This window comes from Polyangium sp. 6x1 (genome assembly GCF_029946515.1).
Classification (GTDB): domain Bacteria; phylum Myxococcota_A; class Polyangia; order Polyangiales; family Polyangiaceae; genus Polyangium.
In genome coordinates this window covers 1-54369 of the sequence record NZ_JARZHH010000076.1, presented here as the reverse complement: position 1 = coordinate 54369, position 54369 = coordinate 1, and the positions used below count along the sequence as shown (strand labels likewise).

46 protein-coding genes are annotated in these 54369 nt (G+C 69.4%); 27 read left to right on the top strand and 19 right to left on the bottom strand.

Going from position 1 to position 54369, the window contains the following annotated elements; all coding sequences use genetic code 11:
• Both QHF85_RS41985 and QHF85_RS41980 read left to right on the top strand, forming a co-directional pair.
• The coding region (locus QHF85_RS41985) for a GAF domain-containing protein (protein ID WP_281333082.1) at positions 1 to 1305 on the top strand (1305 nt) is incomplete at its 5' end.
• Positions 1306 to 1329: 24 nt separating this feature from the next.
• Positions 1330 to 2964 carry a HAMP domain-containing sensor histidine kinase gene (locus tag QHF85_RS41980; protein ID WP_281333081.1) on the top strand — a complete coding sequence of 545 codons (1635 nt, stop codon included), beginning with the start codon at positions 1330 to 1332 and terminating at the stop codon, positions 2962 to 2964.
• Here the strand turns inward: QHF85_RS41980 and QHF85_RS41975 are convergent, their stop codons facing one another.
• Positions 2965 to 3870, bottom strand: a complete 906-nt coding sequence (locus QHF85_RS41975) for a polyprenyl synthetase family protein (protein WP_348652804.1) — start codon at positions 3868 to 3870, stop codon at positions 2965 to 2967.
• A 103-nt stretch (positions 3871 to 3973) separates the two neighbouring features.
• Between QHF85_RS41975 and crtD the strand changes: the two genes are divergently transcribed.
• The 4 genes from crtD (at position 3974) to QHF85_RS41955 (ending at position 8630) form a co-directional block, all read left to right on the top strand.
• A complete protein-coding gene (gene crtD, locus QHF85_RS41970; protein ID WP_281333079.1) occupies positions 3974 to 5506 on the top strand; it encodes a 1-hydroxycarotenoid 3,4-desaturase CrtD in 1533 nt (510 codons plus the stop codon).
• Between the two features lie 122 nt (positions 5507 to 5628).
• A complete protein-coding gene (locus QHF85_RS41965) occupies positions 5629 to 6384 on the top strand; it encodes a carotenoid 1,2-hydratase (RefSeq protein ID WP_281333078.1) in 756 nt (251 codons plus the stop codon).
• Complete coding sequence (locus QHF85_RS41960) at positions 6381 to 7574, top strand: glycosyltransferase (RefSeq protein WP_281333077.1); 1194 nt, start codon at positions 6381 to 6383, stop codon at positions 7572 to 7574. The genes QHF85_RS41965 and QHF85_RS41960 overlap by 4 nt, the downstream gene beginning before the upstream one ends.
• Positions 7575 to 7745: 171 nt before the next feature.
• On the top strand, positions 7746 to 8630 hold the full coding sequence (locus tag QHF85_RS41955; protein WP_281333076.1) for an STAS domain-containing protein: 885 nt from the start codon (positions 7746 to 7748) through the stop codon (positions 8628 to 8630).
• Here QHF85_RS41955 and QHF85_RS41950 read toward each other — a convergent pair.
• From QHF85_RS41950 to QHF85_RS41940, 3 genes are read right to left on the bottom strand one after another with little or no spacing between them, the layout of a single operon-like run.
• Entirely contained in the window at positions 8584 to 9390 is an 807-nt protein-coding gene (locus QHF85_RS41950) for a lysophospholipid acyltransferase family protein (RefSeq protein WP_281333075.1), read from the bottom strand. The genes QHF85_RS41955 and QHF85_RS41950 overlap by 47 nt on opposite strands.
• Positions 9387 to 10373: a phytoene/squalene synthase family protein gene (locus QHF85_RS41945; protein ID WP_281333074.1), complete on the bottom strand. Its 987-nt coding sequence runs from the start codon at positions 10371 to 10373 to the stop codon at positions 9387 to 9389. Before QHF85_RS41945 ends, QHF85_RS41950 begins: the two co-directional genes overlap by 4 nt.
• 7 nt (positions 10374 to 10380) lie before the next feature.
• The gene (locus tag QHF85_RS41940) at positions 10381 to 11880 is read right to left on the bottom strand and encodes a phytoene desaturase (RefSeq protein WP_281333073.1); all 1500 of its coding nucleotides are present in this window, start codon (positions 11878 to 11880) and stop codon (positions 10381 to 10383) included.
• An 89-nt stretch (positions 11881 to 11969) separates the two neighbouring features.
• On the opposite strand from QHF85_RS41940, the gene QHF85_RS41935 reads away from it, so the two are divergent.
• Entirely contained in the window at positions 11970 to 12917 is a 948-nt protein-coding gene (locus QHF85_RS41935; protein ID WP_281333072.1) for a MerR family transcriptional regulator, read from the top strand.
• Positions 12918 to 12932: 15 nt separating this feature from the next.
• Here QHF85_RS41935 and QHF85_RS41930 read toward each other — a convergent pair whose 3' ends face one another.
• Entirely contained in the window at positions 12933 to 13481 is a 549-nt protein-coding gene (locus tag QHF85_RS41930) for a YtfJ family protein (RefSeq protein ID WP_281333071.1), read from the bottom strand.
• 333 nt (positions 13482 to 13814) lie between these two features.
• On the opposite strand from QHF85_RS41930, the gene QHF85_RS41925 reads away from it, so the two are divergent.
• The 3 genes from QHF85_RS41925 to QHF85_RS41915 are packed head-to-tail and all read left to right on the top strand — an operon-like array spanning position 13815 to position 18045.
• Positions 13815 to 14309 (top strand): Hsp20/alpha crystallin family protein, encoded by a 495-nt coding sequence (locus QHF85_RS41925; RefSeq protein WP_281333070.1) that lies wholly within the window; start codon positions 13815 to 13817, stop codon positions 14307 to 14309.
• A 43-nt stretch (positions 14310 to 14352) separates the two neighbouring features.
• Positions 14353 to 14736 (top strand): Hsp20/alpha crystallin family protein, encoded by a 384-nt coding sequence (locus tag QHF85_RS41920; protein WP_281333069.1) that lies wholly within the window; start codon positions 14353 to 14355, stop codon positions 14734 to 14736.
• Positions 14737 to 14778: 42 nt separating this feature from the next.
• Positions 14779 to 18045, top strand: a complete 3267-nt coding sequence (locus tag QHF85_RS41915; protein WP_281333068.1) for a VIT domain-containing protein — start codon at positions 14779 to 14781, stop codon at positions 18043 to 18045.
• A 60-nt stretch (positions 18046 to 18105) separates the two neighbouring features.
• Here QHF85_RS41915 and QHF85_RS41910 read toward each other — a convergent pair whose 3' ends face one another.
• On the bottom strand, positions 18106 to 20526 hold the full coding sequence (locus tag QHF85_RS41910; protein ID WP_281333067.1) for an MXAN_6577-like cysteine-rich protein: 2421 nt from the start codon (positions 20524 to 20526) through the stop codon (positions 18106 to 18108).
• A gap of 91 nt (positions 20527 to 20617) precedes the next feature.
• A complete protein-coding gene (locus QHF85_RS41905; protein ID WP_281333066.1) occupies positions 20618 to 21793 on the bottom strand; it encodes a hypothetical protein in 1176 nt (391 codons plus the stop codon).
• 109 nt (positions 21794 to 21902) lie between these two features.
• Between QHF85_RS41905 and QHF85_RS41900 the strand changes: the two genes are divergently transcribed.
• Together QHF85_RS41900 and QHF85_RS41895 are read left to right on the top strand one after the other, a co-directional pair.
• Positions 21903 to 22733, top strand: a complete 831-nt coding sequence (locus QHF85_RS41900) for a PPK2 family polyphosphate kinase (protein WP_281333065.1) — start codon at positions 21903 to 21905, stop codon at positions 22731 to 22733.
• A gap of 17 nt (positions 22734 to 22750) precedes the next feature.
• Entirely contained in the window at positions 22751 to 23359 is a 609-nt protein-coding gene (locus QHF85_RS41895) for a hypothetical protein (protein ID WP_281333064.1), read from the top strand.
• Positions 23360 to 23366: 7 nt separating this feature from the next.
• Here QHF85_RS41895 and QHF85_RS41890 read toward each other — a convergent pair whose 3' ends face one another.
• The 4 genes from QHF85_RS41890 to thrS are packed head-to-tail and all read right to left on the bottom strand — an operon-like array spanning position 23367 to position 28291.
• Positions 23367 to 23741, bottom strand: coding sequence for a zf-TFIIB domain-containing protein (locus QHF85_RS41890; RefSeq protein ID WP_281333063.1), 375 nt, complete (start codon positions 23739 to 23741; stop codon positions 23367 to 23369).
• Complete coding sequence (locus QHF85_RS41885; RefSeq protein ID WP_281333062.1) at positions 23738 to 25102, bottom strand: hypothetical protein; 1365 nt, start codon at positions 25100 to 25102, stop codon at positions 23738 to 23740. The genes QHF85_RS41890 and QHF85_RS41885 overlap by 4 nt, the downstream gene beginning before the upstream one ends.
• Entirely contained in the window at positions 25099 to 26445 is a 1347-nt protein-coding gene (locus tag QHF85_RS41880; RefSeq protein ID WP_281333061.1) for a hypothetical protein, read from the bottom strand. The genes QHF85_RS41885 and QHF85_RS41880 overlap by 4 nt, the downstream gene beginning before the upstream one ends.
• A gap of 16 nt (positions 26446 to 26461) precedes the next feature.
• Positions 26462 to 28291: a threonine--tRNA ligase gene (thrS, locus tag QHF85_RS41875; RefSeq protein ID WP_281333060.1), complete on the bottom strand. Its 1830-nt coding sequence runs from the start codon at positions 28289 to 28291 to the stop codon at positions 26462 to 26464.
• Positions 28292 to 28563: 272 nt separating this feature from the next.
• On the opposite strand from thrS, the gene QHF85_RS41870 reads away from it, so the two are divergent.
• Together QHF85_RS41870 and QHF85_RS41865 are read left to right on the top strand one after the other, a co-directional pair.
• On the top strand, positions 28564 to 29313 hold the full coding sequence (locus QHF85_RS41870; protein ID WP_281333059.1) for a YebC/PmpR family DNA-binding transcriptional regulator: 750 nt from the start codon (positions 28564 to 28566) through the stop codon (positions 29311 to 29313).
• A 257-nt stretch (positions 29314 to 29570) separates the two neighbouring features.
• Positions 29571 to 30413: a hypothetical protein gene (locus QHF85_RS41865; RefSeq protein WP_281333058.1), complete on the top strand. Its 843-nt coding sequence runs from the start codon at positions 29571 to 29573 to the stop codon at positions 30411 to 30413.
• Between the two features lie 69 nt (positions 30414 to 30482).
• Here the strand turns inward: QHF85_RS41865 and QHF85_RS41860 are convergent, their stop codons facing one another.
• Together QHF85_RS41860 and coaBC are read right to left on the bottom strand one after the other, a co-directional pair.
• A complete protein-coding gene (locus QHF85_RS41860) occupies positions 30483 to 31235 on the bottom strand; it encodes a CPBP family intramembrane glutamic endopeptidase (protein ID WP_281333057.1) in 753 nt (250 codons plus the stop codon).
• The gene (gene coaBC / locus QHF85_RS41855) at positions 31232 to 32455 is read right to left on the bottom strand and encodes a bifunctional phosphopantothenoylcysteine decarboxylase/phosphopantothenate--cysteine ligase CoaBC (protein WP_281333056.1); all 1224 of its coding nucleotides are present in this window, start codon (positions 32453 to 32455) and stop codon (positions 31232 to 31234) included. The genes QHF85_RS41860 and coaBC overlap by 4 nt, the downstream gene beginning before the upstream one ends.
• A gap of 64 nt (positions 32456 to 32519) precedes the next feature.
• On the opposite strand from coaBC, the gene QHF85_RS41850 reads away from it, so the two are divergent.
• The 4 genes from QHF85_RS41850 (at position 32520) to QHF85_RS41835 (ending at position 40085) form a co-directional block, all read left to right on the top strand.
• Entirely contained in the window at positions 32520 to 34388 is a 1869-nt protein-coding gene (locus tag QHF85_RS41850; RefSeq protein ID WP_281333055.1) for a MutS family DNA mismatch repair protein, read from the top strand.
• 102 nt (positions 34389 to 34490) lie between these two features.
• A complete protein-coding gene (locus QHF85_RS41845; RefSeq protein WP_281333054.1) occupies positions 34491 to 36293 on the top strand; it encodes a hypothetical protein in 1803 nt (600 codons plus the stop codon).
• A 71-nt stretch (positions 36294 to 36364) separates the two neighbouring features.
• The gene (locus QHF85_RS41840; RefSeq protein WP_281333053.1) at positions 36365 to 38479 is read left to right on the top strand and encodes a DUF4139 domain-containing protein; all 2115 of its coding nucleotides are present in this window, start codon (positions 36365 to 36367) and stop codon (positions 38477 to 38479) included.
• Positions 38472 to 40085 carry a DUF4139 domain-containing protein gene (locus tag QHF85_RS41835; protein WP_281333052.1) on the top strand — a complete coding sequence of 538 codons (1614 nt, stop codon included), beginning with the start codon at positions 38472 to 38474 and terminating at the stop codon, positions 40083 to 40085. The genes QHF85_RS41840 and QHF85_RS41835 overlap by 8 nt, the downstream gene beginning before the upstream one ends.
• Positions 40086 to 40093: 8 nt before the next feature.
• Here QHF85_RS41835 and QHF85_RS41830 read toward each other — a convergent pair whose 3' ends face one another.
• Both QHF85_RS41830 and pfp read right to left on the bottom strand, forming a co-directional pair.
• The gene (locus QHF85_RS41830) at positions 40094 to 40558 is read right to left on the bottom strand and encodes a GNAT family N-acetyltransferase (RefSeq protein WP_281333051.1); all 465 of its coding nucleotides are present in this window, start codon (positions 40556 to 40558) and stop codon (positions 40094 to 40096) included.
• 11 nt (positions 40559 to 40569) lie between these two features.
• The gene (gene pfp, locus QHF85_RS41825) at positions 40570 to 41889 is read right to left on the bottom strand and encodes a diphosphate--fructose-6-phosphate 1-phosphotransferase (protein WP_281333050.1); all 1320 of its coding nucleotides are present in this window, start codon (positions 41887 to 41889) and stop codon (positions 40570 to 40572) included.
• 47 nt (positions 41890 to 41936) lie between these two features.
• On the opposite strand from pfp, the gene QHF85_RS41820 reads away from it, so the two are divergent.
• Positions 41937 to 42887, top strand: coding sequence for a hypothetical protein (locus QHF85_RS41820; protein ID WP_281333049.1), 951 nt, complete (start codon positions 41937 to 41939; stop codon positions 42885 to 42887).
• Between the two features lie 14 nt (positions 42888 to 42901).
• Here QHF85_RS41820 and QHF85_RS41815 read toward each other — a convergent pair whose 3' ends face one another.
• Complete coding sequence (locus QHF85_RS41815; RefSeq protein ID WP_281333048.1) at positions 42902 to 43348, bottom strand: hypothetical protein; 447 nt, start codon at positions 43346 to 43348, stop codon at positions 42902 to 42904.
• 261 nt (positions 43349 to 43609) lie between these two features.
• On the opposite strand from QHF85_RS41815, the gene QHF85_RS41810 reads away from it, so the two are divergent.
• The 3 genes from QHF85_RS41810 (at position 43610) to QHF85_RS41800 (ending at position 45174) form a co-directional block, all read left to right on the top strand.
• The gene (locus QHF85_RS41810; RefSeq protein ID WP_281333047.1) at positions 43610 to 44296 is read left to right on the top strand and encodes a hypothetical protein; all 687 of its coding nucleotides are present in this window, start codon (positions 43610 to 43612) and stop codon (positions 44294 to 44296) included.
• A 10-nt stretch (positions 44297 to 44306) separates the two neighbouring features.
• A complete protein-coding gene (locus QHF85_RS41805) occupies positions 44307 to 44597 on the top strand; it encodes a hypothetical protein (protein WP_281333046.1) in 291 nt (96 codons plus the stop codon).
• A gap of 79 nt (positions 44598 to 44676) precedes the next feature.
• Positions 44677 to 45174 carry a hypothetical protein gene (locus QHF85_RS41800; protein ID WP_281333045.1) on the top strand — a complete coding sequence of 166 codons (498 nt, stop codon included), beginning with the start codon at positions 44677 to 44679 and terminating at the stop codon, positions 45172 to 45174.
• 463 nt (positions 45175 to 45637) lie between these two features.
• Here QHF85_RS41800 and QHF85_RS41795 read toward each other — a convergent pair whose 3' ends face one another.
• Positions 45638 to 46540, bottom strand: coding sequence for a hypothetical protein (locus tag QHF85_RS41795; protein WP_281333044.1), 903 nt, complete (start codon positions 46538 to 46540; stop codon positions 45638 to 45640).
• 150 nt (positions 46541 to 46690) lie between these two features.
• Here QHF85_RS41795 and QHF85_RS41790 point away from each other — a divergent pair, with 150 nt between their 5' ends.
• From QHF85_RS41790 to nadE, 5 genes are all read left to right on the top strand, one after another.
• Complete coding sequence (locus QHF85_RS41790; protein ID WP_281333043.1) at positions 46691 to 47227, top strand: hypothetical protein; 537 nt, start codon at positions 46691 to 46693, stop codon at positions 47225 to 47227.
• 111 nt (positions 47228 to 47338) lie between these two features.
• Complete coding sequence (locus tag QHF85_RS41785; protein ID WP_281333042.1) at positions 47339 to 48418, top strand: hypothetical protein; 1080 nt, start codon at positions 47339 to 47341, stop codon at positions 48416 to 48418.
• Positions 48419 to 48424: 6 nt separating this feature from the next.
• Complete coding sequence (locus QHF85_RS41780) at positions 48425 to 49516, top strand: hypothetical protein (protein WP_281333041.1); 1092 nt, start codon at positions 48425 to 48427, stop codon at positions 49514 to 49516.
• A 44-nt stretch (positions 49517 to 49560) separates the two neighbouring features.
• Positions 49561 to 50496 carry an RNA polymerase sigma factor gene (locus QHF85_RS41775; protein ID WP_281333040.1) on the top strand — a complete coding sequence of 312 codons (936 nt, stop codon included), beginning with the start codon at positions 49561 to 49563 and terminating at the stop codon, positions 50494 to 50496.
• 387 nt (positions 50497 to 50883) lie between these two features.
• A complete protein-coding gene (gene nadE / locus QHF85_RS41770; protein WP_281333039.1) occupies positions 50884 to 52803 on the top strand; it encodes an NAD(+) synthase in 1920 nt (639 codons plus the stop codon).
• A 12-nt stretch (positions 52804 to 52815) separates the two neighbouring features.
• Here the strand turns inward: nadE and QHF85_RS41765 are convergent, their stop codons facing one another.
• Complete coding sequence (locus QHF85_RS41765; protein WP_281333038.1) at positions 52816 to 53334, bottom strand: peptidylprolyl isomerase; 519 nt, start codon at positions 53332 to 53334, stop codon at positions 52816 to 52818.
• On the bottom strand, positions 53331 to 54369 hold a 1039-nt coding region (locus tag QHF85_RS41760; protein WP_348652803.1), incomplete at its 5' end, for a metallophosphoesterase. The genes QHF85_RS41760 and QHF85_RS41765, both read right to left, overlap by 4 nt.

Genomic DNA, 54369 nt, shown 5'->3' with positions numbered 1-54369 from the left:
GCCGAGCCGCCGAAGGGCCGCGCGGCCGTCACCGCGCCCCCGCGCGTCGGGGCCCTGCCCCGCGCGACGCCCGCGCCCGCAGCCGCGCCGCTGCCGAGCCACCGCGTGCATGCGAGCCGCGAAGTGGCCGCCACGGAAGACGCTCCGCTGACGTATCGGGAATACGTGTACGTCGTGCCCGAGGGGACGTCGGTCGACGTCGCGAGGCGCGTCGTCCTGGATCGATTCGACGCCGTGAAGAAGGCGCTCGACGGCACGCGCGGCGTGCTCGTGAACCTCGCGGTGTTCGATCACGCCTACCAGGGCAAACCCGAGCGCGCGCCGCTCGCCACGCTGACGTGGAAGGACTGGCGCGGCGAGGCGGAGGTTCGCCCCCCGCAGCCGGCGAGCAAGCCCGTGGCCGCGCCGGCTGCGACCGCGCCGCGCCCCGCCTCGACGCCGCCGCCTGCACAGCGCGCGGCGTCGACGCCGCCCGCTCGTTCTCCGTCGACGCCGCCGCCGCGCGCGCAGGCTGGGTCGAACCCCGCGCTTTCTCCCCCGCGCGCGCCGGCCGGTTCGAACCCCGCGCTCTCTCCGTCGACGCCGCCGCCGCGTGCCGGGTCGAGCCCTGCGCTCTCTCCGTCGACGCCGCCGCCGCGTGCCGGTTCGAGCCCTGCGCTCTCTCCGTCGACGCCGCCGCCGCGTGCCGGGTCGAGCCCCGCGATCAAGGCCGCGGTCACCACGACCACGAAGTCCACGCCGCCGAAGGCCCGCGTCCGCTCGGCCGAAGAGCTCATGAAGGAGCTCGAAGGCGCCTCGACGGATCTGCACTTCCTGAGCGACGCGCTCGAAGGCGCCGACTTCGTGATCTCGATCCTGAGGGAGCAGCTCCCGAGCGAGCTCATCCTCGTCTGGTTCCACGACGCCGAGAAACGCGAGCTCGTCCTCGTGCGCCAGCAAGGCGGCAAGCACGACCGGCTCCTCGCCCGCATGCCCGATCGAACGGGCCTCGCGCAGGCCGCCATCGCCAACAAGAAGGCCCTCGTCATCACGGACGCGCAGCGCGACCCGCGCGCCGTCGACGCGCGCTGGAAGGCCTTCGGCATCGATCCGAAGAGCATCGCTTGCGCGCCCGCGATCGGCGGCGGCAAGACGCTCGGCCTCATCGAGATCGTGAACCCCATCGGCGGTGGCAAGTACGCCACCACCGAGGGCAACGCGCTCACCTACGTCGGCAAGGAGCTCGCGGAGTTCCTCTCCATCCAGGGCGTCGTGCTCGATCCGGAGAAGATCCGGGCCACGGCGAACAAGGCGGCGGCGCGCTAGGCGCGCGGCGCGCGGGGACCGTCCATGCAGCGTCGTCGGCTGCGCGAGCGGCTGCTCTACTTCGCGATCGTCCCCGCGATCGTCTTCGCCGTGCTCGTGCTCGGCGGCATCGCGCTGCGCACGACGCTCCAGATCGAAAAGGCCCGCCAGCAGACCGTCTTCGACGCCACGCTCACGCTCGCCGACGAGCGCGTCGACCGCCTCGACAAGCTCATCATCGCGCAGGACAACGTCGTCGCGACGCACGTCGATCTCGCGAACCTCACGACGATCTCACGCCGCTGGCTGCCCACGGCGTCCCGCGAGACGCCCACGGTGCGCGCGATCCTGGTGCTCGATCTGAGCCACGACGCGCGCGACGTGCTCGCGTTCGCCTCGCGCGCGCCCGGCCGCGAGGACGACGCGTTCCGGCGCCTGCTGCTCGGACGGCTCTTCTCCAGCCTGAACTTCGAGGGCAACACGGAGGAGCTGCGCCACCTGCACCAGATCATCGATCAGCAGAGCATCCTGATCAGCTACTGGCAGCGCGCCTACGCGGGGAGGCGTTACCTCGTCGTCGCCTGGCACGACGTCCCGCGCCTCGTGCACGACGTCTTCCCGCGGCTCTACCGCGACATCGATCGCGGCAACAGCCGCAGTAACGTCACCGACGAGGAGGGCCGCATCGTCTTCGGCCCGCCGATCAAGGCCGGCGAGTTCACCGTCGGCCGTCCCTTCCCGACGACGCTCTACAACTGGCGCCTCCAGATCGCGCTCACCAGCGCCGACGACCTCGGCGACAAGGTCGAGCGGCAGCGCATGATCGAGCTCGGCATGGTCGGCTTCGCGGCGATCGTCGTGCTCGTCGGCGTCACGATCATCATCTTCGCGTCGATCAAGGAGCGCAGGCTCGCCGCGCTGAAGAGCGACTTCGTGGCGAACGTCTCGCACGAGCTCAAGACCCCGCTCGCGCTCGTCCGCATGTTCGGCGAGATCCTCCTCGCCGACCGGGTCGCGAGCGAGGACAAGCGAAGGCAGTACCTCCAGATCATCGTGAGCGAGAGCGAGCGGCTCACGGCGCTGATCGAGAACGTCCTCGATTTCGCCAAGGTCGAGCGGGGCAAGGCCGCGTACGAGTTCGCGCCCGGCAGGCTCGAGGAGGTCGTCGGGCGCGCCGTCGACGTGTATCGCTACCGCGCCGAGCGGGACGGCATCGTCGTGCACCTCGCGAGCGCCGAGGACATGCCCGAGGCGATGCTCGACGCCCGCGCCATGGAGCTCGCGATCATCAACCTGCTCGACAACGCCTTCAAGTACGCGAAGGACGGCGAGCGGGTCGACGTGGACGTCGCCTCGGAGGACGGCTCGGTCGTCGTGCGCGTGAGCGATCGTGGCCCCGGGATCGATCCCGACGAGCAGGAGCGCATCTTCGAGCGCTTCGTGCGCGGGCGGCGGGCGGGCGAGCAACGCATCCGCGGCAGCGGCATCGGGCTCGCGCTCGTCAAGCACATCGCCGAGAGCCACGGCGGCAGCATCGAGGTGAAGAGCCCCGTCACCGAGGACGGCAAGGGCAGCGTGTTCGTGCTGCGCATCCCGGCCCTGCGCGGCGAGCGTCGCGGCGCGGAGAAGCGCCTCTCGCCTGCGCCAACGGATCCGGACGTCGACGCCGACGTCGCCTGATCAGACGTCGGGTTGGTCGGCCTGCGCGCCCTGCGACAGGGCGACGTGCGCGCGGCGGCGGATCCGATCGACGACCTGCGTGGCCCAGCGCGAGAGATCCTCGCGGCCGGGGCAATCGGGGATCGATACGATCGCCGCGTCGACGAGCTGTTCGAAGAGGTGCGTGGAGGCGCCGAGCCCGAGGTCACTCGCTGCGTTCGGCCGCCCGAGCGCCGCGTCACGGCCCACGGGTTTGCCTGCGCTCGCCGCGTCGCTGAGCACGTCGAGCATGTCGTCGGCGATCTGGTAGGCCTCGCCGATCCGCTGCCCGAAGCCGCGCCACGCCTCGGCCTCCTCCGCGTCGGCGCCTGCGGCGATGGCGCCGCCCACCGCGGAGGCTTCGAAGAGCGCGCCCGTCTTGGCCCTTCGGTAGAGCGTCGTGGGGATGCTCGGCTCGCTCTCCCAGCCCTGGCCCGCGATGATCCCGTACGGCATGCCCACGCCGCGGCCGACCGTGGTCACGAGTTTGCCGAGCCGCAGCGGAGCGGCCGCGGACGAGCGGGCCAGGACCTCGAAGGCGAGGGTGATGAGCTGATCCCCGGCGAGCACGGCGAGCGGCTCACCGAATGCACGGTGTGTCGAAGGTTGCCCGCGTCGGGTCAGGGCGGCGTCGAAGCAGGGCAGGTCGTCGTGGACCAGCGACGCGCAGTGCAGAAGCTCGATCGCGGCTGCGACCCCGTCGGCGAGGCCGGGCACGTCTTCCCCGCAGGCCATGGCGACGCGCAGGCAGAGCTGCGGCCGGATGCGGGCGCCGGATGGGAACACCGAATGGTAGACGGCGGCCGCCAGGCGGGGCGGGGCGCCCGGGGCGCACATCGGATCGAGGGCAGCGCGCAGAGCGCGCTCGATACGACCGGAGACGTCCATGCGGGAGGTATCGTCCATGGATGTTTAACCCTTGTCAAGGGTTTGATGGGTCATGCTGTACAAACTCTAGACAAGCCTCCAAGGTTGTTGTAGGTACGGGCTCATGGCGGATCGGACGAGCCGTGCGTTGGTGATCGGCGCCGGCGTGGGCGGCCTCGTGTCGGCGCTGGAGCTCGCTCGTCGGGGGATCGAGGTCGTGGTCCTCGAACGCGCGCCCAAGGTCGGCGGCAAGATGCGGCAGGTCGACGTGGCCGGTCGCGCGATCGATGCCGGTCCTACGGTCATGACGATGCGCTGGGTCCTCGAGGAGGTGTTTTCCTCGGCCGGGACCTCGCTCGACGCCGAGCTCGCCCTTCGGCGGGCGGAGGTCCTGGCGCGACACGCCTGGGGAGAGGGGCCCACCCTCGATTTGTACGCTGATCTCGACCGGTCCGTCGAGGCCATATCGACGTTCGCCGGCCGCGCCGAGGGCGAGGGATACCGTCGGTTCTGCGCGTACACCCAGCGCATTTACGACGCTGTCCACAAGCCGTTCCTCTGCTCCGAGCGCCCGAGCCTCGGCTCGGCGATGGTCGCGGTCGGCGCGCTCGGCCTCCAGGGAATGCTCTCCATCGACGGCCACCGGACCCTCTGGAAGGCCCTCGGCGAGTTTTTTCGAGACGCACGCCTGCGCCAGCTCTTCGGCCGGTACGCCACCTATTGCGGCTCGTCGCCGTTCCTCGCGCCGGCCACGCTCAACGTGATCGCCCAGGTCGAGCGCGACGGCGTCTACCTCGTCGAGGGCGGCATGTACCGCGTCGCCGAGGCGCTCGCGCGGGTGGCCGAGCGCCTCGGCGTCACGATTCGATGCGGCGAGCACGTCACGGAGCTCGTCGTCTCCGGCGACCGCGCCGCGGGCGTGCGCCTCGCCTCGGGCGAGCGTCTCTCGGCCGACCTCGTCGTCCACAATGGGGATCCGGCGGCGCTCTTCGAGGGCATGCTCGGCGCGACCGGAAGGCGGGCCATCCCGGCGCCCGCGGAGCGCTCCCTTTCGGCCGTCACCTGGGCCTTCGTGGCCGAGGCCCGGGGCGCCTATCCGCTCACGCGCCACAACGTGTTTTTTTCGAAGGACTACCACGAGGAATTCCGCGACCTCTTCGAGCGCGGGGTCCTGCCTCGCGAGCCCACGGTGTACGTCTGCGCCCAGGATCGCGACGACGGGGATCGCGCGCCTCCGGGCCCCGAGCGGTTCCTCTGCCTCGTCAATGCGCCGGCCCGCGGGGATCAGCGCGCCCTCACCACGTCGGAGATCAAGCAATGCGAAACAGCAGCGTTCTCGCTCCTCGAGCGGGCGGGTCTCGTCTTTCCGCCGTTTGCCGCGCCGCCCGTCGTGACGACGCCGAGCGAGTTCAATCGCATGTTCCCGGCGACGGGGGGGGCCCTGTACGGACCGGCGTCGCACGGGTGGAAGTCCCCGTTCGTCCGGGCGTCGTCTCGCACGAAGATCCCGGGGCTCTACCTGGCGGGCGGAGCCGCGCATCCGGGGGCGGGCGTGCCGATGGCGGCGCTGAGCGGGCGTCTCTGCGCGAAGGCCGTGATCGAGGACCTCGCTTCGACGAGCCGATCGCGCGAAACGGTTATGCGTGGTGGTATCTAGACGCGCTGAGCGATGACGGCCGTTGCGGCATCACCATCATCGGCCTCGTCGGGAGCGTATTTTCGCCGTTTTACGCGGCCGCACGCAAGCGCGGCCCCGCCGACCCGCTCGCCCATTGCTCGATGAACGTCGCGCTCTATGGGCCCGCGCGCGACGCGTGGTCGTTCACCGAGCGGGGCGGGACCGATGTTCGCCGTTATCGCTCGGCGCTCGTCATCGGCCCGAGCTCGATGGAGTGGCAAGACGACACCTTCACCGTCCACTTCGAAGAGGCGACCGCGCCGCTGCCCGGCCGCGTCTCGGGCACCGTGCGGATCCACCCGCTCGCGCTCGCCGATGCATCGTTCGTCCTCGACACGAACGGCCGTCACCGCTGGGCGCCGATCGCGCCGATCGCCCGCGCCGAGGTCGACATCCGCCGCCCCGCGAGCGCGCGGTGGACGGGCATGGCCTACGTCGATTCGAACTTCGGCAGCGAGCCACTCGAAGACGGCTTTTCCGGCTGGAACTGGGGCCGCGCCACCACGCGGCGTCGCACCGTCGTGACGTACGACTCGGTTCGTCGGGATGGAACCCGTGATCTCATCCAGCACAGCTTCGACGCCGACGGACGCGCGGAGCCCCTCGAGCCGCTCGCCCCCACGCGCGCGCCGCGCACGCTCTGGGGCATGGAGCGGATCGTGCGGGTCGATCCGGGTACGTCCCCGCGGGTCGTGCGCACCCTCGAAGACACGCCTTTTTATGCGCGCTCGCAGCTCTCGGGCCGTTATCTCGGCGAAGACGCGCACGGCGTGCACGAGGCGCTCTCGCTCGATCGGTTCCGGACCCCGGCGGTGCAGTTCATGCTCCCTTATCGGATGCGACGCGCCTCGCCATGACGCCGGACATCCCCAGCCTGCTCGGTTTTTTTCTCTTCGGCTGGTCCTTCGCGGTCACTTGCGTCTCGCTCGAAGCGGCTCGGCGGGCGACGTTCACGACGCGCGCCGCGCGCCGACGAGGCACGGGCGTGCTCGTCTGGCAGGAAAAACCCTCCGTCCTCGTCGTGCGCCCGTGCGCGGGGAGCGAGCCTTCGCTCGAACGGACGCTCGCCTCGCTCGCCCACGCGAAGCGATCCTTCGACGTCCGGTGCCGTTTCGCGATGGAGCAGGCGTCCGACCTCGCCTTGCCCGCGGCGCAGAGGGCCACCGAGGCGCTCGGGCGCGCCGGGATCGAGGCCGAGATCGTCTTCACGGGCGGCGGAGGTCCGAACCGCAAGGCTGCGCAGCTCGCGGCCGCGGCCGAGGGCGCCGACATCCTCATCGTCACCGACAGCGACGTCGATCTCGCGGGTATCGACCTCGATGTCCTCGTCGCGCCGCTCGCCTCTGCCTCGCCCGCGTGGGTCGCGTGGGCGCCGCCGGCCGAGCACGCGCCGCCGCGGACGCTCGGCGATCATGCCTCCGCGGCTGTCCTCGGCGCCTCGCTCCACGCCTTCCCCGTCCTCGCGCGGCTCGACCCGAAAGGCCTCGTCGGCAAGCTCTTCGCCATCCGCGCGAGCGTGCTCGCGACGATCGGCGGCTTCGGCTCGCTCGTCGACTACCTCGGCGAGGACATGGAGATCGCGCGTCGCGTCCGCGAGAGAGGCGGCTCGGTCGTGGCGGTGCCGATCGTGGCGCGCTCGCTCGCGCAGGGACGATCGTGGGAGGCCGTGATCACGCGCTTCTCCCGGTGGCTCACGGTGATCCGCGCGCAGAGGCCGCTGCTCCTGTGGAGCTACCCCGCGCTCTTCTTCGCCACCTGGCCCATCGTCGTGCTCGCGACGGCGCTCGCGTTCGTCGTCCCGCAGGTCGCCCTCGGCGCGGCGCTGCTCGCGCTGCTCGCGCGCCTCGTCATCGCGCTCGTCGCTGCGCGGATGGCGGGGCGCCCCGTGGGCCTCGCCGTCGCGCTGCGGGACTCTGTCCTCGCCGACGTCGTGCTCGCCGTCGCCTTTACGCGGGCCTTGCGATCGCGCACGGTCCTCTGGCGGGATCGGGTCCTCGTCGTCGACCGCACGGGCCATTTGCGCCAGCCCGAACGTACGTCCGCGTAACACCGTCGATGCGTTGGCGCTGCGGCGTCACGGCACCGGCGTGATGTCGTGATTTTGGCGAATTTTACGCGGGGAATCGTGCACGAGGCCGCGATCCGCCGCGATCATTCGTGGTATCGATCCTCGTGGTGGGGAGGGGTGGTCATCCGTCTTCAAAACGTTTGAGGTCCCATGAACCAGCCTGTCCAACCTGCGCGCCGCGAGGACTCCGTCGGTCGTGACGTCGACCCGAGCACCTTGAGCGACGACACGATCCGGCGCACCGTCATCCTCCTGCAGCAGACGCAGGCGCTCGCGAAGGTCGGCGGCTGGGAGCTCGATTGCCGCTCGAACCAGCTCTTCTGGACCGAGGAGACCTACCGCATCCACGAGACGCCGCCCGGCTTCACGCCGGAGCTCGCGACCGCGATCGACTTCTACGCGCCCGAGTGGGTGCCCACGATCTCGAAGGCCGTCGAGCGGTGCGTGGGGGCGGGTGAGCCGTTCGACCTCGAGCTCGAGCTGCTCACCTACCACAAGCGCAGGCTCTGGGTGCGCGCGGCGGGCCAGGCGCAGATGGAAGACGGCGAGGTCGTGCGGATCTTCGGCGCCTTCCAGGACATCGACGACAAGAAGCGGCGCGAGCTCGAGCTGCAGGAGAAGCTCGCGATCATCGAGCAGCAGCGCTCGACGATCCACTCGATGTCCGCGCCGATCATCCAGGTCTGGGACGGCGTGCTCGCGCTCCCCGTCGTCGGTCAGCTCGACGAGGCGCGCGCCGCGGACATCACCGAGCGGCTTCTCCAGACCGTCGTCTCGCTCGGCGCCACGCAGGTCATCCTCGACCTCACCGGCGTCGAGGCCGTCGACGACGCGACGGCCGATCACCTCCTGCGCATCATCCGCGCCACGACGCTACTTGGGGCTCAAAGCATCATCACGGGCGTGAGGCCCGCCGTGGCGCAGACGCTCGTCGCGCTCGGCGCCGACCTCACGAAGACGACCGTGCGGAGCAACCTGCGCGAGGCGATCAAGGCGGCGATGAGGTCACCTTCGAACGCGCGCCCCCCGCGCTGAGCGGCGGCGCGGCCGCAGGGGCCCGCATCACGAACGGGCGCGTCATCGCGGCGAGCATCGCTTCGAGCGCGCCGCCCACGCGCGAGCGAGCCGCACGGAAGACCACCTCGAAGCGCTCCGCGCCCTCGCCCGAGAGCGCGCGCTCGATCCGAACGAGCTCCGCCTCCACGGCCTCTTCTTGCGCCGCGCGGCCCTTCGTCGTGTCCCGCTCGGCCGGCACGGGCTCGCCGAACGAGAGCCACAACGTCGGACGTTCCGCTCCGCCGAACTCGTACCGCAGCCCCACCGGCACCGTGCGCGCCATGCGCGCGACCCGCGCGATCTCCGCCGATCCAGGCCGGAACCCGAGCGGCCTCTCCGTGACCGGCCGCTCCTGCCCTTGCGGATACACCCACACGAGCTTGCCCGGCGTGTCGAGCAGCCGCGCCGCGTAGCGCATCACGACCGCGCCGTCCGTGGGTTTGTCGAGGTCCACGCCGAACGCGCCGACGAGCGCGAAGAACGGCAGGCGCCTGAGGTTTTTCGCGTCCATCATCGCGTGGCCGTCCGCGCCGAGCAGGTGCGTCGAGACGTGCAGCGCGACGAGCGGATCCCACCACGACGTGTGGTTCGAGACGACGAGCAGCGGCGCCTCCTTCGCGAGCGCCCGCGCCCGATCGAGCCCCTGCGCGCGCACCTCGCCGAACGTCGCGTGGATCCGCGAGCGCGCGTGGCCCGAGAACCAGGCGTTGAACCAGGACACCTTGCGCGCAGGGATCATCGCAGGCTCGAGCGCGCGCACGCGTCGACGAGGAACTGCACCTCGGGCAGCGCCGGCGGATCGGCCTCGGCATCGCCGGCGACGAGCGACAGCGGCGCCCTCGGCGTGGTCGCGGCGAGCGCGCGCAGCATCAGCCACACCTTGCGCCTTAGCGGCACGTAGGCGCGGCTCGTCACCGAGTCGAAGCCCGCGCGCTCGATCACGCGCCCGATGTCCGCGTAGATCAGGCTCGCCGCGCGGATCGAGGCAGAGCAGTCGCGCGGCAGCATCGCGATCCCGAGGTCCGCGCGGGCGTAGAGCATCGACGCGTGCCGCAGCAGCCGCTCCACCACGTCGCCGAGCGCGCGCGTGAACACCGGCCGGACCAACCATTTCGCCACGTCGATCTCGGCCTCTTCGAGCCACGCGAGCGGCAGGTACACGCGCCCGTTTCTCGCGTCCTCGCCCACGTCGCGCGCGATGTTCGTGAGCTGCATGGCGACGCCGAGGTCACACGCGCGCGCGAGCGCCTTCGGGTCCCGGACGCCCATGAGCACGCTCATGATCACGCCGACCGTCGAGGCCACGCGCGCGCAGTACGCGTGCAGATCCGACAGCGTCTCGTACCGCCGCCCCTCGGCGTCCCAGGCGAACCCCTCGATGAGCCCTTCCATCACCGCGCGCGGCAGGTTGTGCGCGCGCGCCACGTCCGAGAACGCCCGGTCGACCGGCGAGTCGTGTGGCCTGCCCTCGTACGCCGCGGCGAGCCGCGCTTGCAGCGCCTCCACCGCGCCGGGCTCGCTCGCTTGATCGACCACGTCGTCGGCCACGCGGCAGAACGCGTAGATCGGCAGCATGGGCACGCGCACCCGCTTCGGCAGGAGCAGCGACGCGGCGTGGAAGCTCTTCGAGCCTTTGCGCAAAAGCTCCCGGCACGCGGCGACGTCGTCGGCCGAAGCCGCGCGCTCGGCCGACGTGGGGAGGAGCGGCGCGCCGAGGGTCATCGCGGGCTCAATGGAGCGCGGATGCATCGGGCACCACCCTGTCGAGCACCCGCGCCGAGGAGAGCACGCCGGGCAAACCCGCGCCTGGATGGGTCCCTGCGCCCACGATGTAGAGCCGCTCCACGTCCTCGCTCTCGTTGTGCGGGCGGAAGAACGCGCTCTGCGTCAGCACCGGCTCCATCCCGAACGCCGCGCCGCGGAACGAGAGCAGCCGATCCTGGAACTCCTGCGGGTGCGTCACCCGCGACGCCACGATCTCCTTGTCGAGCCCGGGCATCAGCGTCGAGGCGAGGTAGCGCTCGATCCTCTTCCGATAGGGCTCTGCTTCCTTCTCCCAGTTCGTCCCGCTCGCCAGGTTCGGCACGGGCGACAGCACGTAGAACGTGTCGCAGCCCGCGGGCGCGAGGGACGGATCCGTCGCCGTCGGCCGGTGCAGATAGAGGCTGAAATCGTCCGCCAGCACGTGCCTCTGGAAGATGTCGTCGAGCAGCCCCTCGTAGCGCGGCCCCAGGCATATCGTGTGGTGAGCGACGTCCTCGTAGGTTCGTTTGGTCCCAAAGTACCAGACGAAGAGCCCCATCGAATATCGTTGCTTCTCCAAACGTTCGTTCGTCCAGCGCTTGCGGACGTTGTCGTCGACGAGGTGCCGATAGGTCCAGGCCGAATCCGCGTTCGACACCACCACGTCCGCCTCGATCTTCTCGCCGCTCTGGAGCTCCACGCCGCGCGCCCTCCGCCCGGCGAGCAGGATCCGTTTGACCTCCGCGCCGCAGCGGACCTCGCCGCCCTGACCTTCGATGAGGCGCACGAGCCCCTTCACGAGCGCGCCCGTGCCTCCCATCGGGAAATGCACGCCCCACTTGCGCTCGAGGAACGCGATCAGCGTGTAGATCGAGGTCGTCGAGAACGGGTTTCCCCCGACGAGCAGCGGGTGGAAGCTCATCACCTGCCGCAGCCGGTCGTCCTTCACGTGCTTGGCGACGAGGTTGTAGACCGAGCGATAGCTCTCGAGCTTCATCATGTCGGGGACGATCCTCGCCATGTCCCACCACGAGCCGAACGGCACGTGCGCGAGCTCCTCGAAGCCCACGCGGAAGATCTCCTCGCTCGTCCGGAGGAACCGCTCGTAGCCCTCCACGTCCCCCGGCGCGAGCTTGGCGACCTCCTTGCGCATCGCCGCGGCGTCCCCCGTGTAATCGAACACGGCTCCGTCATGGAACCGGATACGATAGAAGGGCGTGACCGGTCGCATGTCGATGTCGTCGCTCATGCGCCGACCCGCCAGCGTCCACAGCTCTTCGAGCAGGAAGGGCGCCGTGATGACCGTCGGCCCCGCGTCGAACGTGAAGCCCTCGATGCGGTGGACATAGGCTCGTCCGCCCGGGGCATCGAGCTTCTCCAGCACCGTCACCCGGTAGCCGCGCGCGCCCAGCCGAACCGCCGCAGCCAGACCACCAAAACCGCTGCCGATGACGACCGCGTGAGGCTTGGGGGTTGAACCTTGCATGTAGAGAGTATAAGGTCTGTATCAAGTTTGATAAAGGTTTCTCTTGGTGGTTTCGACCCTCGGTCGGGGCCACCGTGGAGAGCGATCCGTTGAGCCTCTACCGAATCCGCACCGTCTCGGAACTGACAGGCGTGAGCTCTGCGACGCTGCGCGCGTGGGAGCGCCGTTACGGCGTCCCTGCGCCGTCGCGCACGCCCTCCGCCTATCGGCTCTACAGCGAGGAGGACGTCGCGCTCATCGTCAAGATGCGCGACCTCGTGAAGGCGGGCATGGCGCCGGCCGAATCCGCGCGCCTCCTGCTCAGCGAGCCCGCGACGGGCGCGCTGCCCACGGCGCCTCCGCCCGGCGCTGCGCCCCCGGAGACCGATCCTTTCGTGGCCGCGCGGGATCGGATCGTCGAGGCCACGCGCCGCTTCGACCCCGACGCGCTCGAGGAAGAAGTCGCGAAGACCCTCACCCTCGGCCCTGCCGTCACGATCTTCGAACGAACGATCGGCCCTGCGCTCCGCGAGATCGGCGACCTCTGGCATGCGGGCGCGATCACCGTCGCGCAGGAGCACCTCGCCTCCAACGTGCTCGGCGGCACCCTCATCCACCTCTTGCGCCTCGCGCAGCCGGCGGACGCCACGCGCCGCATTGCCCTCGCTTGTTTCGCCGACGAGGACCACGTCCTCGGCCTTTATGGCGTCGGCTTGCGCTTCGCCTCGTGGGGCTTCCGCACGCTCATGCTCGGCGCGCGCACGCCGCCGCCGGCCATCACGCGCGTCGTCGACTCGCTCGCGCCCGACCTCATCGGCCTCAGCGTCACCATCCCCCCGCCAGCGTCCCGCGCGCGTGAGCTCGTCGACGCGTATGCCGACGCTTGCCGCGGGGCCGCGTGGGTCATCGGGGGCGACGGATCGGAGGGCATGCGCGCGTTGATCGAGGAGCGGGGCGGCATTTGCGTCGGTCGTGACCTCGCGGCCGCGCGGCAGACGATCGAGCGTGTCGTGGCGGCGCAGAAGCGCCGTCGTCCGTCGCGGGCGAGCAAGGATTGAAAGGGGGGCTTCGCGTCAGCCTTCGACCTGGGCGCCGAGCAGCTCGATGAGCTTCTTCCGGTCGCCTGTGCCGAGCGCGCCCGAGCCGGCGAACAGCACGCGCCCGTCCTTGCCGACGAGGATCACGTTGCTCGCGCCCTTGCGAATGCCGTAGGCCTTCCGGAACGAGCCGTCCCAGTCGCAATAAATCGTGGTCTTCTGCTTTTTCGACTCCTCGCGAATCGCGTCCTTCACGAAGCCTTTCGCGGGCCAGAAGTCGTAGCTGCTCACGTCCGCGATCGCGGCGATCGCGACTTTCTGCTTGTACTTGTCGCCCTGACCGAGCTTCGCGAGGTCGTCCTTGAGCGGCTGGTTCTGCGCCGCGGAGTCCTTGTCCTCGTACATGATGAGGATCGGCTTGCCCTTGAGCGAGCTCATCTGCAGCGCGCGCCCGTCGGCGTCCTCCACCCGCGCATTCGGCGCTTCGGCGCCTTCTTTGGGCAGGGCGAGGGAGACGCCGGGCACGAGCGCGGCCCCGAGGACGATCGCCGAGATGACCTTCGAAGCTTTTCCCCTGGAACGCATCGCCGATTCCTCCGCATCGCAGGCGTTACATCGAAGCCGTCCACCCTTTGTACAAGGTTCGATCGGGAAGTCAAGCTTTGTTTCGTATCCGTACGGTCATCCTCCGCGGGTACGAGCACCGGCTCTTGACAGCGGCCGACCCATGTAGAGATTGCATCGCGTTCGGACCCGAGTGGCGGGAGAGAATCGAGACCGGTTCTCCGCCCTTGGGGACGCGTGCACGAGACGGCCACCGGGAGCGTGTCCGCGGCAGAGGCATGGTTTGCCGCTGCTGGCGCGCCTCGGGGCCCGTGGGGGCGGAGCTTTGCCCCGCGAGGGCATACGGAGGCGACCATGTTGATGCGATTCGGCGACGTGAACAGGACCTTTGCCACCATGGATGAGCTTCGCCGGAGAATGGACCGGCTGTTCGACGAATACGATTCCCGCGGGGGCGCCTGGCCGCGGTCGACCTTCTTCTTCGAGCCGTTCGAGGCTGGTCACGCGTCGCGCACCGTCGCCACGTGGCCGCGCCTCACGGTCTACGACAAGGGCGACGCGCTGGTCATCGCGGCCGATGTTCCCGGAATGAAGGAATCGGACATCAAGCTGGAGATCGATCAGGACGTGCTCACGCTCTCGGGCGAGCGGAAGGCCGACGTGCCGGAAGGGTATGCGATTCACAAGCGGGAGCGCGCCCCGGTGAAGTTCTCGCGCAGCGTCGCCCTGCCTTGCAAGGTCGACGCGGAGAAGGCGAGCGCGGCGCTGAAAGACGGCGTCCTCACGCTCACGCTCGCGAAGTCGCCCGAGGCGCAGCCCCGGCGGATCGCCGTGAAATCGGGTTCGTGAAATCAATCGAAATCGACGCTGAAATGTGAAGGAGAGAGCAGCCATGAACGCGCAGATCAGCCGTGACGAGCGGGAGAATCAGGCCGAGGCGCAGGAGACGCGGCGCGGCGTGGCGCCCGCGGTCGATATCTTCGAGAACAAGACCGAGCTCTTGATCGTCGCCGACCTGCCGGGCGTCGGCCCCGACGACATCGCGGTTCGCCTCGACAAGAACGAGCTCACGATCGCGGGCAAGCGAGCGAGCGCGCCGGAGGGCAACGCCCTCGCCGTCGAGGGCAGGACGGGGAATTTTTCGCGGACCTTCCTGGTCCCGCAGGGCATCGTGGCCGACGGGATCACCGCCGAGGTGGCCCACGGCGTCCTCAAGGTCCGCCTGCCCAAGGTGTCGGCCCAGAAGCCTCGGCAAATTGCGGTCAAGCCGAGCTGATCACCATTCCCACGGCCTGGCGGTGGGCGTAGTCTCGATCGTATGCGCCGCCGCCTTTCCCGCTTCGCCCTCCTCGTCCTCGCTCAGGCCCTCGCGAGCTGCGGCCCGGGACCGACGATCGTCACGGGCCCGCAGTCCGCGGAATTCGGAGGCGCGGGCGACGCGAAAGGGTCCGCCGCGAGCGACTTGCCGATCGTCCCCGTGCGCTGGGAAGAGCAACCGACGCAGGCCCTCGAGGTCGCGGGGGGCGATCTTCGCGGCGCGCCTGTCTCGCTCACCTCGCCCGACGGCGTCGGCCTCGTCATCAGCTCGCTCGAAGTCGCGGCGGCCGTCGAGGATCCGCTCGCCTTCACCGAGCTGCATTTCACCTTCAAGAACCCCGAGCCTCGCACCATTGAGGGCCGCTTCGAGCTCGTCTTGCCGCCCGGGGCCACCATCAGCCGGTTTTCCATGAAAAACGCGGACGGCTGGAAGGAGGGCGAGGTCGTCGAGCTCCAGGCGGCGCGCGTCGCGTACGAGGATTTCCTCCACCGCAGGGCCGACCCGGCGCTGCTCGAAAAGCAGGCTGGCAACCGCTTTCAGGCCCGCGTCTTCCCCATTCCGGCCTCGGGCGAGAAGGAGATCATCGTCTCGTATTCGCAGACGCTCGCCTCGCGCGCCGCTCCTTATCGTGCGTATCTCCGCGGCCTGCCCCGCATGGGCAAATTCGACATGCGCGTCATCGAGCGCCGCCGCGGGGACAAGGGCGAGCCCGTCCGCCGCGTTCACTCCTTCCAGCAGGCCAATTTTGCCCCGGACCGTGATTTCGTGCTCCCGCTCGGCGCGGGCGGCGCGTCGGCCGTCGGCCTGCGGCACGAGGAGCTCGCGGTCGCGCGGGTCACGCCCATCGCCGAGGATCGCCCCGAGCCGGTCCGGGACCTGCTCGTCCTGCTCGATACGAGCGCCTCGCGCGCGCTCGACCTCGCGACGCAGGCCGAGCGGCTCGCGGCGCTCCTGGCGGCGCTGCCGGACGCGCCGGGCAGCGACATGCCGATCGCCGTCGCTTGCTTCGATCAAGGGCTCGAGCCCGTGTACATGGGCCCCAGGAAGGGGTTTGGTCGCAAGGAGATCGAGGCCATTCTGCAGAGAAAGGCGCTCGGCGCCTCGGACCTCGGGCTCGCGCTGGAGAGCGCGGCCGGGTATGCGAAGAAGCAGGGCGGCCGCTTCACCCGCGCCTTGCTCCTCACGGATGGCATTCCCACGGCCGGGCCCACGACGCCGGGCGAGATCTCGGCCGAGCTCCGGCAATTGCGGGACGCGGGCATTCGCAGGCTCGACGCCATCGTGGCCGGCGGCATTCGCGATGAAGCGCTGCTCCGCAGGCTCACGACGGGCACGTTCCCGCAGGACGGCGTGGTCCTCGACGCGGCGGAGAGCCCGCGCACGCTCGCCGATCGCCTCGGCCGCGCCACCGTCTCGGGCCTCGAGGTGCGGGTCCCCGGCGCGAAATGGGTGTACCCGGAAAAACTCGACGCCGTGCAGCCCGGCGACGAGGCGCTCGTGTATGCGGAGATCCCGCCGAGCGCGCCGTTCGAGGTCGAGGTGCGAGGTCCTTCCGGCACGGCGCGGACGAAGGTCGAGACGGAGCTCGCCGAGCGCCCGCTGCTCGAACGCGCGGCGACGCGGGCGAAGATCGAGCGCCTCTCCCGTGAAATGGAGGCCGCCCCGGACGAGGGCCGGCGCGCGGCGATCGGACGCGAGATCGTCTCGCTCTCGACGCGCTTCCGGGTGCTCTCCGACCTCACGGCGCTGCTCGTCCTGGAGACCGAGAACGATTACGCTCGTTTTGGCATCGACCGGACCGCGCTCGCGGACATCCTCGTGGTCGGTCGCGCGGGCGTCGAGCTGCAGAGCCGCAAAGGCGGCCCCGTGGCCATCGCCGCCTCCCCGGACAAACCCAAGAAGGCGGCCGACGAAAAGAGCGGGGCCGAGACCGAGACCAAGGCGGGGCAAAAGAAGGATTCCGGCGCCCCGGGCGCGCAGGCCGCGGCGGCGCCGGCGGCCGACGCGGCGGGGCCGCCGCCGCCTCCGCAATCGGAGAGGCTCTCGCGCGAGGAGCTCGCACAGGAGGCGAAACCCGAGCCTGTCGAGGCCGAGCCGTCCTCGCGCCCCGCGGCCTCCTCCGCGAGCACGCCCCGCGCGGCCGCGAAGCCCGCTCCGGCTGCGGCCGCGGGCGCGCCTCGCCCCCGCACCGCGGCCGAATCGATTCTGAATCCCTTCGACGACGCGCCGAGCACCTCCTGGCGACCTCGGCCTCCCCGCAGGCCGCCGCCCCGGCCGCCGATCGAATTCGAGGACGACGAGGAGGATATGAGCGACGCCGGCGTCCTGCCCTACGAGGGCAAATTCGCCGAGGTCATGAATCTCATCCAGGCGAAGAAACACGCCGAAGCGCTGTCCATGGCCTCCGCGTGGCGCGAGGCCGAGCCGGGCGACGCGCTCGCGCTCGTCGCGCTCGGCGAGTCCTTCGAGGGGCTCGGCGATTTGCATCAAGCCGCGCGTGCCTACGGCTCGATCATCGACCTCTTCCCGTCCCGCGCCGACCTCCGGAGGTTTGCCGGTGCGCGACTCGAACGAATTGGCCCTCGCGCCGACGGCGTCTCCTTCCTCGTCGTCGACACCTACGAAAAAGCCGTCGCGTCGCGCCCCGATCATCCCTCCGGCCACCGCCTCCTCGCGTATGCGCTCGCCCGCGCCGGAAAACACGCCGAGGCGTTCCAGGTCATCACCGCGGCGTTCGCGCGTCGTTTTCCGGACGGCCGTTTCGCCGGCGTGCGCCGCGTCCTCGCCGACGACGTCGGCATCCTCGCCGCTGCGTTCATCCGTGCCAAACCCGAGCGCCGCGCCGAGGTGGAGAAGACCCTGCGCGACCTCGGCGTCCCCCTCGCCAAGCGTCCCTCGCTCCGGTTCGTCCTCACGTGGGAAACGGACGCGAACGACGTCGATTTCCACATCCGCGACGGCCGCCGCGGGCACGCGTATTACAGCCACCGAAGGCTCCGCTCGGGCGGCGAGCTCTTCGCCGACGTCACCACGGGGTATGGCCCGGAGTGCTTTGCCATCGACGGCCGGGCTGCGGCCTACCCGTATCGCCTGCAGGCCCATTATTACTCGAAGGGCCCGATGGGTTACGGCATGGGCAAGCTCCAGATCGTCGAGCACGATGGAAATGGTGAGATCCGCCTCGAAGAGCGGCCCTTCGTGGTCATGACCGACCGCGCTTTCGTGGATCTCGGCGTCGTCACCGGCAAGCTCTCGGCGCCGCGCTGAGTTTCCCGCATCGGCGCGAGGCGCAGGGAAAACCGCGCCTCGCGCCCGGGAGATCGATCGTCAGGGCACGGCGACGATCCGGTTCTCGACCACCGGCGTGATGGTGCCGAGGTTCTGAATGTGCTCGATGAGCACGTCGGCCATCACTTCGCGCGACGTCCCTTGCCCGTCGACGAGCACCGTGTAGCCGTCGCCGCCCGAGTTGATGAAATCACTCGTCGCGAGCGTGTAGCTCGTCTGGTCCTTCAAGATGGGCGTTCCATCCGCGAGGTGGATCTCTTGGATTCGCGACCCCACCGCCGCGCTCGTGCTGTAGGTGAACCCGAAGCCCGAGATTTGCGGGAATCGCCCCGCGGCCGCCGGGAGCGCGCTGATTCCATTCTCCATCGCCTGCCAGAGTTGCGCGCCCGTCACCGTGCGCGTGATGGCCACGTTGCCGAAAGGCAGCACGGCGAGCGCGTCGCCGCGCACGATGTCGTACGGCGGGCCCGACGCATATCCGGCCGACAGGCGCCGCAGCATCGTATTGGCCGGGGCGTACGTCGACGGAAGCGCGGCGCGCAGGCCGCCACCATTGCAAAACGCGAGCTGCGTACCGTATTTCACGCGGATCGCGTCGGACGTGATGTTCCCGATCGCCACCTCGACGAGCCGCTCCACGGTCCCTCCGCGCGGGAAGACGTCCGTGGCCACGCCGATGACCGCATCGAGCTCGGCCGCGAGCTGCGCGCGGTAGGGCTGGAGCATCGCCTCGACGGCGGCATCGGGCGTCACCCCGCTCTTCACCGGCGAAAGGATCGTCGCCGAGCTCTTCGCCACGAACCCGTTCCACGGCACCACCGTGAGCGCGACCCGCGCGTACGTGAGACCCTTGCTGCGGTTCTCCACCACGCGCGCGCCATTGATCACCGTATTGACCTGGATGTCCGTGTGATCCCCGAGGATCACGTCGAACCCGTTCACGCCCTTCGCGAAATCGATGAGCGGTCCCTGACAAACCCCGGTCGCTTGATCGCACAGCGAGGCGCCGAGGTGCGCGATCACCACGAACACCTTCGCGCCCGCGGCCTCCGCAGCGCTCCGCGCCGCCATCGCCGACGTGATGGGATCCTGGATCGTGATCGTCCCGAAGCTCCCGGGCACCGTGCTCGCGGGCGCATCGGGGCTCGTGATGCCGATGATCGCCACCTTCAGCCCGCCCACCTCGACCATGTGATACGGCGTCATCACGCCCGCGAGGTTTCCGTCGAGGTTCGCGAGGTTCGACGTGACGAACTCGAACGTCGCGAGGTCGATCATCGATTGCAGGTGCGTGACGCCGCGATCGAAGTCGTGGTTGCCGAACGTGTACGCGTCGACGCCCATCAGGCTCATCGCCTTGATGGCCGGCTCCTCGTTGAAGTACGAGGCGAGCGGAGGGCTCGCGCCGATGCCGTCGCCCGCGGTGAAGACGAGCGTGTTCGGGTTTTGCGCGCGCTCCTTCTGGAAATAGGCCGCGAGCACCGAGGCGCCGCCGATCTCGACGCTGTTCACGACGAGCGGATCGAGCTGCCCGTGCCAGTCCGAGACGCTGAGGAATTGCAGATCGACCGGCGTCGTGCTCTCGCACGTCCCGTTCGAGCAGACCTCGTCGAACTTGCACGTCGTGCCGCACGCCCCGCAATGCGCCGGGTTCGTCGCCGTGTCCACGCAGAGGCCATCACACGCCACGAGCTCGGCCTGGCAGGAGAGGGCGCACGCGCCATTCGAGCAGACCTCGCCCGGATCACAGGCGAGCCCACACCCGCCGCAGTTTCCGAGGTCCGTTTGCAGGTTGACGCAGACGCCGCCGCAATCGGTCAGATCCACCTGACACGAGAGCGCGCACATGCCATTCGAGCAAACCTCGCCCGGAGCACAGGCGAGCCCACACCCGCCGCAGTTCGCGACGTCCGTTTGCGGATTGACACAGGTGCCGCCGCAATCCGACAGGCTCGCCTGGCAGGAGAGCGCGCACGTGCCGTTCGAGCAGACCTCGCCGGCGGCACACGGATTGCCGCAGGCCCCGCAATTCTCCAGATCCTTCGAGGTATCGACACAGGTGCCGCCGCATTCGGAGAGGCTCGCCTGGCAGGAGACGGCGCACGTACCGTTCGAGCAGACCTCGCCCGTGGCGCAGGCATTGCCGCAGGCCCCGCAGTTCCCGAGGTCCTTCGAGGTATCGACGCAGGTGCCTCCACACGCCGTTTGTCCGGACACGCAGTCGAGGACACACGCGCCGTCCGAGCACGCCTCGTCCGCGCTGCACGTGGTTCCACACGCGCCGCAGTTCTGCGCGTCTGCGGCGACATCCACGCAGACGCCGTTGCAGGACGTCGTCCCCCCCGCGCAAGCGGGCGGCGGGGCTGGATCATCGCCGCACGCCGCCGTCCAGAGGACGAGGAGCAAGGAAAAAAGAAGAGCCGGCCATCCCGGCCTGCGTCGTCGATCGACGGAAAGCATCGCTTGGCCTCCTGGCAAATGAAGAGCTCCCCTCGCGGAGAGCGCGGGGCGCTTCCATTTAACACGGAATCGATGACGCTCGCGTGACCGATCAGAGGAGCGTGCGAATCAGCTCGTCGAGCGATCCGGCGCCGGCCACGAACGCGCGCCGCAGCCGCTCGGCCGGCTTCACGTCCGGTGCCCTCCCGCACGCGGCTTGCGCCTCGCGGAGCAGACGCTTCTCGGCGCTCGTGAAGCGCCCGTCGATGATCGCCGCCGAGAGCAGGACCTGCAGCGCCATTCGTTGCTCCGCGGGCGGCAGGCGCGAAAGGACGTCGAGGAACACCCGCGAATCGTCGATGCCCTCCGGCAGCGGATCGTCCACGCGTCGCAATATCTCGACGAGCACTGCGTGAAGATTCGGGTGCAGGTCCTCCGTGCGCACGATCGCGCTCGCCACCGCGCGCACGAGCGCGACGCGCCCCTCGGCCGAGGGCGTGATTCCCTGATCGAAGATCGCGCTCACGAGCTCGCGCGCGGCCGAGGGGCCCATCACGCGGATCTTCGCCTCGCGTAGCACGATCCAGCAAACGATCCCGTTCCACGCGGCCGTGCCGGGCACCGCGACGAATGGCAGCCACGTGCGCACGAGCGCGCGACCGGCGAGGCGACGGACGAGCACCTTCGCCGCGAAATTCGTGACGCTCACCTTCACCTTGTAGAGCAGCGACGCGATCGCCAATTTGAGCTTCGACGCCTCGCGCCGCGGATCGACCCCGAACACGCGCTCCGTCGGGTTCGGCAATTCGAGCGCCGCGCGCGCGAGCGCCGTCGCCACGGCCGCGCCGTCGCCGCTCGCCCCGGTCGCGAACGGATCGAGCCCCGCGGCGCGGGAGAGCTGGTGCACGGCGCGGAGCGAATCCCAATAAAGAAACAGGATCTCCGCCACGGCCGCGACGATCGTCACGCCGCCGACGAGCGCCCAGTATCGCGCCGCCGCATCGAAGGTCGCTTGCTCGGCCCCGTACAACCGCTCCGCGAGCACCTCCGCGCCTGCCGCGAGCGCCGCGCTCACCGCGCCTGCGACGCTCGCGCGGATCACGGCGCCGCGCACCACGACCGAGAGGTGCCGGCGCTCCTCGGCGTTCAGCACGCTCACGGCGTCGGCCGCGGCGACGCGTGGCAACGACGCCGAGAGCCGGCGGAAATAAAGCACCCCGAGCCGTTCGAGCAGCGGCGCTTTCGTCTCCACGGGCGCCGCCGGATCCGTCCCGCTCACGCTGACCATGCGGGCTCCGACGATACACGAATGGGCCTTGACGTGCGGCGGATCTTTGCGTTTGCTCGGTTCGCGGGGGCGGGCCCCGTGGCCCGAGGGCCTTGAAAGGAGAGAGCGCGTGGGCGTCGTCACGTTCGACAAGAGCGGGGAGAAGGTGAATCTCGGCGCGATCAGCGAATCGCCGCCCAGCGGGCTTTTGCGCGAGGAGGCGGCGCGGGAGCTCGGGGAGCTCGGCGAGGAGCTGTTCGAGCTGCAAGATCTCCTCTGGGGCGCGCGCACGCATTCGGTGCTCGTGGTCCTCCAGGGCCGCGACACCGCGGGCAAGGACGGCGCGATCAAGCACGTGGTGGGCCTGCTCAACCCGCGCGGCGTGAACGTGACCTCGTTCGGCGTGCCCACCGAGGAGGAGCGCGAGCACGATTTCCTCTGGCGCATCCACCGCCACACGCCGCGCAAGGGCGAGTTCGCGATCTTCAACCGCTCGCATTACGAGGACGTGCTCGTCGTGCGCGTCCACGACCTCGTCCCGCGCGAGATCTGGGGCGAGCGATTCGGCCACATCCGCGATTTCGAGGAGCTGCTCTGCGAGCACGGGACGATCGTGCTCAAGTTCTTCCTCCACATCAGCAAGGACGAGCAGAAAAAGCGCCTCGTCGAGCGCGAACAGGACCCGCGCACCGCCTGGAAGCTGAACCCCGGCGACTGGAAGGAGCGCGAGAAATGGGGCGAGTACACCGAGGCCTACGAGGACGCCATCTCGCGCACCGCGACGAAGCGCGCCCCGTGGACGATCGTGCCCGCGGACGCGAAATGGTACCGCAATCTCGTCATCGCCCGCGAGCTCGTGCAGACGCTCCGGCCCTACAAAAAGGTCTGGCAGGACAAGCTCGACGCAGTCGGTAAGCAGCGCAAGGCCGAGCTCGACGCGTATCGGTCCCGCAAATCCTGACCCCGAGGCGCCTCGCCATGCGAACGATGATCCTCTGCGCGGCTTGCAAGCGGCACGTCTTTTCGTCCGAGCCCGCGTGTCCGTTCTGCGGCCTCGCGCTCTCCGCCGCCGCGGAGCCATCACCCGCGCCCCGCGTCTCTCCGGAAATATCGCGCGCGCAGCGGTATGCGCTCGGTGCGGCGGTCGCCCTGTCCCTCGCGGGCGCGGCATGCAAAACCGAAGAATCGTCGGCGGTCGAGCCCGAATCCGCCGACAATACCACGGCGAGCGCCGCGCCCCTCGCCCCGCCCGAGCCGCCGCCGCCCCCGCCGCGGCCGGAGGACCGCGTGCGCGAGGCCCCGCCGCCTCCGAGCCCCTTCCTCGTCGGGGCCCCGCCGAGCGACCCGCCTCCCTTGCCCGAGCTCCCGCAACGCGTCGACGTCGCGCCCGCGGATGCCGGCGTCGCGGATGCGGGTCGAACCGTCGTTCGCAAGCCGCCGCCGCCCCCGCCGCCTCCTCCCTTCGACGAACCGACCGACGGTTGGCGACGCGAACGCCGCTGCATCCCCACCCCCAGTGGAGGAATGAACTGTCCGCCTTACGGATGCGTTTTTCCGGACGAAGCCTGCGACACGTTCCGCGTTTGACCCCGGCCTAGGCCCGCGGCTTCGCGAACAGATCCTTGATGAAATCGAGCACCGTCAAGTTCTTGTAATCGCGGAACTCGCCCGCGTCGAAATACGCGCCACCGCACGTCGAGCACGTCTCGTACCAGAGGTGCGGCTGCGCCGGGTCGACCATCCGTATGAGCGGATTGCCGTCGCGTGGACAGCGCACGTACGGGATCGTGTTGTTTCTCCGCCCGGTCTTCGGATCGCCCGAATCGATGACCTCGGAGCCTCGCTTCGATTTCAGCCGCTCGTTCTCGCGGCTGTCGAACCAGAGGCCCTTGCAGGCCGTGCAGCGATCGACCTCGATGTCCTCGAACACCACGATCTCCATCGCTGCTTTGCACTTGGGACAGTTCACGTTCGCTTTCCTCTCGGCTCGTACGAGCGAAATCCTCTTCGGCGCGCGCGACGCGCCCCGATGAATCCAGCCGCGGCGAGGGCCGCCCAAAAAGCGCCCGCGTCGCCGCCCGTGACCCCGCGCGCGAGGCCACACGCGCAATCGCCCGGCGGCTCCTTCCCCGGGACATTCCCGGGCGGCACGCCGGCGTCCTCCGGTCCACCGCCGCCTGCGCCGCCTGCGCCGCCTGCGCCGTCACAGGACACCGTATTCAACGTCGCCTGCAACATCGGCCAGCGCGGCTCGCAGGACACGCGCGTCGCGCTGCCCGCGGGGCAGGGGAGCGGCCCGCAGAGATCGGCGAGGCGCGAGGCCACGCCGAACGTCGAGCCCGCGGTCACGGACAAACCCACCGAGAAGCCGTCGAGCGCCTCCTCGGTGCACGCATACACGCCCGCCTCCGCCCAGCGCAGGCACCGCGCGTGCAATCGCGAGACCTGCTCGAACGCCCACGCCGGCGCCGGCGAGCGCCAGATGCCGTCCTTTTCGCCGCCCACGACGAGCGCGCTGCCGTCGGGCGAAAGGGAAAACCCGAGCAGCGATCCTTCCCCGACGAAGAGCTCCTCCCACGTCTTTGCGCCGTCCGCCGAATGAAGCAGCCTCCCCGGAGCGCCGTCGAGCCGCACGTACACCCGGAGCGCGTCCGCCGGATCCACCGCGCCGATGAAAGGTCCATGCGTATCGTCGCTCCCCGGCACCGGCGTGATCTCGTGCGTTTTCCCGCCGTCCGTGGAGCGCAGCACGACGCCCATCGGCATCGATCCGCCGAGCACGCCGCTCACGTACACGATGGCCGGATCCGGCGTGACATCGACCGTCAGTCCGCGCAGGTTGTCCGGAAAAACCGCCTCGGCGTCCGTGAACGACGCCCCGCCGTCCTCGGTCCAGAAGAGCCGCGTATCGAAGCCCGCGCCGAGCGGCGAGGACGTGAGCACCACGGCGCGGGCCGGGTTTTTCCTGTCCACCGCGAGGTCGACGACGAGCTTTCCTTCGAGCGCGACGGCCCGCGAAAAGCCACAACCGTCGGGCGTCGAGACCGAGAGCCCGTCGGGCAAACCCACGAGCAGCGCGCCGCCCGCGGTGATGCCGATCGGCGGGTCCCAGATCCCCGCGAACGACATCGCCTCCTCGCATACCCACGAAAAGCGCGCGCCCCCGTCCGTGCTCACGACGAGCCCGTACGTCGCCCGCAAGACCACGTGCGAAGGATCCATCGGATCGACCTCGACGTGCCCGGCCGACGGAAATCGACCATTCGCGAGCGCCGGGCCCGAAGGCAGGGCGAGCGCGACGAGGGCGGCGAGGCCTCCGAGGCGCCTCATGGCAAGCAATGCCCCTGGAAGCAGTAAAAGTCGGGGACGCAATCGAGGCTCGTGAGACAATGGCCGCCCTCGGGGCATTTTTTCGCGCACGGGCCGCCGCAATCCGGGTCCGTCTCGCCGCCGTTCTGGTAGCCGTCGGTGCACGTCGGCGTGCACGTGAGCTTTTCGGGATCACACAGGCCGCCCTTGCAATCGGCGTGGACGAGGCACGGGTAGAACGGCGGGCATTTCACGTCGCACGAGCCGCCGCAGTCGTAGGCCGTCTCGTCGCCGTTCATCTCGCCGTCGAAGCAGGAGGGCGCGGCGCAGACGGCGCTGCCCGCCGGGCCCTCGCAGATCTTGCTCGCGCAATCGATCCCGTTCACGCAAGGCGCGCCCGGCGCGCATCCGGTCGGACAAACCGCGCCGCAATCGATTCCGGCCTCGTCCCCGTTCTTCATGCCGTCCGAGCAGGTCGGCCCCGCGCACACCCCGTCCACGCACGACGCGGTCACGCAATCGACCGCGCCCCCGCACGTCCCGCCCACGCCGCATTTCACGCAGTCCGGCCCGCCGCAATCGACGTCCGTCTCGCCGCCGTTCTTCGCGCCGTCCGAGCAGGTCGGGATCGCCGCGCAGACGGAGGCCTCGCAGAAGCCCGAGACACAATCCGCGTCGATCTCGCAGGCCACGCCGAGCGGGCACGCGGGACACGTGGGCCCGCCGCAATCCGCGCCCGTCTCCTCGCCATTCCGAGCGCCGTCCTTGCACGTCGGCGCGCACGTGCCCGCTTCGCAGAATCCGCCGACGCAATCGTCGTCCACGCCGCAGCCCGAGCCCGGCCCGCACTTCGCGACGCATGACCCGCCGCAATCGACGTCCGTCTCGTCGCCGTTCTCGATCGCGTCGCTGCACGTCGGCGGGAGGCAGGTCCGATCCGGCCCGCATTTCCCGCTCGCGCAGTGCGCGCCGGCCGTGCACTCCACGCAATGACCCTTGCCGTCGCACGCGGCCCCGCCCTCGTCGCAGGGCGCGCCGATCGGCTGGTTGTCGAAGCCGCAGCGGCCGTCCTCGAAGCACCGCGGCTCGCCACACGCGGAGGCGAGCCCCGGACAATCGCCATCGCTCACGCACGAAGGCGCGCCGCCAGCGCCGCCTTGCCCGCCTTCGCCCCCCGCGCCGGTGGACGCGGAGGACGAGGACGCGCTGGAGGACGAGGACGACGCGGACGAGGTGGTGTCTTTGGGGATCCGACGTTCGTCGACGTCGGTGAGGAGGACGCATCCCGAAAGGGGCGCGAAGATCAGGAGCGCGAGCGCTTGCGCCTCTCTACCGAACGAAGCGAGGCGCGCCGGGGGGATCATCGAGTCCCCCCGGAAATTACCACGACTTCACGTGGCGCCGCTCCTTGATCTCCTGCGACAGCATCTCGACGAAGCTCGCGAGCGGCATCGCCTTCTGCTCCTTGATGCCGTACCTGCGCACGGTCACCGTCTGCTCCGTCTCTTCCTTTCCGCCGACGACGAGCAGGATCGGGATCTTGCGCGTCGCGCCCTCCTGGATCTTCTTGCCCATCGTGGCCGAGCTCGTGTCGAGCTCCACGCGCACGAGGTCCTCGCGGAGCAGCGCCTCGATCTTCTTGCCGTACGCGAGGAACTTGTCGCTCACGGGGATGACCACGACCTGCACCGGCGCGAGCCACGTCGGGAACGCGCCGCCGAAGTGCTCGATGAGGAACGCGATGAAGCGCTCGTGCGTGCCCATCGGCGCGCGGTGGATGCAGTACGGCGTCTTCTCCTTGCCGTCCTTGTCCGTGTACGCGAGCCCGAACCGCGGCGGGACCGCGAAATCGAGCTGGTTCGTGGAGAGCGTGAACTCGCGGCCCGTCACGGTGATGAACTGGAAGTCCACCTTCGGCCCGTAGAACGCGGCCTCGCCGGGCGAGAGCTTGTAGTTCGCGCCCATCTCCTCGAGCGCTTCCGTCACGAGCCGCTCCGACAGCGCCCAGTTCTCCGGATCGTCGACGTACTTCGCGCCGCGCTTCGGATCCGCCGGATCCCAGAGCGACAGGCGCATGAAGTAGTTCGTCAATCCGAACAGCGAGTAGTACCGCTCGTGGAGCTTCATGACGGCCTGGAACTCCTCCTTGAGCTGCTCGGGCGTCACGTAGATGTGCGCGTCGTTCATCGTCATGCCGCGCACGCGGGTGAGGCCCTGGAGCGCGCCCGCGCGCTCGAAGCGGTAGACCGAGCCGTACTCGGTGTAGCGCAGCGGCAGATCGCGGTACGAGTGCCTCTCGGACGCGAACACCATGTGGTGGTGCGGGCAGTTCATCGGCTTGAGGTAGTACGACTCCTCGGGCCCGCCCGCGCCGCGCCCCTCTTCTTCGAGGACCATCGGCGGGTACATGCCGTCCTCGTAGAGCGGGATGTGGCCCGAGGTCTCGAAGAGGCCGCGCTTCGTGATGTGCGGCGTCGCGACCTTCTTGTAGCCCGCGCGGAACTCCATCTCGTGCGCGAGCTTCTCGAGCTCGTGTCGGATCGCCGCGCCGTTCGGCAGCCAGAGCGGCAGGCCCTTGCCGATCTCGTCGCGGATCGCGTAGATGCGAAGCTCCTGCCCGAGCTTGCGGTGGTCGCGCTGCTTGGCCTGCTCCACGGCCGCGACGTACTCGTCGAGCTCCGCCTTCGTGTTGAACGCGTAGCCGTAGATGCGCGTCATCATCGCGTTGCGCTCGTCGCCGCGCCAGTACGCGCCCGCCAGCGCGTGCAGCTTGAACGCGTCCGCCGGGATGTCGCTCGTGGACGAGACGTGCGGACCTTCGCACATGTCGACGAAGCCACCGTTTGAATAGAAACTAATTTCCCGGTGGCCCTTCTTGCTCGCGAGCTCCCGCGCGTACTCGGCCTTGAAGGGCTCGCCCATCTGGCCTTCGATGCGCGCGAGGGCCGCGTCGAGGGGCAGGTCCTCGTGCGAGAACGTCTGCGCCGCCGCGATGATCTCGCGCATCTTCGCCTCGATGGCGGGCAGCTCCGTGTCGCTCACCGTCTTCGGCAGGATGAAGTCGTAGTAGAAACCGTCGTCGATCGCCGGGCCGAACCCGAGCTTCGTCCCCGGGTAGAGCGTCTGGACCGCCTGCGCCATGACGTGAGCGAGCGAGTGGCGGATGCGAAACAGCTTCTCGTCCTGGGGTTTTTCTTCGATGACGGGCATGACTCGGATCTCTCGGTTGGCTCGGCCTGTCCACCGGCCGAGCCCTCTCGGTCGAGGCCCCGGCCAGCAGAAAGCTCGTGTTTGGGCCGCAGAACGTGCGCCACCGCGGCCCTGAAAGCAAGCGAGGTCCGCCCGCGCTGGCCGCCTCCGGGTCGGAAAAACGCCCGGGGGAGCGCAGGCCGAGGTTGCCTCCGGGAGGACGTCTCGCTACCTTCCGCGCGCTTTACGGCGCGGTGCGCCCCGGGCGCACACTTTCGAGGAGCAGGGAAGGCATGAGCGGCCACTCCAAATGGGCCACGATCAAGCGGAAGAAGGGCGCGCTCGACGCGAAGCGCGGCAAGATCTTCACCAAGCTGATCAAAGAGATCACCGTCGCGGCGCGCATGGGCGGGGGCAACGTCGACGGCAACCCGCGTTTGCGGAAGGCCGTTGCCGACGCGCGCGGCCAGGCGATGACCGCCGACAACATCAAGCGGGCGATCCAGCGCGGCACCGGCGAGATGGAGGGCGTGAACTACGAGGAGATCGTCTACGAGGGCACGGGCCCCGGCGGCACGCTCTTCATCGTCGACGTGATGACGGACAACAAGAACCGCACCGTCGCCGAGATCCGCAAGGTGTTCGAGAAGAACAACGGCCAGATGGGCTCGGGCGGCTCGGCGATGTGGGCCTTCGATCGCAAGGGCCTCCTCACGCTCGCGAAGGACGCCGCGACCGAGGACCAGCTCATGGAGATCGCCGTGGGCGCGGGCGCCGACGACTACACCGACCAGGGCGAGGAGTGGCAGGTGACGTGCAGCGTCGACGTCATCGACCCCGTCGTGAAGGCGCTCGAGGACGCGAAGATCGCGGTGAAGTCGAGCGGACCGGCGTACATCCCGAAGAACAAGAAGCAGGTCGAGGGGCGTGACGCCGAGGTCTGCTTGAACCTCTTCGACACGCTCGACGATCACGACGACGTGCAGAACGTCTACGCCGACTTCGACGTCTCCGAAGAAGAGCTCGCTCGCATCGCGGGCTGAGTCGAGTCCCGAGGGGGACGCCTCGCGTCCCCCTCTCGTCCGGGCCAAGCCCGGCCGATTCACCCCCTGGAGGCGAGAGCGCTCTCGCGCCCTCGCGTCCTTCGTTCGCCGCCTTTTTCATCGAGCAACATTCGGACTCGAACGAGCTCTGCAACGAGCCTGGGGAAGGGCCGTCTTACGGGGTCGCCCGCGTGATCGCGTGGGCCTCGATCAAACGGTTCTCGATACCCTCTGCCTTCGCATCGGAAGGAGACCCCATGGCCAACTTCGGCAAGCTCGTGCTTTCGGTCCTCGCGTTCCCTGCTTTGCTCCTCGCCTCCTCGCAGGCGTTCGCGATCACCACCCCTCCCGAATGCGGGAAATTCGATTTCAACAAGAACGGCCTCGGCTGTGAGATCCGCGTCGAGGGCGGCTGCGAAGCAGACTGCACGTCGCTCCGGTTCACCGCCGGCTGCGAGGGCGGCTGCAACCTCTCGGCGTCGACGTCGTGCACCAATAACTGCGGCGTGAGCTGCATCGCGGAGTGCGACCCGACGAAGCTCGATTGCATCCAGGGCTGCCACGACGAATGCGAGCAGCCGTTCATCACGGATTGCCAGACGAACCACCCCGATCGCGATTGCGTGACCGACGCGAAGGCGAGCTGCACGAGCCGTTGCCGCAGCCAGTGCCAGGTCCAGCCGAGCAGCTGCACCGAGCACTGCGACACGTGCTGCACGGGCGCGTGCACGGCGAACATCAACATGGATTGCGACCTCGCCTGCTACGCGAAGCTCGAAGGCGGCTGCAGGGTCCAGTGCCGCGAGCCCACGGGCGCGCTCTTCTGCAACGACCAGTACGTGTTCGCCACCGACGTGAAGTCGTGCATCAACGCCCTCATCGAGCAGGGTCTGAACATCGACGTCTCGGCCCAGGCGCAAGGCGAGTGCACGATCACGCTCGGCGGCGCGGATTGCGCGGGCTCGGGCGAAGCCAGCGGCCTCGGCTGCTCGGCCGCGCCGGGACAAACCGAGTCGCCGTTCGCCGTGACGGGCATCGCGCTCGGCGTCGCCGCGATGGGCATCTCGGTCGCGCGGCGTCGCAATCGCAAGAACGGCTGATCCGCCTGCTCGATCGAGCCGGCGTCGAGGCGCTCGCGGGTCGTCCGCGGGCGCTTCGCCTTTTCGGGCTCAAGGGCTCCAGATCGGGAACTCGAACACGCCCCACGTGAAGAGCGCGTGCGCGAACAGCGCCGGCGGCAAGCGATCCATCCGCATCGCGAGCCGCCCCCACACGAGCGAATAGGCGACGCCGGCCGCGACGAGCAGCGGGTTCGGCCCCACGCGCGCATCGCCGAGCAGGAACATCGTCGGCAGGTGCGCCACGCCAAACAGCGCCGCCTGCAGGAGCCACGCGCGCAGCCACCCGAACGGCGCGAGCAGCGCGCGCTGCACGAGGCCCCGCCAGACGAGCTCCTCCAGCGCCGCCACCACGAAGACCGCGCCCCCGAGGAGGTGCCGCCCCTCCGCCGCCGGATCGCCGAGCGTGGCGTAGACGTGCATGATCCACGCGGCCCGCGGCGACGGCGGCGACGTCACGAGCAGGTGCACGCCCGTGGCCACGCCGTACAGCACCGCCGCGACGACGGCGCCCACCGTCAGATCCCCGCCGCGCGGCCGGAGCTGCTCGTCGAGCTCGCCGCGCGCGCGCAGGCGCCACACCGTGAACGCCGCGAGCGCCGTGTACACGATCGCGAGCGAGCCGAGCATCCACGGCGTGCCCGCGTGTTCGTCCGAGAACGCAGACCCCACGGCGAGCGCGCTCGCCACGGTCACGCCGCCCGCGATGAACAGCGCCTCTCGCTTCGACGTGGGCTCCTCCGGCACGTCCTCGCCTGCGTCGACATCCTCGTCCGGGGCTTCTTCGTCCGAAGCCTCGCTCACCGGCACCTCTCCGCCACGCGATCGAGGATGCGATCCGCGAGATCACGCTTCGACAGGACCCCGAGCGCGTCCGCGCCGGTCGCGGTCACGATCGTCGCGCGGTTGTCCTCGCGGCCAAACGAGTCCTGCGCGTGGTTCGCGACCACCATGTCCACGCGCTTCGCCTGCAGTTTTCCGCGCGCGTACGCCACGATCCCCGCGTCGTCGGCCGTCTCCACGGCGAACCCCACGAGCACCGGCCGCGCCCCCGTCCGCGCCGCGCCCACCTCGGCGAGCAGATCCGGGTTCGGGACGAGCTTGATCTCGAGCGGCTCCGCCGAGCGCTTCCGCTTCGTCGCGCTCTGCTCGGCGGGCCGGTAGTCGGCCACTGCGGCCGACATGACGAGCGCGTCCGCGCGCCCGAGATCCGCGCCCATCGCCTCCCAGAGCGCCTCCTTCATCGCGAGCGCGCCCCGCACGTCGACCCGCGTCACGCCCTGCGGCGTCGCGAGCGTGACCGGCCCCGCGACGAGCGTCACCGACGCGCCCCGCGCCGCCGCGCGCTCCGCGATCGCGAAGCCCATCTTCCCCGTCGATCGGTTGCCGAGGAACCGCACCGGATCGAGGTCCTCGACCGTCGGCCCCGCCGTCACCACGATCCGGAGCCCCGCGAGATCCCGCGCTTGCACGGATGCGAGCGCCGCGCGCGTGATCTCCTCGGGCTCGGCCATCCGCCCCATGCCTCGTTCGCCCGAGGCCACCTCGCCAAAGGCCGGACCGATCAGCGACACGCGCCCGTCGGCCGCGAGCGTCGCCACGTTCCGCGTCGTCGCCGGGTGCGCCCACATCCGCGGATGCATCGCGGGCGCCGCGAGCACCGGCCCTCGCGCGCAGAGCACGAGCGCGGTGAGCAGATCGTCGGCGCGGCCCGCGGCGAGGCGCGCGATGAGGTCCGCCGTCGCCGGCACGATCAGCACGAGGTCCGCGACGCGCCCGAGCTCGACGTGTTTTTCTCCGGGGTAGCCCGGATCGAACATGTCCTCGTGCACCGGCTCGCCCGTGATGCCCGCGAGCGTTTGAGCTCCCACGAATTCGCGCGCCGAACGCGTCATCATCGGGATCACCCGCGCCCCGGCTTTCTTCAACAGCCGCGCGACCTCCACGGCCTTGTAGGCGGCGATGCTCCCGCTCACGGCGAGCACGATCGTGGGGGGGACGGACGAGGGCAGGGCGGCGGACACGGGCCCGAAAGGTTGCACGAAATGGGGCGAGCGTACATGCCCCCCGCCGCGGTAGGCTCCCGCCGTGTCCGACGCGCAGGAAACCACTTCGACTTCCGCTGATCCTCTCGTCGCCCAGCGCGCGCGCCGGGACACGCTCGCGGCCGAAGCGGACGAGCTCGCGCGTCGCTCCGCGCGCCTCTCGGGGCTCCGGGGCCTCCTGTTTCTCGTGGCCCTCGGATCCCTCGCGTACGGGTTCATCCGTTCGCTCCCGACGAGCGGCTGGGTGCTCGTCGCGCTCGGCTGGGCCGTCTTCATCGTCGTCGTGGCCGTGCACGGCGCGCTCGTCACGCGCGAGTCCGAGGTGCAGACGAGGCTCGGGATCGTGGACCGCTCGCTCGCTCGCCTCGACGGCAAATTGCCCGAGGCGCTCCCGAGCGGGCCCGCGGTCGAGCCGCGCCATCCGTATGCGCTCGACCTCGACGTCTTCGGAGCGGCCTCGATCTTCCGCCTCCTCGACGAGACCCGCACCGCGCCCGGCACCACGACGCTCGCGCGCTGGCTCGGAGAGCGCGCGACGCCGGCCGAGATCGCGGCGCGACAGGACGCGGTGCGCGAGCTCGCGGCGATGCCAGCGTTCCGCGAAGACCTCGCCACGATCGGCGCCTCCGCGGGCACGCGCGGCCGCCCGACCGAGGCGCTCGTCGCGTGGGCCGAGGCCGAGCCCGTGCTGAAGGGCGGTTTGTCGACGACGCTCGTGCGCGCGGCGTTCGTCCTCGTGCCGCTCACCGTGGGCCTCTTCGCGCTCTCGCACGGCCTTGGCAACGCGCTCCCGCCGCTCCTCCGCCGGGCGTACCTCGTGCCGTTCGCCCTTCAGATCGTCGTCCTTTTCCTCATCAGCGCGAGGATCCAGCCCGTGCTCGCGCAGGCCGCGTCGAAGGAGGCTCCGTTCGGCCGATACCGCGACCTCTTCGCGCGCATCGAGGCCGAGCCGCTGCGCGCGCCGCGCCTCGTCGAGCTCCGCGCGGCCTTGCTCGGCGGCGACGACGGCGCCTCGGCGTGCCGCGAGCTCGCCACGTTCGAGCGGGTCCTCGGCTTCGTGGAGCTCCGGCACTCGGGGCTCGTGCACCTGCTCGCGAACGTCGTCTTGCTCTGGGACGTCTTCTGCATCGCCGCGCTCGAGCGCTTTCGCCTGCGCGCGGGGCGCCACGTGCGCGGCTGGTTCAAGGCGCTCGGCGAGATCGAGGCGCTCGCGAGCCTCGGCGCGTTCGCGTACGAGCATCCGACGTATACGTTCCCCGTCGTCGAGGACGGCCCGCCGCGCTTCGTGGCCGAGCGGCTCGGACATCCGCTGATCCCCACGCGCACGCGGCGCGAGAACGACCTCTCGATCGACGGACCCGGCCGGGGGATGCTGGTCACGGGCTCCAACATGAGCGGCAAGAGCACGTGGCTCCGCTCGATGGGCCTCGCGGCCGTGCTCGCGCAGGCGGGGGCGCCCGTGAGCGCGCGCAGGCTCCACATGACGCCGCTCTCGGTGCGCACGAGCATGCGGATCAGCGACTCGCTCGAGCAGGGCGTCTCCCATTTTTATGCCGAGCTCGAGAAGCTGAAGTCCGTGGTCGACGCCGCGGATCGCGACGAGCCTGTTTTTTTCCTCCTCGACGAGGTCCTTCACGGAACGAACTCGCGCGAGCGTCACATCGGCGCGCGCGCCGTCGTCGTCCACCTCCTCGACAAGGGCGCGATCGGCGCCGTCACCTCGCACGACCTCGCGCTCGCGGACCTCGAAGAGCAGACGGGCGGCCGCGTCGTGAACGTGCATTTCGAGGAGCACGTCGAGGAGGGCAAGATGACGTTCGATTATTTGCTCCGGCCCGGCGTCGTCTCCACCACGAACGCGCTCCGGCTCATGCGGCTCGTGGGGATCAACGTCGCGCTCCCCGAGGCGTGACTCGATTCGCCCCGATGTTGATCTGCGGGCCGCTCGTTCCGTAGAATCGCCGTTCGCTTTTCCTCGCTCGGTCTCTGGGGCCTCGCCCCGAGGAGCCTCGCCATGGTCCGCCGACGACGAACCTACCTGCGCCTCGCCGCCGTCGGGCTCGTCTCGCTCTTCGCCTCCGCGCTTCCCTCGGCCTGCGCGCTCGACGTGTACGGCACGTACGACCCCGACGCGCCCTGCACCATCGGCGCGTCCGCGCCTTGCTACACGGGCCCCCAAGGCACGGCGGGCGTCGGCGCTTGCAAGCCCGGCACGCAGGTTTGTCGCATCGATCGCACGTTCGGCCCGTGCCTCGACGAGGTCGTCCCCCAAAACGAGGATTGCTTCACGCCCGACGACGAGGATTGCGACGGCAAAGACCGCGACGACGACGAGTGCCTCTGCGCGCCTGGCGACACGCTGCCTTGCGAGACCGGGCAGCTCGGCGCGTGCGCGAGCGGCGTCCGCACCTGCACCTCCGACGGCTTCTCCTTCGGGCCCTGCCTCCCCGCCAGTTCGCCTGTCCCCGAGGATTGCGCGACCGAGGCCGACGACGATTGCGACGGCGTCGCGCCCGGATGCACGGGGACCACCGAGCTCGGCGTCTCTCGTGGCGGCCTGCTCTCCGACGTGTCCTTCGCGGTCGCGACGGACGGAGTCGTCCACGCGACGGCCGGCGTGATCGACGGCGACGTGGCGTTCCGGACCGTGAACCTCGGCTCGCTTTACGTGGACCGTCGCCTCTCGAACCTCGGCCCCACATGGAGCCTGGAGGTGCCTGCCGTCGGCGGCCGAGCGGCGGCGCGCGGCGTCGCGGTCGCGCCCGGGTCCGGGGACGTCATCGCCGCGGGTGAATTTCAGGGGTTGATGGATTTCAAGAATGGCAACATGATCACGAGCGCGGCGAATGGCGTCGATCCCTTCGTCGTCGCGGTGAGCGCGGCGGGCGCCGTGCGGTGGGCGCGGGCGTTCGGGGATGCCGAGGCCCAGGTCGCGAACGCCGTCGCGGCCGGACCGAACGGGTGGATCGCGGTCGCGGGCGACGCGTCGGGCGTCCTCGATTTCGGCGGCGGCCCGCGCGCGACGAATGGCGCCGACTTGTTCGTCGCCATCCTCGACGCCGACGGCGGGCACATCTGGAGCCGCGTCTTCGGCGACGCCGCCCCGCAGACGGCCTACGGCGTCGCGTTCACGAAGAGCGGCGACGTCGTCGTCGCGGGCGAATTCGACGGGACTCTCGATCTCGGCGGCGGCGTCCTGCAATCCGCGGGCGGCGGCGACGCCTTCGTGGCGCGGCTCTCGGGCGTGGACACGACCTCGAAATGGAGCGTCAAGATCGGCGACGACGCGCTCGTGCAGCGCGCCTATGCGGTCGCGGTCGGCCCCTCGGGCGAGGTCGCGGTGACGGGCACGTTCGACGGATCGATCACGCTCGCCGGCACGACGCTCACCAGCACGACGCCGGTGGACGCATTCCTCCTCGTCTTCGAGCCCGACGGCGCGCTCCGCTTCGGCAAGCAGATCGGCGACACGACGGGCGGCAATCAGATCGGGACGGGCGTCGCGTTCGACGCGGCCGGCAACGTCGTCGTGACCGGCACGTTCGACGGCTCCATCGATTTTGGCGCCGGCGCCGTCGCCTCGGCGGGGACGTTCGACGTGTTCGTCGCGAAATACGCGGCGGAAACCGGCGCGCTCCTCTGGGCGAGGACGGAGGGCGACGACCAGCCGCAGCACGCCTTTGGCATTGCGGCCCTGCCGGATTCGAGGACGCTCCTCTCGGGCGGATTTGCCGGCACGATCGATTTCGACGCCCCGGCCGCGCCGCTCACGAGCCAGGGCGTGCTCGACGTGTTCGTGGCGCGTCTCGCGCCCTGAGGCGCGCGTTTTCGACGCGGAGGATTTGCGGGCGAGCGCGCACGCGATTTCGCGTATCCTCGCTTCCGCCCATGACCTCGCTCGCCCTCGGCAGCCGCATCCGCCGCGTCGTCGTCCATGCGCGCGGCGCCCTCGTCACCCGGGTCGTCACGCTCCCGGCCGCGCTCCCGAGCGAGCCGTGCGAGCTCGTCGTCTCGGGCGTCACCCCGCTCTCCGAGCCGTCGAGCTTCCGCGCGCTCGCCAAAGGCGCCCGCGAGGTCGTCTCCGTCGGCGCGCGCTTCGTCGTCCCGGAAGGCCCTGCCAAGACAGGCTCGGCGCGCGAACGCGTGCGCGTCCTCGAAGCCGAGCGTGACGCCCTCCAGGACACGCGCACGCACCTCACGGGCCGCCGCAACCTGCTCGCCGGTTTGTCGTTCGACCTCGGCATGGATCGACGCCTCCGGCAGGGGAATCCCCGGGCGCGCATCGAGGACGCCCTCGCGACCTCGCGCCTCGCCCAGGAGGAGCTCGCCGTGCTCGACGCGCGCCTTGCGGAGATCGATGCCTCGCTCAACCGCGTCTACCGCGCCCTCGAGGCCACGCATCTCGCCGAAGCGCAGGCGAACGCCGAGGAGCGCGCCGGTTCGTCCCGACCGACCCTCGCTTGCCACGTGCGCCTCGGCGCGGGGCAGGGCGCGATGGAGGCGCTCGAAATCGAGTATGTCGTGCTCGCCGCGCGCTGGTGGCCGACGTACAAGGCGTGGCTCACGAAGAACGCGACGCGCGTCCGGCTCGAGCTCGACGCGCTCGTCGCGCAGGACTCGGGCGAGGACTGGAAGGACGTCGAGCTCTCCCTCTCGACCGCCGATCTCGTGCACGACGCGCGTTTGCCCGAGCTCCAATCCCTCCGGTTTGGCCGGGCGCAACCCCCCGCGAAGCGCGGCTATCGCGCGCCGCCGCCGGGGCTCGACGCGATGTTCGAATCGTACGACGCGGCCATGGAGAAGCTGCCGCGCGCCGCGCGTCCCGACGCGCCTCCCCCGCGGCCTGGGCGGCCCGCGGCGCCCCCGCCGCCCCAACAAACGTTCGGCGGGCCGCCGAGGGCCGGCGTGGTGCCGCAATCGTACGGCGCGCCCCCCCCGGCCCCGGGGAACGGCCCGGCGATGGATATGCCTGCGGCGGCGAAGCCCGCGGCGGCGGCCATGCCCATGCCCGCCCGGTCCGCGCCGGCGCCGAAAAAGGCTGCGAAGGCGGAGGAGGGGGAGGTCCTGTACTCGCTCAAGGCGCTCGCCGGCCCCAGCGGCGGCGGCGGTCCCGAAGGCTTCCTCGACGAACTGGAAGCCGGCGCCAACAACGAATTCGCGCCGCCGCCTCTCGAACCTGACGATAGCTGGCTCGAATTCGACGCCCTCGTGCTCGCCGCCGCCGAGGACAAACCGCGCCGTGGCCGCCTCGGCCGCATCCCCGACGACGCCTCGCGCCGCGAGGCGAGCCTCGCCCGGGAGCGCATCGGAAACCTCCCGAACCCGGCGCGCGCGCAAGATCCGCTCGTCTCCCGCGGCCGCTTCGATCACCGCTACGACGCGGAAGGAAGCGGCGACGTCCCCTCGAACGGCCGCCCGCACCGCGTGCACGTCAAGATCGGCGAGGGCCCCGCGAAACCGCGATTTCGCGCCGTCCCGCGCGAATCGAGCGAGGTCTACCGCGAGGCTCGCATTGAAAATCCCCTCGGCGCGCCGCTCTGCGCCGGCCCCGTCGACGTCTTCCTCGAAGGCGCGCTCGTCACGACCGCGGAGATCGCGGCCGTCGATCGCGGCGGCCACGTGCAGGTCGGCCTCGGCGTCGAGGAGCGCGTGCGCATCGCGCGGAACGCCCGCGCCGAGGAGAGCTCGGCCGGGCTGCTCGGCGGATCCACCGTCGTCGATCACCACGTCACGGTCGACCTCACCTCGTCGCTCGGCGTACCCATCCACGTCGAGATCCTCGAGCGGCTCCCCGTCACCGACGACAAGGACGTCACGGTGAAGCTCACGAGCGCCGAGCCCGAGCCCGAGGTCTACGATCAAGCGGACATCGGCGCGCCCGTGCGCGGTGGCCGCCGCTTCCGCGTCGAGGTGCCCGCGGGCGGCAAGTCGAAGATCACCTACGCGTATCGCGTCAAGCTGCCCGCCAAGAGCGAGATCGTCGGAGGAAACCGCCGTGAGTGAGCCCGTCGTGGAGCAGGTTCGTTCGGACGAACCTGCGCAGGATCGTGCCCATCCGAGCCGCGCGGCGCGGGTCACGCTCTTCGAGGACCGCGCCGAGGTCGTGCGTCGCGCCTCCTTCCGCGCCGCGAAAGGCGCGCGCTGGGAGGCCATCGCCGGCGTCTCGCTGCTCGTCGACGACGGCACGCTGCAAGCGAAGGTCACGAAGGGCGAGGCGCGCGTGCTCTCGGCCCGCGTGCTCCGGCGTGCGCACGAGGAGCGGGCGCTCGGGCGTGAGGAGATCGAGGCGCTCGAACGCGAGGCGCGCGTGGCGCGGGAGCGCGTGGCCGCGGCCGACCTGGCGATCGAGCGTTTGCAGCGCGGTTTGCAGCACCATTACGAGCTCGCCACGCAATGGGTGAAGAGCGCCTCGCTCGGCCCGCGGAAGGCCTCGGAGCCGGACGTCGCGGGCGCGTACCGCGACGGCTGGCGCGCGATCGACGGGGCCGCGCAGGCCTCGCTCGACGAGGTCGCCCGCGTCCGCGAAGAGCGCGTGCAGGCGGACCGCGATCGTCGCGTCGCCGAGGCGCGCCTCGCCGAGGGGCGCGCGGAAAAACCGCGGTACGACGCGGTCGCCGAGGTCGAGATCGACGCGGCCGAGGCGGGCGACATCGAGGTCGAGATCACCTACCGCGTGCCCTGCGCGCTCTGGCGACCCGAGCACCTCGCGCGCCTCGATTCGGACGGGCCCGAGGCGACGGCGGGCGCGGTCGAGATCGTCACGTATGCGACCGCCTGGCAACGCACGGGCGAGGCGTGGGACGACGTCGATCTGCGCTTCTCCACGGCCCGGCCCACGCGCGCGGCCTCGCCGCCGCTCCTCTCCGACGACGTGCTCGCGAGCCGCAAGAAGACCGACGAGGAGCGCCGGAACATCGTCGTCGCCGCGCGCGAGCAATCGATCCAGCTCGCGGGCCTCGATCGCGGCGATCGCGCCGCCTCCGAGATGCCCGGCGTCGACGACGGCGGCGAGCCGATCACCTACGCCGGCAAGGAGCGCGCCTCGCTCCCGTCGAACGGACGCCCGTGCCGCGTCGAGATTGGCCACGTGACCGTGAAGGCCGATCTCGCCCGTGTGGTCACCGCGGTTCGTTCGCCGGCTGCGCACCTTCGCGCCACGGCCACGCTCGAAGGCGCGGGGCCGCTGCTCGCGGGCCCGGTGCGCCTCGCGCGTGGGGCGAGCCTCGTCGGCCGCGCGCGCCTCGATTTCGTGGGCAAGGGCGAGCCCTTCGAGCTCGGCTTCGGCCCGGACGACGCGATCCGCGTGCGCCGCAGCGAGGACGAGAAGCGCGACACGCAGGCAATCACGGGCGCGCAACGCCTCGAACGCAAGGTCACGCTCTACCTCTCGAACCTGTCGAACAAGGCGCGCAAGGTCGTCGTCACCGAGCGGATCCCGGTCAGCGAGATCGAGGACGTCGAGATCCACCTCGCCCTGGCGGGTGGTTTTACCCTCGACAAGGACGGCTTTTTGCGTGCGACGGTCGACGTCGGCGCGCACGCGACGCACACGCTCTCGTACACGTTCGAGGTCCGCGCGGGCGCGCGCGTCATGCTGCCCGCGTTCTGACCTCGCGCTCAGCCGAGCACGAAATCGATCTCGAACACGTCGTAATGCGCGGCGCGCATCCCCATCGCCGCGTACGTCGCTTGCGCGTGGTGGTTCTCCTTGTCCACGTAGAGCCGCACGCCGCACACGCCTGCGTCGGCCCGCGCTTTCGCGAGCACGTGATCGTGGAGCGCCCGGTAGACGCCCGTGCGCCGCGCGCCTTCGGCGACGTAGACCGACTGGATCCACCAGAACGTCCCGTTCCGCCAATCGCTCCACTCGAACGTCACGAGGAGCTGCCCCACGGCCCGTCCCTCACGCTCGGCCACGAGGTAAAACCCCTTCGCCGGGTCCTCGAGCACGGCGCGCGTGCCCTGGATCGTCGTCTCCGGATCGAGGATTTTTCCTTCGGTTTCCAGCGCCATCGCGCGGTGGTTTTGCGCGAGCGTCTGCATGTCCCCCGCGTGCGCGAGGCGGATCGAAACGGGCTCCATGCGTTCCCTTCTCACTTGCCCGGCGGCGCGATCGAGGGCTTCTGCCGTTCGTCGGGGTAGAACGTGCGGGGGATCGGCTCGTGCTCCACGAGGTAGCCGAACTCCTTTTGGAAATCCTCGATCGAGATGTCGAGCACGTTCGCGAACCGGGCGAGCTGGCTCGAATCGTCGAAGTCGTCCTTGCGCAGCCGCAGCATGTACCGGCGCGCGATCATGTACCGGTCGCTCGCGATGTCCACCATGCGCACGCGCATGCGGCCCGTCCTCGGGTCCATGATCGTGTCGAACGGCACGGCCTGGAACGAGCCCTGCACCATTGCCACGAGCGCGCCCGTCCCGCCCTCTGCGAGGTACTTCGCCGCGCAGTACCCGAGGTCCCGCGCGTACTCCATGTCGTAGGGGATCGGATCGGCGCACCGGAGCTCGTAGCCGATGTTCTTCGGGATGATCGTCGATTTGACCCCAAACTGACGCAGCCGCTTCTGCACCTCGGCCTTCAGGATGTCGGCGAACGCGATCTCCGCGATCCGCACGTGCCCGTGTGCGTCGCGCTCCACGCCCGCGAGCCCTTCGAGGTCGTGCTCCTCCATGCGCTCGACGAGCCCCTCGGCGATCATGGCCACGCCGTCCGCGCGCCCCGTCGCGAGGCGCTTCACGATCGCGGCTGCGAGCAGATCCACCACCGTCTTCAGCCGCACGTGCTCCTCGGGGAACTCCTCGGGGATCAGCGTGAGCGTCGTGCCCGCGGCCTTGCCGATGCCGAGCGCGAGGTGGCCGGCCTTGCGGCCCATCGCGACCACGAAGTACCAGCGGTGCGTGGTCTTCGCGTCGACCATCAGGTTTTCGACGAGCTCGACGCCGATGTGGCGCGCCGTCTGGAAGCCGAACGTATCGGCGTACCCCGGCAGATCGAGGTCGTTGTCGATCGTCTTCGGCACATGCACCACGCGCAGCCGCCCCTTCGACTGGAGCGCGATCTGCGAGGCCGAGAACGCCGTGTCGTCGCCGCCGATCGTGATGAGCTTGTCCACTTCGAGCCGCAGGAGCGAGAGCACGGTCTCTTCGAGCAGCTCCTTCGACTTCGTCGGGTTTGCGCGTGCGATCCCGAGGTACGAGCCTCCGCGAAAATGGATGCGGCTCACGTCGTCGATGGACAGCGGGCGGGCGTGCTCCAGGTCGCCCTTCATGATCCACTGGAATCCGTCCTGGATCCCGACCACGTCGTAGCCTGAGAGGACCGCGCGGATCGTGGCCGCGCCGATCACCGCGTTGATGCCCGGCGCGGGCCCGCCGCCGACGAGGATTCCCACCTTTTTCGGACCGTGGCTCATGACTTCGGCCCCTAGCATCCCCTTCGAGCAGGCGCTAACCTGCTTTTGTGACGAGGCGATTTCGCTCGATTGTCCTCTTGTTCGCGCTCGCCGCTTCGCCCTTCACGACATCTGGGCTCCTCGGCTGCGCCTCGCAAGAGCAGGCCCCCGAAGCAGCCACGCCCCCCCCGCCGCGGCCGAAGAACGCTGCCGAGATCGCGCGTTCGATCGTGAACGCGCGCGTCGGCATGATGGTCTGGCCCGAGCGGCTGAAAGGCCATCCGCTCGAGCTCCGCGTGCGCGCGATGAACCCGCTCCGCAGCATGCTCGAAGGCACGGGCATCGACGCGACCGGCGACGTCGTCGCGGCCTACGTCGCCTCGACGGGCGTCACGCAGAGCGACCTCGCGGTGGCGATCGTGCAGCACAAGCTCGACGAGCAGCGCGCGCGCCAGGGCTTGAACATGATGATCGCCCGCAGCGAGCCGCGCGGCGAGTGGATCACGACCGCGAGCGTCCCGACGGCGCGCGTCACGGTGCGCGGACAAACCCGCGTCGTCGCCCTCGTCGAGGACGGCTTCCTCGCGGTCTTGCCGGAGTCGCTCGCCCTGCAGGCGTCGCGCTTCGAGGGCACGGGAGGTTTCCCCGATCCCGAGGGCCTCGAGGCCGTCGTCGCCACGGCCACGGACCCTTCGCGCAGCCTCGCGGGCTCGCACGCGCCGCCCGTGCCGTCGACGATCCGCTCGGCCGTCGCGCGCTTGAGCCTCGCCGCGGACGGCGGCGTCGACGTGGCGAGCACGGGCGACAGCACCGACCCGGTGCAGGCGGGCGCGGACGCGGCGGCGCTGACGGCCTCGATCGATCGGGCGACCTCGCTGAACCTTGGGATCGTAAAAGTCCGCCTCTTCGCGCCCGTCGTGTTCCGCGCCGAGGGCGCGCAGGTGAAGAGCAACCTTCACCTCACGCAGTCCGAGATCGATCGGCTCCTCACGCTCGCCGACACGTTGCTGCCGCGCTGATGTCGTAGAGAGGCTCAGCCTTCGGAGAGCTCGGAGAGCAGCGCAGCCTCTTGCGCCGCGAGATCGGCCTTGAGCTTCTGGAGCGCTTCGAGCTGCGCTTTCTTTTCTTGCTGGGCGGCTTGTGCCCGCTGGGCTGCGATTTTCGCTTCCTGCGTGGCGAGCGCCTCACGCTGCTTCTTCAGCGCGTCGAGCTCTGCCGTGACCGCGCCGATCTTCTTGTCGAGCTGGCTCAGGCCGATCTCCTCGGTCGAGTCCTGCAAGAAGAACGACTCCGCCCATCCGCTCCCGAGCTTGTGCGCGTGCTGGATCTCGCCGAGCTTGCCATAAAGGGACTTCCGCAATTTGTTGAAATCCTGGTTCAGCTTCACGCGCGTCCCGATGGTCCGGAAGTTGATCAGGTTTTGCGTCGCGCTTCTCTTCTCCTTTGCCGCCTCCTCGCCTGCCTGTGCGCGCGCGGCCACCACGAAGAGCGCGAGGAGGCGAGGTGTCGACGTTCGGGTTTCGGCCCGCGACGGGGCTTGCGGAAATCTCCCCGTGCAGACTCGCGGGGGGAGGCGGGGGCGGAGCTGCGTGGCGAATTCGGTTCGAGCGTTCGAGACGGGTCGTTGAGGCGTCGCGGGACGACTTGCGGCATGTGGGCGCGTGAAACAGCGGGAAAGCGCTGGGCCAATGGTTGACGGAGGCATCGGCGCCCCCGTAGCCTGCCCTACTTAGGGGGGCTCATGAGAAAGCGGCGGCTTGCAGGGGCGACCTTGGTCGCTATGTGCATGGCGGTGGCCATGGTGCCGATCGGATGCGGGGCGAGCGACGAGCACGCCGTCGCGCCCAGGCAGGGGAACGGACTCACGCTCCCTCCGATGACGGTTGAGGCGCTTCAAGCGTGCGTCGAAAAGGGGGGCCAGCGGCTTCGGCACAACGCGTACGAGATCGAGTTCGCGGTCGAGATGACGGGCGACCGCGTCACGGAGGTGAAGCCCAAGGGCGCGCGGCTGGACGACGCCAGCGTCCAGCAGTGCATGATGGAAGCGCTGCGGACGATGGCGGACGCGGGGTATTCGGCGGACAGCGACGCGATGCTGTTGACGTCGCGCGGCGGCCTCTTGCCTACGCGAGGCATGCTTGCGAACACGTGGGCGCTGCCGCAGGTGATCAGGTTGATCCCGGTGGTCGTCGGGTCGGGCGGGACGATGATCGTCGTCGCGGTCGCGGTCCTCGTTGTGGTTGCGGCCGTGTCGTTGAAGGATGACACACCGAAGCCAAAGGATGATGACGATGATAAGCGGTGCCGCGAGGTAAAGGAGAAGTGTATCGCATTCTGCTCGGGGTCGCCAGGCTTGCCGGCCCCAGGTGGCGGTCGGTTCAGGCGATGCATGCGAGAGTGCATGCAGGCAGAAGGGTGTTCATTTTAGGAGTAAGGCTATGAAATTAGGCACGGTGGAAGCTGCACGAGTCGTACGCGATGCCAGCATCGAGGCAATGGATGCTCTAAATTCGATCGTGGTCGACGTCGCCCCCCTATTGTCGGAGGCCGGCAGCAAGGACCTACGATTGGCAGTCGCAAGGAGCATGACGGCGATACTCGAAAATCTCGTGAACCCCGTCCTGGAAGAATGTCCAGAGCTCGAAGTAGATGAGGACACATGGGGGGATATTGCAGCAAGTAGAGCCAGAGCGCGGCTGACTGCTGCCACCGAGTCGTCGAACGAATGATGGGCTATCCAAAAATCACGAACGAGAGAGATGTGCAAGCGCTCGAAGATCGTCTCAGGTCCGCAGGGCATCGCGGCATGTGTGGTTCGGATCGGGATGCCGCGGCGGAGCGAGTGCGCCAGAGGAACAACCAATGGACAAGAAGATCGCCGAGCAGCTCCTTTCGATATCGACAGATTGCACGCGTGACGAGAACGAATCGATCAAGCGAATCATGGAAACGTGCGACGAGGAGACGTTCAAAATGTATCGTCGCCTCGGCGGGAGGATCGTTGGGCACCTTTTTACCGAGATCATTGCGCCGATCCAGAGCGAGCACCCCGCGCTCGCGCCGCCGGATTTCAAGCCGATGGAGCGTATCGAGCGACCGCGACTCACGCTCACGAAGGAGAGCCAGGACGAATTGCTCGCGTCGCTGAACCGACGCTACGAACAGATCGAGACGATGGCAGGCTTCGTGCGCGAGAATTGCGACAAGGCAGAAGCTGCGGCGTTCCGTGGCAGGATCCATGAAGTGCTCGCTCACGTCGCCGAGGCAATGGCGTGTGTACTGGCTGCACATGTCGAAGAGAAGTGATGGCGATGCACGGAGCCTTGCGGTGAACCCCCCCATGACGTTCTCCCATGGGCGGACCCCGGGGCCACGGATGAACCACCCCGCGACGCTCGCCTGGCTCTTCCGCTTCGACGGCAAGTGATACGCCACCGCCGCGTTCGTCCCGGAACCGAAAGTTTGTCCAGGGACTTGACACCCCGGTTTGTCTCCGGTAAGGATTGTCCCCGGAGGCCGACGTTGGGCGTGCGCTCGTGACCCGAGACGCAGGAAGACGTTCGCGTCGGCCTCACTTTTTTCGGCGCAGGTTGCGGTAGGCTCTCCTCGTCATGCCGCGCGCCGCAGCCCTCGCCCCGCTCGTCCGCGTCGAGCTGAGCGCCACGATCGCGAAATCGAGGCGGCGGGTCATGGCGCGCCTTGCGGTGGAAGAGGACGGGGAGAAACGTCAGGTTTGTCCTCTACATGAGCCGAAGGCCGGGCTCAACCGTCACGGGGTGTCTGGCGAAGCGGGGGGGGCGGTGGATGGTCGGGCGTTGCCGTAGTGATGGGTAATGGTGCGGTTTTGCCGCCACCACTCCGTCCCGGCGAGGGCGGGGCAGACCTGCTCCATCTCGGCGACGACGCAATCGGCCCACTTGATCGGATCGGGGTTCGGCCCGAGGAAGGGATGCCGCACCGTGCAGAGCCCTTCGACTGCGGAGAGTTTGCGCCAGTGGCGCGCGCCATGGACGTCCTCGCAGGGGGCGCAGCGGACGGGGTCGTCGCCTGTGCAGGGAAATTGATCTGGGCAGACCGCCCTCAGACAACCCTCCTGGCACGCCTTCTTGTACTCCTCCGGCTCCAGGGCACACCTCTCGTCGTTCTCGCAGCTTCGGACACGAAGGTCGAAGTCGTTGTTGCAGCGTTCACGCTGCTGCTTCTTGGCCTCCGGCGACTCGTACCAATCCGGCTTGTCGGCGAGCGCGGGGCACATGCGCTCCGCCTTTTTCTCAGCGCACCTGTGGTACTCGAAGCTCTCGAAATAATTCGACGGTTGCCAACCCGGCGAAGGTTGGCACTGCCGCTCGGCTTCGAGGCGAATGCGCCAATGGAGCGCGCCCTCCACGTCATCGCAGGGCTTGCACCAGATGGGATCGAGCTCCGTGCAGGCCACATGGTTCGGGCACATCTTCATCACGCACCCGGCCTGGCAGGCCTCCTCCTGCCCTTCAAAGACCTTGCAGACCTCCCCATCGGCTTCGCAGTAATCGAAGACCGCCGCGAGGTCCTTGTCGCAGACATCCGCGCTCAGCGGATCGGACCCGGCGCGGCGCACCGTGAGGCCCACGCCCAGGGCGAGGAAGAACGGGAGGGTGAGGGCGGCGGCGATGAGCTTCTTGCGGCGGGTCATGGGCGCTCCCGGGTTCTCGTCGTCTCGTCGGGACAAGCCTACACGATTACGGCCGCCCACGCGAAGATTTCCGCCTGCCGGAATTTGCCCCTTTTCGTCCGGGCCTTTTAGCATGGCCTGAACGGGGCGACAGGTATGAGAGCGCTGCTCGTGGGTCTGGTCTTCGTGTTCCTTGCCGTGCTCGGCCCGGCCTGCTTCGAGCCCACGTGCAAGAATCCGAAGCGCGGTTCCCCGAGCGGTAGCTCCGGCGCGAAGGAGGGCATCCTCGTTCAGTGCAACGTCGTCCGACACTGTCCGTCGGGCAAGGGCGCAGATCGCTTGCCCCCGGCGGTCGACCCGCAAATCATCGACACTGGTAGCAATTTCAAGAACGCGACCGAATGCGAGAAGAAGACAGAGGTAAATGGTCTCGCCTCCAACTGTCCCTTCGAAGTCTCCCCCCAAATCATCTGCCTCGACCCGCCCGGCTCCGACGGTTGCAATGCAGGCACCGGCGACGGTAGCACCGTGATCCTCGTCGGGGCCGCGTCCAGCGGCGATTATCGCGGCGACCCGGACGGCGAGGGGGGAGCGAGCGGGCTTGGCGACGAGGCGGGCGGCCACGGGGGGCATCTGACCCCCCTGCCGCGTTCGTCCCAGAACAGAAAGTTTGTCCACGGACTTGACACCCTGGTTTGTCTCCGGTAAGGATTGTCCCCGGAGGCCGACGCCGGGCGTGCGCTCCTGACCCGAGTAGCACCAAGACGCTCGCGTCGGCCTCATCTTTTCCCTCGCAGGTTGCAGTATCATCAGCGGGTCATGCCGCGCGCCCGAGCTCTCGCCCCGCTTCTTTGCCTTGCCCTCCTCGTGCCCGCGACCGCGAGCGCAGACGACGACCTGAACCGTGTGGCGTTTCGGTTCGACTATACCCCGCCCCGCACGATCCGCGGCTGCATGGGCCGCGAGGACTTCATCATGTGGCTCGCGTCGGGGTTCGGTTATTCGGTTGTCCGGGACGACGCGCGCGCCCTCGTGCGCGTTGAGCTGAAGCGCGACGGTCGCGAAATCGAGGCGCACGTCTCGGCCTTGGACGAGCACGGCGCCGAGCGCTGGAAGGCCGTCATCCCGACGCCGCTCGACTGTCGCGAGCTCGTGCAAGACGCGGCCTACGCGATCGCGTTGAACCTCGGGCGGTGGGAGCTGCGAAAGGAGCCCACGCCGGAGTGGCTCTTGCTGCGCCCGCAGATCGAGGTGGGCTCGCCGGCCCCGTCGCCAGCGTTGCGACCCTTCGTCGCGTACGACGATGACGGTCCGCTTCGCCAGCGGACGCCGGATCCGTTTTACCAGGTAACGACGATCCCGGCCCCTCCGACAAACCCGAGTGAGAGTCAAGGGCCAATGTTCGAGGTCGGTGCGACTGTCCTGGTCGTGCCGTATGGGCTCCCCGCCGTTGGGTTTGGCGGGGCGGGGACGCTGGCGTTGAGGTGGCCGAGGTTCTCCATCCTGGGCGAGATGCGCGGAGTCACCTCCCTGGAGGCAACAGCCATCGGTACCACCGTGACGAGGGCGACGATCTGGTCGGGCGTCTTTGGGTTATGTGCCAATGCACGAATCGGTTTGCATTTCTGTGGCGTCGCTAGCCTGGGCCGGTTGTTTTATTCGACCAACGATGAGTTCACGTTCACCGACCCTATTGCTTTCAACGCCATGCTCGGGGCCCGCGCTGGTGGTACATGGCGCGTCGCGGACAGCTTCGCCCTTCGAGGATTCGTCGAGGGTATGGTGCCGCTGGGCGACAACCGGCTGAGGATCGACCGGCCCGGCGAACCGCTTCTCTTGGAACCGACGAAAGGCTTGCTTTTCGGCATCGGATTGGGCGGCGTGTTTGATTTGATGTGAGGGTTCATGAATTACTGTTTGCTCATTGGTGTCGTCGTTCTCTGCGTCGGCTGTTATGTGGATGATATCGTCGTAAAGCCGCCGGACTGCTGGACGCCGGAGGAAGGCATGGAGCCTTGTTATCGGGACGCCGGCTCCGATGCCTCCGAGGCCCAACCCGACGGCGGAGAGGAAGAGGAGGCCGGCGCCGGATGCGAGGGCGAATGCGTCCCGCTCCGCCCGACGAATTACCCATTCACCGATCCGCACCATGTGTGGTTCGGCCCCGCGGACAACCCCGCTGCTTGCCCGAGCGGCCTTCTCCCGCAATTCGTCCGCTACGCGGGCCTCGTCGTCCCCGACCTGGAATGCCCCGAATGCACGTGCAGCGCGTCGACGGGCACCTGCGCGCCGCCGAGCACCTTCGTCGCGCGAGCGGGCATCTGCGATCTCGCATCGAGTTCCATCGAAACACCCTTCGCCCCGCCCGACGCGTGGGACGGCTCCTGCACCGCGGAGAACGCCGTCCCGGCGGATCTCGACTGCGAGGGCACGCCGTGCGTCCAGTCCGTCGCGATCGGACCCGTTCAAAAGCTCGGCGAGAGCTGCGCGCCGACGCTCCCGTCGACGTCGCCGATCCCCACCACATCCTGGGAGGAAGTCGCCGTCGCATGCGAAGGGCTCACCGGCATGGCCTGGGCCGGGTGCAAGATGGACGAGATGTGCGTCCCGAAGGCCGCGCCGGGCTTCCGCAATTGCGTCGTCGTCGAGGGTGATATCGTCTGCCCGACCACGGGCTACGCGGAGCGCCGTCTCTTCTACCGAGACAAGATGGACACGAGGACGTGCGCAGCATGCTCCTGCGGGCCCGCCTTGGGCAGCTCGTGCACGGCCACGGCGACCGTGTTCAAGGACGACGCGTGCGGCGCGTTCCTCCTCGGCACGTCGATCTCCTCGGAAGAGCCGACTTGCAACGAGATGAGCCCCAAGGGCCAAGCCCTCGGGAGCAAGCGCGTCGCGGATCTCGCGTACCACCCCGGCGCCTGCGCTCCGAGCGGGGGCGGTCCGGAGGGGACGACCGCGCCGACGGGGCCCGTCACCTTTTGTTGCGCCCTCTGACGATCCTCCGGAGGGATTTGCTCGACGCCGATCCTACCAGTGGCATGAGCCACCCGAACGACGTGCGCGCGGCCATTCTCGCGCTCCGTCCTCGCCTGGTCCGCTGGTTTCTCCGATGGGAACACCAACCCGCAGACGCCGACGATCTGGCGCAGAGGGTCCTCGACATCGGACTCGGGCATGCCGACAGCTACGACCCCGAGCGCGGGAAGCTCTCGACTTGGCTCTATCGAATCGCGAAAAACGAGTCCGTTCGGCACAAGAAGGGCATCGTCGAGGAGTGCAACACGTATTGGGGCGACCCCGACGACGCGCTGCGGGTGGCGTCGGCAGCGCCCTCGCCCGCCGCGCTCCTCGCCCGAAAGGAAATGCTTCGGCTCGTCGACCAGCGCCTGCGGAGCATGGACCCGCGTTTGCGCGATGTGCTGTACGCGCATGTCTTCGACGGGCTCTCGGAAGTGGAGATCGCCGAAGCTCTCGACATCCCCGAAGGCACCGCGCGCTCACGCCTCTTTCGGGCCTGTACCCGGGCGCGAGAGCTCCTCCGCGGATACGAGAGCGAACTGCGCCCGTTCATGGCGGCGATCCTGGCGGGCTCCGCGCCGCGTCCCGCGGGGTGGAGACGCCACGCGGCGCAGGTGCTCCTCTGCACGGCCGGCCTCGCCGGTGTCGCCTACGGCCTCATGAAGCCGACCGAAGTTCTATGGACCGCCCGGTCTTCCTCGCTCGCCGTGCAGGTGAACGTGAACGCCGGAGCCATCGCAGAAGACCCGCCGCCCGAGCCAGCGTCCGCGTCGCCCTGCTCGTGCGTGGATGCCTTGGATACGAGCCGGCCCCGCGCGCTGGTCGCTGAAATCGAGCGCGCTGCGGCGCATGGCGACGAGGATGCTGCTCGCACCGCCCTCGTGCGTTACCTCCGGATGTACCCACGTGACCCGCTGCATGCGCGCGCGCTTTTTGGGCACCTGCTCCAGCGGTAGACACCCTCGCACAAAAGCGATCGAACCCGGGAGGGTTCGCGGCTCGGCCGGAACTATCAGGGGATGAGGGGCGACGATGCGCGCCGCCCTCCTGCCCGAGCCGAACGCTCTGCTCCTGGCCTGGTGAAACGAAAAGACGCCGGGGCTCGGGCAGGATTTTTTTTCGAGGAACGACCCGCAGAAGAGGGCGATGGGGGCGCGAGCATCTGGGCAAGCACCTCTCACCTCCATCGTCCTCTTCTGTCGGTCGTTCGTCACCGCCCCGAGGCGTCTGCGCCACGCGGCGTTTCCCACGCGCACGCCCCTGTCCGGCCCCCTGCTGGTCGCTCCGAGCGCCCTCACACGCCGGCTGACGTTCGCGTCATCGGACTGCTACGCTCGGCCCCCATGAGGCTCGTGAAGATCGGGGTTGCCAGCGTGAACGCGACGGTCGGCGCCGTCCGCTCGAACGTGGATCGGTGCATCCGCCTCGCGACGGCGATGGCCGAGGACGACGTCACGCTCGCGGTGTTCCCGGAGCAGGTCGTCGGCGGGTACGCGGCGGAGGACCTCGTGCAGTGGCAGGCGTTCGTGGACAGCCAGCGGCGCGAGCTCGAGCGCTTCGCCGCGGAGACCGCGCGGTTTCGCACGGTGTACGTCCTCGGCCTGACCGTGGGCGTCGAAGGCGACCTCTTCAACGTCGGCGCGCTCGTGCACGGCGGGAAGATCCTCGCGTTCGTGCCCAAGGAAAAGCTCCCGACGTACAACGTCTTCTACGAGTCCCGCGTGTTCTCCCGCGGCGTGCCCGGCATGGACCTCGAGACGCGCGGCGTCTTCTGCGGCGATCGGATCTTCCAGTTCGATTTCGGCCTCCTCGCGATCGAGGTCTGCGAGGACATCTGGTCGCCCGACGGCCCGATGCGGCGGCGTTGTTATTCGGGCGCGGAGATCGTCTGCAACCTCTCCGCCTCGCCGTTCCGCGCGGGCGTCGTGGGCACGCGGCGGGAGATGATCGCGACGCGCGCCGCGGACAACCAGTGCACGATCGCGTACGCGAACCTCGTCGGCGCCAACGACGGGCTCGTCTTCGACGGCGGCGGGTTCGTCAATCAAAACGGCAGGCCCATGCTGGAGGCAGCGCGCTTCCGCGAGGGATATGCGGCGACGGTCGTCGACCTCGATCGCACGATCCGCAGCCGCCGCGAGGCGAGCACCTGGCGGAGCGACCTCGAATCCTTCCGGCGCGAGCAAACGCCCGTGCCCACGGCCGTGCTCCACGAGAAGACGGCCGATCGTTCGAAGCTGCGATATCCCGCGCCTCCGCCCGGCACCTCGTTCTTCTTGCCCTCGGCGAGCCTGCCGGCGAAGACGCCGCGCGACGAGCTGCTCGACGATTTCTACGACGCGCTCGCGCTCGGCGTCGCCGACTACTATCGCAAGATCGGCGCGTTCCGCCGCATCGGCCTCGCGCTCTCGGGCGGGCGCGACTCGCTGCTCACGTTGCTCGTCGCGCATCGCGCCGCCGAATTGCTCCACCCCGAGCTCGAAGGCGCGGCCCTTCGCCAGACGGCCGGCTCCATGATCAGCGCGTTCTACATGCCGTCGCGGTATTCGAGCGACGCCACGCAGAACGCGGCCGCGCGCATCTGCGCCGACCTCGCCGTCGCGTTCATGGTCGTGCCGATCGAGGACGCGTTCGTGCGCGAGCTCGATGCGACGCGCACCCTGCTCGGAGCGGGCGGGCCCGAGCCGACCGAGCTCACGAAGCAGAACGTGCAGGCGCGCATTCGTGGCCAGCGCATGTGGAACTGGTCGAACACGAGCGGCGCGCTCTTCCTGCAGACGGGGAACATGAGCGAGAAGGCGCTCGGGTACACGACCGTCGGCGGCGATCTGGAGGGCGCGTTCAGCGTGATCGCGAACCTGCCGAAGACCGTGGTCATCGCGCTGCTCGAACGGCTGGAGAAGCGGTTCGGTTATCCGGGCATCCGCGCGACGCTGGACACCACGGCGGGCCCCGAGCTCGCGGCGAACCAGTCGGGCGAGGCCGAGCTCATGCCGTTCGAGGTGCTCGACGCCTGCCTCTACCTCTACGGCGCGGAGAAACTCGCGCCGAGCGAGGTGGCGCTCGCCTTGACGAGCGTGTTCCCGGATCGGGATCCGGCGATGCTCACCGCGTGGGCGGAGAAGTTCGCGCGCCTGTTCACGCAATCGATCTTCAAGTGGGTGCAATCGCCGCTGGCGATTCACCTCGGCTCGCTCGACCTCGACCGCGAGCGCGCGTTGCAATTGCCCGTCGTGCAGCGGACGGAGTGGAAGGGCGGCTGAGCCGCGCGGGTTTCACTGATTGCGCTTGATCACGTGAAACCCGAACGGCGTCTCCACCACGCCGCTCGTCTCGTCCACCTTCAGCGCGAACGCCGCGTCGCTGAAGGGTTTTACCATTCCATCGGCCTTGAACTTCCCGAGGCTCCCGAGCCGCTCCGCCGTCGCCGCATCATCCGAATACTCCTTCACGAGCGCCGTGAAATCCTCGCCCGCCTTTGCCTTGGCGGCGACCTCCTCCGCCCTCTTTTTCGCGTCGGCCTTCGAGCGCGTCACCGTCTTCGGCGCGTTCTTCGCGCCCTTGTAGGCGACGAGCACGTGCTGCGCCGTGATCCACTCCGGGGGTTTTTCCGGCGCGGCCGCGGTCTTCTCGGGCGTGGGCGCGGGCGCGGCCGATGGCGTCGGCGTGGGCGTGGCCGCGGGGGCCGCGGACGTCGCGGGCGCGGGGGCCGGCGGCGGCGCGTCCTGGCAGGCGAGGAGCAGCGCGGGGACGAGCAGGAGCAAAGAGCGCGGGGAGAGCATGGGGATCCTCATTTCGTCATCGTCTTCGAGAAGACCACGGCCCCGTTCTTGTCGATGAACTCGAACGAGAGCTTCGGCCCGTCGAACTCCAGGTACGCGAACCCTTCGAAGCCGTCCGCGAAGTAGAGCTGCTTCTCGTCCGTCGGGACGAAGTCGAACGTGTCGCGGGTCTTCGCGCCCGCGCCGCTCACCACGAAATGCGTGCCGGGGCAGTCGCCGTCGCGGCCCTTGTCGATGAACTCGAGGTTGTGGTCGTGCCCGGTCATGAACATGTCCGCGCCGCAATAGATGTCCTTCTGGAACGCGAACATCCCCGCGATGCCGAGCAGGTTGTTGTCCCAGAAATGCTCGCCCGAGGTGAAGCGCGGGTGGTGGCCGAAGACGATCTTCCACGTCGCCTTCGAGTTCTTCACCTTCGCGCTCATCTGGTCCTTCTGCGTCCCGTTCAGGAAATCGACCGTGTCGAGCGCGAAGAGATGCACGTGGCCGATCGTGACGTCGTACCACGCCGCCGGCATGTGCCATTTGTCGCTCGGCCGCATCCCGGGGCCGCTCCCGAGCGGCAAGGACGAGTAGTCGATCTGCGCTTGCTTGTTCCCGCTCGACGTGGGGCCGTGATCGTGGTTGCCGAGCACCACGTAAAACGGCACGGCATTGAGGTTCGGCCGGTCGTAGGGCTGCTCGAACTTCGCGGCCCATTGCGGGTCGTCCACGCTCTCCACGCCGTTGTCGTAGAAGTTGTCGCCGTTCACGAGCACGGCGTCGCAGCCGCCGACCTTCTCGCATTTCTCGTTCATGCGATCGGCGACGGCGTGCTGCGCCTCGTTGCCCTCGCCCGTGTCGCCGATCGCGAGCAGACGGACCACCTTCGCCGCCGGGCCTCCGCCCGCGCCGCCATTGCCCGTGCTCGACGTCGACGAGCTGCCCGTCCCGCCGGCGCCGCCCGTCCCGCCCGAGGCCCCGGCGCCGCCGTTCCCGGCGCCGCCGTTCCCCGCGCCGCCGTTCCCCGCGCCGCCTGCGCCCGACGCGCCCGCGCCGATCGTGGCC

Coding starts and splice junctions, on each gene's coding strand:
- QHF85_RS41980 (WP_281333081.1), top strand. CDS start 1,330: ATGCAGCGTCGTCGGCTGCGCGAGCGGCTGCTCTACTTCGCGATCGTC.
- QHF85_RS41975 (WP_348652804.1), bottom strand. CDS start 3,870: ATGGACGTCTCCGGTCGTATCGAGCGCGCTCTGCGCGCTGCCCTCGAT.
- crtD (WP_281333079.1), top strand. CDS start 3,974: ATGGCGGATCGGACGAGCCGTGCGTTGGTGATCGGCGCCGGCGTGGGC.
- QHF85_RS41965 (WP_281333078.1), top strand. CDS start 5,629: ATGAACGTCGCGCTCTATGGGCCCGCGCGCGACGCGTGGTCGTTCACC.
- QHF85_RS41960 (WP_281333077.1), top strand. CDS start 6,381: ATGACGCCGGACATCCCCAGCCTGCTCGGTTTTTTTCTCTTCGGCTGG.
- QHF85_RS41955 (WP_281333076.1), top strand. CDS start 7,746: ATGAACCAGCCTGTCCAACCTGCGCGCCGCGAGGACTCCGTCGGTCGT.
- QHF85_RS41950 (WP_281333075.1), bottom strand. CDS start 9,390: ATGATCCCTGCGCGCAAGGTGTCCTGGTTCAACGCCTGGTTCTCGGGC.
- QHF85_RS41945 (WP_281333074.1), bottom strand. CDS start 10,373: ATGACCCTCGGCGCGCCGCTCCTCCCCACGTCGGCCGAGCGCGCGGCT.
- QHF85_RS41940 (WP_281333073.1), bottom strand. CDS start 11,880: ATGCAAGGTTCAACCCCCAAGCCTCACGCGGTCGTCATCGGCAGCGGT.
- QHF85_RS41930 (WP_281333071.1), bottom strand. CDS start 13,481: ATGCGTTCCAGGGGAAAAGCTTCGAAGGTCATCTCGGCGATCGTCCTC.
- QHF85_RS41925 (WP_281333070.1), top strand. CDS start 13,815: ATGTTGATGCGATTCGGCGACGTGAACAGGACCTTTGCCACCATGGAT.
- QHF85_RS41920 (WP_281333069.1), top strand. CDS start 14,353: ATGAACGCGCAGATCAGCCGTGACGAGCGGGAGAATCAGGCCGAGGCG.
- QHF85_RS41915 (WP_281333068.1), top strand. CDS start 14,779: ATGCGCCGCCGCCTTTCCCGCTTCGCCCTCCTCGTCCTCGCTCAGGCC.
- QHF85_RS41910 (WP_281333067.1), bottom strand. CDS start 20,526: ATGCTTTCCGTCGATCGACGACGCAGGCCGGGATGGCCGGCTCTTCTT.
- QHF85_RS41905 (WP_281333066.1), bottom strand. CDS start 21,793: ATGGTCAGCGTGAGCGGGACGGATCCGGCGGCGCCCGTGGAGACGAAA.
- QHF85_RS41895 (WP_281333064.1), top strand. CDS start 22,751: ATGCGAACGATGATCCTCTGCGCGGCTTGCAAGCGGCACGTCTTTTCG.
- QHF85_RS41885 (WP_281333062.1), bottom strand. CDS start 25,102: ATGAGGCGCCTCGGAGGCCTCGCCGCCCTCGTCGCGCTCGCCCTGCCT.
- QHF85_RS41880 (WP_281333061.1), bottom strand. CDS start 26,445: ATGATCCCCCCGGCGCGCCTCGCTTCGTTCGGTAGAGAGGCGCAAGCG.
- thrS (WP_281333060.1), bottom strand. CDS start 28,291: ATGCCCGTCATCGAAGAAAAACCCCAGGACGAGAAGCTGTTTCGCATC.
- QHF85_RS41870 (WP_281333059.1), top strand. CDS start 28,564: ATGAGCGGCCACTCCAAATGGGCCACGATCAAGCGGAAGAAGGGCGCG.
- QHF85_RS41865 (WP_281333058.1), top strand. CDS start 29,571: ATGGCCAACTTCGGCAAGCTCGTGCTTTCGGTCCTCGCGTTCCCTGCT.
- QHF85_RS41845 (WP_281333054.1), top strand. CDS start 34,491: ATGGTCCGCCGACGACGAACCTACCTGCGCCTCGCCGCCGTCGGGCTC.
- QHF85_RS41840 (WP_281333053.1), top strand. CDS start 36,365: ATGACCTCGCTCGCCCTCGGCAGCCGCATCCGCCGCGTCGTCGTCCAT.
- QHF85_RS41830 (WP_281333051.1), bottom strand. CDS start 40,558: ATGGAGCCCGTTTCGATCCGCCTCGCGCACGCGGGGGACATGCAGACG.
- pfp (WP_281333050.1), bottom strand. CDS start 41,889: ATGAGCCACGGTCCGAAAAAGGTGGGAATCCTCGTCGGCGGCGGGCCC.
- QHF85_RS41810 (WP_281333047.1), top strand. CDS start 43,610: ATGAGAAAGCGGCGGCTTGCAGGGGCGACCTTGGTCGCTATGTGCATG.
- QHF85_RS41805 (WP_281333046.1), top strand. CDS start 44,307: ATGAAATTAGGCACGGTGGAAGCTGCACGAGTCGTACGCGATGCCAGC.
- QHF85_RS41795 (WP_281333044.1), bottom strand. CDS start 46,540: ATGACCCGCCGCAAGAAGCTCATCGCCGCCGCCCTCACCCTCCCGTTC.
- QHF85_RS41785 (WP_281333042.1), top strand. CDS start 47,339: ATGCCGCGCGCCCGAGCTCTCGCCCCGCTTCTTTGCCTTGCCCTCCTC.
- QHF85_RS41780 (WP_281333041.1), top strand. CDS start 48,425: ATGAATTACTGTTTGCTCATTGGTGTCGTCGTTCTCTGCGTCGGCTGT.
- QHF85_RS41775 (WP_281333040.1), top strand. CDS start 49,561: ATGAGCCACCCGAACGACGTGCGCGCGGCCATTCTCGCGCTCCGTCCT.
- nadE (WP_281333039.1), top strand. CDS start 50,884: ATGAGGCTCGTGAAGATCGGGGTTGCCAGCGTGAACGCGACGGTCGGC.
- QHF85_RS41765 (WP_281333038.1), bottom strand. CDS start 53,334: ATGAGGATCCCCATGCTCTCCCCGCGCTCTTTGCTCCTGCTCGTCCCC.